Source organism: Streptomyces sp. NPDC025273 (genome assembly GCF_040638585.1).
GTDB lineage: Bacteria > Actinomycetota > Actinomycetes > Streptomycetales > Streptomycetaceae > Streptomyces > Streptomyces cinereorectus.
The window spans coordinates 219,349-277,019 of the sequence record NZ_JBEZYP010000007.1; the positions used below are offsets into that span (position 1 = coordinate 219,349).

The window sequence follows — 57,671 nt, forward strand, 5'->3', positions numbered from 1 at the left end:
CCGACCAGCCCGATGTTCCCCTCATCCGCCCCCAGACGGACATCGACCTCGTTGACCGTCTTGGCCTTGATCTCCTGCGGCTTCGCCAACGCCCCGGACTCGAGCCACTTCGGAGCAAGAGGATTGGTCGGACGCACATCGATGACCAGGTTCTTGTCCCGCGCCAGATCACGGAACCCCTTGAAGTTCTTCTCCGGAATCCCATACGTATGACGCGCCGTGTACGAATTGACCTCGGTCGTGTTCAGCGGGAGGGGCGTCTGCTGTTCCTCGTGGACGTCGGCCGCGGGCGCCGGGTCGTGCAGACGACGTGCCAACTCGGCTGTGTCCTCGGGACCGAGGCCCAGCGCGGACAGCGGCAGCGGCTCGCCCGACAGCGACCAGGCGACCCGCGCCGACTCCGTGTAGGAGAGCCCGCGCACATCCTCCTGCGAGATGAGCGTGGTGGGTGACAGCTCGGGCGGCGGCGGGGGCAGCAGCTCGTCGAGCGTGGTGTCCGGCCCTGCAACGGCCCGCAACGCGGCCGCCGCGCCCAGGAACGCGGTGTACTGCTCGGGTGTGGGGCCGGCGGACAGGCCGGTGGCGGGACCGGCCGCCGGGCCGCGGGGCGTGGCGCCGGTCACGGTGTGCCAGTCGGTGACCATCCGGCGCAGCAGGTCCGGGGTCATGCGGCCGTCGCCGTAGCGGGCCGCGCTGTCCGCGTCGCGCCAGCGCAGACCGTCCACGTAGGCGAGCCCTGCGAGCAACTCCCGGTTCTCCGACCGCTGTTCGGCGTCCGGGCCGAGAGCGTCACGCAGCGTACGGATCTGCTGGAGGGTGCGGGCGCGGGCGAACGCGTCAGCCGGGCCGGGGCCGGTGTGCAGACCGGCGTCCCGTGCCGCCCGGTCCAGGTCCCCGCCGCGGGGTTCCGGCGTGAACAGCCGCCACCGCCCCGGTCCGTCCGCGCCCTCGGCGAGCACGGGGCGGAGGTCGCCGTTCTGGTCGCGGGCCGTGCCGACGTCGGTGGTCGGCGCGTACACCGGCCGCCCGGTCCGGTTCGCCACGTGCTGCGCCACCGGCAGGCCCGCGATCTCCGGCTGCCGTCCGGTCTCGCAGGAGTACAGCACCAGCGGCCGGTCCTGATCGCCGTCCGTCGCCCATGCCTTGAGCACCTCACCGAGCTGCACACCGCTGACCTTCACGCTGGGCCGCGCCAAGTCGTCGGTGCCGAGCGTGACGGTACGGGGGGTGCCGTGTCCCACGAAGTAGTCGGCGCCCTGTTCGGTGCCCGCCCCGGGCAGCGGGGCCGATGGACCGGTGAACACGGTACGGCGGGTGGGCGGGGCCGCTTCGATCCCCGTGACGGAGTCCGTCCGCAGTCGCGGGGACGAGGCGGGGGACTCGGAGGGGGACGCAGGGGTGGTCACGGTGCGTACGCCGCGGAAGGTGTCCTGGCCGAGCAGCGCCCGGCGCCCCTTGTCGTGTGGCGTACCGTCCTCGGCCACGCTCTGCGAGATGGTCAGCGTCCGGACGGCACGGCCCGGTTGCGGCTGCTCCGTCGCGTCCGGTATCAGGCGCCGCACCTGGCTGAGGGGCACCGTGAGGCCGTCCAGGGTGACGACGGCCGGCTCGCTCGTGGGCCGCCGGGACCCGTTTCCGCCGCCGCTGACAGCACCGTCCACGGGGCGTACGACGATCCGGGCCGGTGGCGGGGGAAGTGCCACGGGCGGCGTCGCGGGGGAGCTTTCCGGCGTGGCCGGCGTGGGCGAGGGCGGGGTGGCTCCGTTCCCGGTGCCGGGCCCCGTGCCGGGCCCGGGGGCCTGACCGCCGGTCCCGTCGCTGCCTCGTTCGCCTTCGCCCGACTCCAGGTGCAGGTCGGTGGCCGTCTCGCTCCAGGGGCGCGACAGGGTGCCCAGCTCGGCCGGTGCGGTGGCGGCCGTGGGGTCCGGGGCGGTTCCGTCGCCGTGTACGGGGGCTGCCTTCTCCGGCACCGTCGGCGGGGGTGTGGCCGTGGAGGTGACGACCGGGGCGCTGTCGGTCGTCACGGTGCTCTGGGTGGCCGGGCGGGGCATCGGGCCGAGGGCATCGGCGAGCGGCAGCAGCACGTCCGCGCCGGGGAACGCGGTCTCCTCGGTTCCGTCGGCCGTCGTGCCGGTCAGCGTGCGGGCCTGGACCGGGGCGCCCGGCCCGTCGCGGGTCAGCTCCACCGCGGCGCGTACGGGACGTCCCGCGCCCTCCGGTGCGAGGGCCGGCCCGAGCACCACGGCCCGGTCGGTCCCGGCCCCGTCCAGCAACTCGGCCGCCTCCGGCGACCCCTCCCCCGGCGGCGGCACCTGCGACACCACGATCGTCAGCGGCGGTGCCTGGGTGGCCCCGGAGTTCCCGGGGCGAGTGGCGTCGGAGTGCACGTCTCCTGTGCCGCTGACCTCACGTGCGTCACCGGTGTCGGCGAACGAGCCGATGGTGCTCACCTTCGGCGGTGCGGTGGTGGTGTCGAGGTCCGGAGCCTTCGCCGTGTCGACGGCCGGACCGGCGGCGGCGTCGACAGCCGGTGCGGAGACGCTCTCCCCGGATTCCGGCGTGAGGTCGCTCCCGCGCGGGTCGACGGCCTCCGGTGCCGCGGTGGTCCGCGCGGAGTCGTCCGCCGCGGTCGGAGAGCCGTCCGCCAGGGGCGCGCCGTCCGAGGTGCGGGTGCCCTGGGGTGAGGTACCGGCGGGAGCCGTGGCGCCTCCGGCGGCGGGGACGCCACCCGGCCGCGCGCCACCGCCCGCGCCGGGTGTGGCGGAGGTCCCGGGCCCGCCGGTGGCGACGGGGGCGACGTTCCCCTGGCCCGGCACCGCAGCCGTACGGTCGTTCTGCTCGGCCGCTCCCTCCGGGGACCCTTGGAGGTCGCTCTCCCGGGATCCCTGGACGTCGCTCTCCGGAGAGTCCTGGATGTCGTTCTGCAAAGACCCCTGGACGTTGCTCCCCTGAGAGGTCACCGTCGAGTTCGCCGGTGCTTCCACGGCGAGGCTCCCCGGGGACACCGGCGCGGCCCCCTGCCCGTCGGCGGCGTCCTCCGACCGCGCGTCCGGCCCGTGGTCCACCAACGGGTCGGCGTCACCCTCAGCGGGGCGTGCGGCGGGGTCGCCCGTGGTCGTGACGGGGCTGTCGACGGACGTGCCCGAAGTGCCGGCCGTGGCCGGACCGTTCGCCGTGCCCGAAGTCCCCGCCGTGCCCGCGCCACTCGCCGTGCCCGAAGTCCCCGCCGTGCCCGCGCCACTCGCCGTGCCCGAAGTCCCCGCCGTGCCCGGGGTGGCGCCCACCGTGATCGGGGCGTCCACCGTGACCGGGGTACCGAAGCCGTCGAGGGCGCGGCGGACCTCGTCCGTGTCCACCTGTGCGGCAGGGCTGCCTCCGGTGGGCACCACCCGGACCTCGGGCAGCTGCGACAGGTTGCCGTGCAGACTGTCCCGGACACCGATCTCGGCGCTGCCGGGCGGCTGGGCGCCGCGCAGGGCGGCGAGGTCACGCAGCGCCTGCTCGCGGACCTCGGCCGGGCCCTGGTGGACCTGCTGCCACAGATCGTTCTCGACGGCGGTCACGGGCAGCGCGCCCGGGGAGTACGGCGTCGGGTTCTGGCCCGTGTACGGCGGCGGGTTCCCCGCGACGTGGGGCGAGGACGACGGGGTGCCGACGACGTCCCCCTGTCCGGTGGTCTGCGTGGTGACCGGCGGGAGCGAGGTGAGGGCGGGGCCGTCGCCGCCCGTGGTGTCCGTGCGCGAGGGACCGTCGGTGCGATCCGGGCCGTCGCCGGTACGCGAGGCACTGTCGGCGTCGCTGTGGCCGCCGGACACGGTGGGCGGCTGGTGGCGCAGCTTGTCGATGGCGTGACGCAGTTCGGCGGCGCTGTTCACGGCGGTGTCGCTGAGCGTGGCCTCGACCTGGCTGCTGATACCCGCGCCGACGAAGGTGGACCAGTTGGTGGACCAGTCGCCGTCGTAGGCGCCCTTGATCAGGATCTCCGCGAGCGCCTCGCCGGAGCCGGCGGCGAGGAAGTCGGCCGTCCCCTTGAGCCCGTAGTGCCCGGCCAGCGCACCGGGCCGGTCGGCGTTGTTGCGCAGGATCTGGCTGTTCCGCCACAGCTCGGTGTTGTTGCGGAAGGAGAGCGGGTTGTTCCTGAAGGTGACCGGCAGGTTGTTCGAGACGTTGGGCCCGTTCCCGTTCCCGTACGGGGTGGGGTCGGGGCGGTTGCCGAGGGGGCCGTCCCGGTCGGGGTTCGGGGTGGGGTTCGGCTTGGGGTTCGGGCCGTTGGTGAGGTCGAGGCTCGGATTGTTCTTCAGGTTGGGGTTGTTCTTGAAGTCGAGGTCCGGGGCGTTCTTGAGGAAGTTGTTGTCGAAGCTCCTGACGATGCTCCGCGCGAAGCTGTCGAAGACGCTGGTGAGGAAGCCCGCGGCAGCACCGAACGCGGCGGACTTGAGGACGTCGTTCCAGTCGATGCCGTCCGGGCGGCGGCCGTCCGGGGCGAAGTTCATCATCGCCAGCCGCACCGCGAAGGTGGTGAACGCCTCGGCGAACGCCTCGGTCAGCGAGGGCGCCAGGTGCAGCCGCTGGAGCAGGTGGCTGAGCGTGGTGAGGATGAAGAACCGGCTGCGCATCTTGGCCATCATGATCTGGCTGGCCGTGGCGCCACCGGTGAAGAAGGACATCGCGAGGTAGATGGCGATCTCGATGAGCAGCCGGATGATCTCCGCGATGACCTGCCACTTGGACTCCATGATGTCCATGGAGGTCTTGCGCCGGCCTTCGGCGATCTTGTCGAGTTGCTCGGCGAAGTCGCGCAGGTAGTTCTTGCCGCCGTCGTCGACGAGCATGCCCATCGCCCTGCCGTAGGACTTGGCGAGGTCGTCCGGCATGGATTCGCCGATGTCGTGGATCGACTTGTCGATCAGCGAGGACAGTCTGTCCAGTTTGCGCCCCAGGCCGGAGTAGGGCCGACGGCTCTCGTAGGCGAGGTCCTCGTCGGCGTCCATGAGCCTCTCCCCGGTGAGGATGAAGATCATCGCGTTGACCTCGGGCGATACCTGGATGCTCACCGGGGGCCGTCCAAAAGCCCGCGCGGGCAGGACGGAGCGGCCGCTCCCGGCGTGGTGCGGGAGCGGCCTGCGGCGCGGAGGTCAGCGGCGGCCATGCCCGCCCGGGCCGCTGTCGAGTCCGTCGGTGTTGATGCGGCTGGTTCCCTGCTCGACGTTCTCGATGTTGCGGTCGCGGGTGTCCTTCATCATCCGGACCTGGCTGACGGTGGCGTCGGTGATGCCCACCAGTGCGTCGCGGATGGACATCATGGTGTCTTTGGTGGTCTGGCGTTCCTTCTGCTCCTGCGGCTTGGCCTTCTCCGCGAACTCGCCCTGCGTTCCCGGCCACGTCACCGTGGGTGCCAGCTCGTCGAGGAACTCCTCGGTCATGCTCCTGGTCAGGGTGCCGATCTCCTCCAGCTGCTTCGCCAGGGCCTCGATGCGATGCGGGTCTACGTAGTACCGCTGTCCCATCGTCAGTCCTCCCCCTCGTCGCCGAGCGCGTCCCGCCAGGCGGGGGCGGCCTGGGTACCACGTGCCGTGTCCCCGTCGTCCTCGCGCAGCACCTCGGGGCCGAAGATGCGCTCCCAGTCCATCTCGAAGCCCTTCAGCTCCGGGACGTTGCTACTGGGTTCGGTGAAGGGTGCCAGCGCCTTCATCACATGCCGGTTCATCTTCAGGCGCGCCGCGCTCGCCGCCTCCAGGACGCTGGCGGCCAACTCCTGCGGGGACATGTCGCGGTACTTGTTCTCCAGGAAGTCGATCCCGGTCAGCTCACCCTGCGGGCCCGCCGTGGCACGCACCGCGCGGTCGGACGAGAGCGCCGCGAACGACGCCGCCCGCAGCTCACGCTCGGTGCGAGCGACCGCCTCCTGGGCCGCCTCGAGTTCGGCCATGGCCTTCTCCAGGCGCTTCTCCAGCGGTTCCGTCATGCTCGCTCCCTCCCCCTCAGTCGGTCATCGGGTACGTCCGGACGGGCGTACGTCCGATCGGTGCGTCCCGGTCCTGGCACCCGGTCCGTCCACTGCTCTGTTGATCTTGCCTGGTGAAGGCCCCGCCAGGGAAGCCGGGGCCGGGTCTGATTCGTCTCCGCCCGCCGGCGCGCACGGACCCGGACGGTGCTCACCGGCCGATGACGGCCGGAGTGCCGCCCTCCTCGGTGCCCCATACGTCCGCGTCCTCCTCCAGGTAGTCGGCGGAGGTGGTGGACCTGCGTCCCGGCTCCGTCTCCTCCTCCGGGGAATCGCCGCCGGTCGTCGTCACGCGGGAGGCCGGAGACAGGAAGGTGTCGCTGTCCTCCTGCCGGTTCCACGGGCTGCGCCGGCGCCGGTTGCGGCGCTCGCTCTCCTCCGCCGCGTCGACCAGGACGGCGCGCACCCGCTCGCCGTTGCCCTTCTCGGCGCCCCCGCCCATGCCGCCCATGCCCCCGCCCATCGGCATGCCGGGGCTGCCGGGCATGCCCGGGGTCCCGGGTGCGCCTCCGGCGGCGGCCGACGGGGTGCCCGCGCCGGCGGTGGCACTGTCGGAGAGAGGGGCGACCCCGGCCCCGCCGAGACCGTCCAGGGAGACGGAGCCCGCCCCCGGGAGGCCGCCGCCGGAGGCACCGCCGCTCACCTGGCCACCGCCGAGACCCAGCTCGGAGAACGGCACGTCCCGGCTGGTGGTGCCGCCGCCACCGTTCCCGTTGCCGCCGAGATCGTTGAGGCCGCCGATGTCGTTGAGACTGCCCAGACCGTCGAGTATGCCCGAACTGTCGAGGTCCACGGACGAATTGAGGTCCTTCAGGTCCACCGTTTCGGTCTTGCCCTGAGGGTCGGTGACCGTGGCGACACCGGTCTCCGGGTCGATGATCTGGGTGGTGCCGTCCGGGAAGGTGGTGTTCAGCAGACCGTTGTCCAGGAAGGTGGTGGAGCCGTCCGGGTTGGTCACCTTCGCCCCGTGGGTGAGGTCGGTGTTCACGGTGGAGCCGTCCGGGTCGGTGCTGGTGAACATCCCGCTGTCCGGGTCGAAGACGGCCTTGCTGCCATCGGCGAACATGGTGGCGAAGTCACCGTTCACGAGGCCCGTGTGCCCGCCGGTCGGGGTCTCCAGGCCGTTGATGGTGCCGAGACCGTCCGGGCCGTTCAGGTTGCCGAGGCTGCCGAGGTTCTCGGTCGTGGTCGTACCGTCCGGATCGGTGGTGACGGCCTGGCCGGTCGCCGGGTCCACGACCTGCGTGGTGCCGTCCGGGAAGGTGGTGGTCAGCTTTCCGTCGTCACCGAGCGAGGTGACCGAACCGTCCGGATTGGTCACCCGGATGCCGTCACCGAGGTCCTGCGTGGTGACACTGCCGTCCGGATGCGTCGTGGTCATCAGCCCGCTGTCCGGGTCGAAGGACGTCCTGCTGCCATCCGGGAACTCGGTGGTCAGGGCCCCGTCGTCGAGCTGGGTACTGCCCCCGGTCGGAGTCTCCAGGGAGCCGCCGGCGCCGCTGTTCAGGTCACCGAGATTGCCGAGGTCATCGACCGAGGTGGTGGGCAGGTCGGCGTTGATGCCGCCGAGATCGCCCAGGTCCCCGAGACCGTTCGGGCCGTTCAGGTTGCCGAGGCTGCCGAGGTTCTCGGTCGTGGTCGTACCGTCCGGATCGGTGGTGACGGCCTGGCCGGTCGCCGGGTCCACGACCTGCGTGGTGCCGTCCGGGAAGGTGGTGGTCAGCTTTCCGTCGTCACCGAGCGAGGTGACCGAACCGTCCGGATTGGTCACCCGGATGCCGTCACCGAGGTCCTGCGTGGTGACACTGCCGTCCGGATGCGTCGTGGTCATCAGCCCGCTGTCCGGGTCGAAGGACGTCCTGCTGCCATCCGGGAACTCGGTGGTCAGGGCCCCGTCGTCGAGCTGGGTACTGCCCCCGGTCGGAGTCTCCAGGGAGCCGCCGGCGCCGCTGTTCAGGTCACCGAGATTGCCGAGGTTCTGGGTGATCGCGTCGTTCGCCGCGTCGGTGGCGTTCTTCGTCCCGCCGAGGCCGTTGTTGAGGTTGCCGAGGCTGCCGAGGTTCTGGGCGACAGGGGGCACGACTGCCGTGGGCTGCTCGCCGTTGGGGCTGTTCACGCCTCCGAGGTTGCCGAGCTCCTCGGTGATCGTGTTGTTCAGGTCCTCGGCGCCGCCCTGGCTGTTGAGGTTGCCGAGGTCACCGATGCTCTCGGTGACCGGGATGTTCCGGTTCAGCAGCTCGTCGAGGTTCTGCTCGTTGACCGCGTCGGGGTCGTTGAGGCCGCCGAGACTCTCCTCCATGGCCTTCTGCTGCTCCTCGGCCTCCCGCTTGGCCTCTTCCTGCTCGCGCCGCTGTTCCTCGCGCAGCTCGTCCTGGTATTTCTTGTCCTCTTCGCGCTGCTGGTTCTGCTCGTTCCGCAGCTCGTCCTGGAGGCCCTTGGCCTCCTCCTGCTCGCGCCGCTGTTCCTCGCGCAGCTCGTCCTGGTACTTCTTGTCCTCTTCCCGCTGCCGCTCCTGCTCCGCGCGCAGCTCGTCCTGGTACTTCTTGTCCTCCTCGCGCTGCCGCTCCTGCTCCGCGCGCAGCTCGTCCTGGTACTTCTTGTTCTCCTCGTTCTGCCGCTTGATCTCCTCCTTCTCCTCCTCGAGCTTCTTCTCCTCGTACTCCTCCGAGGCCGTGCTGGTCGACTTCGGTTTGGGTACGTGGTCGGCGAAGTCCTCCCCCAGCTCCAGAAAGTGGTTGTTCAGGGCGGACTGCACCTGCGCTGCGGGCTTGCCCAGGTACTCCTCGACGCCCTGGGTCCAGATCTTGACCGCCTTGTCGCCGACCTTCGCCCAGTTCGCGCTGTCGGTGAGGTCCCCGTACTCCGGGTGCACCTGGGAGAAGCCGGCCTGTGGGCTGTGGCTGACGCTACTGGTGTAACGGCTGGTGTACGACTTGATGTCCGTCTTGGCGACGTTGTTCGCGTCCACCCACTGGGCGAGGTCGTCCAGCACGTAGCGCAGCACCTGGTGCGGGTCGTAGTACGAGGACTTGGCCCAGGTCAGCCACGCGTCGAGCAGCTTGTCGGCCGATTCCACCAGGTAGCCGCGGCCCAGCGACAGGGCACGCGAGTACACCGTCCCGCCGGTTCCCGCCGCGTTCCCGGTGCCGATCGTCGAGTCGAAGGTCTCGACGTAACTGTCGTAGTTCTCGCGGATCTTCTTCAGCAGGCTGCGGAAGACCTCCGCCGCCTCTCCCTTCCAGCTGGCGTCGTCCCGGCCGAACCGGTCCTCCCAGTCCTTCAGCACCACCGCGTGGTCCCTGAAGAACTTCGCCGCGTAGTCGAAGGACTGACCGGTGGTCGTGAAGGATTTCAGGTCCACCGCGTCAGCCGCGGGCACGCCCAGGTTACTGAACCGGGCGTCCTGGGTGCTGCCGCCCAGCAGCTCGAGGAGCGCCGCCCGCGGCCCGTTCATGTACCGGGCCAGCGGGATGGTGCTGAACTTGTCCTTGTGGTAGTCCGTGAACTCGTTGCCCTCACGGACCTGCGCATCGTGGACGTTGTCGGAGCCGGGACTCGCGAAGATGACCTCGTCCCCGACCTTCACGCGGCCCTCGAAGACGATCCGGGCCTGCATGATCGACCGCTTCTTGCCGCTGTCGAAGAACCAGATGTCGTAGTCCTCGCCCTTGTTCGTCAGGAAGCCGGAGTCCTTGACGAGCAGGCTGAGGCTGCGCTCCTTGATGCCCATCCGGAAGAGCTTGCCGCCGTGGTCGGACCGAAGGGTGTCGAAGACGGTGCTCCGGTCCGGCACCGGATAGCCGGTGATGTGGGTGACCAGAGTGGCCCAGGTATCGGTCGACGGGTCGCCGGCGTTGTCGAACTTGTCGAGGTTGGCGACGGAGTTGGGATCGTACCGATCGGCCACCGGGCGCCCTTTCTGGTCGGTTGTCGTCCGTGTCGGCACACGGCCTCGTCGTGCGGGTGTGCAGCCGGATGTCTTCTACGCGAGCGCGCCGGGCGGCCGAGGTACGGGCCGGCACGCGCGGCGCGGGATCAGGTGTCGCCTGTCTCCGGCGATCCGCTGGTGAGCGTATCGACCTCGCCGAAGGTCTGCAGCAGCGTCTGGGCGTCGATCGCGTTCAGGTTCTTGTCCTTGGTGTCGTTGGCGTCCTCGATGGTGTCGGTGAGCGCCTCCTTCAACTCCTTGAACAAGTCCATCTGGTCGCCCAGCAGCTTGTCGATCGCCTCGGCCGCGGTACGGACGCCCTCGATCAGCTTCGGCCCCGAGACCAGCGTCCCGGTGGCCATCTTGCCGATGCGCAGGAGCTGCTGCCCCTGTTCGAGGTTGTCCGGGGTGGTGTGCCCGTCGACGAGGTGACCGAGCGGCCGGATGTGGGTCCCGTCGCCGTCCTCACGGTGCTTCTTCGCGGCGGTGTACACCGGCTGCACCTCGTTGTCCCGGAAGCTCTCCATCTGCTTGAGGTCGAAATGCTTGACGTCGGCCTTCTCACCGGCCATGGGACGTCCTCCTGCCGTTCGGTACCGGACGGGATGCGGGCCGGCCGGACGAAGAGGAATCCGGCCGGCCCCAGGGGCCTGACGTCCGGATCATGCCGGGGCGGGCACGGGTGCCCCGGCGTGATCCGGACGGAAGACCTCAGCGAGCACGCACATTGCCCCAGTTGTCGGCGCTCCTGCGCTCGTCGCGTGAGTGGTTGTCGTGGATGCTCTGGACCAGCTCACCGCTGTCGCCGAGGAGCAGGGCCATGTTCTTGGTGGCCTGGTCCCACTCCGCCTGGACTCCGCGGTACATGGCCTGGTCGTCACCCTCCCAGGACATCACGAGCGGCTTCAGCTCGTCCTCCAGGTTGTTGAGGGTCGTGATGATCTGCTGGGTCTGACCCTTCAGCTCCTCAATCGCGTTCCGGACCGTGGAGTACTGCACATCGATGATGCCGTCGGCCATGACGTCTCCTCTCGGGGGGCCGGGCGTCGAGGCCCGGGAAGCTCACGGTGCCGGCCTGCCCGAAGGGGGCCGGGTGCCGCTGGGGGTGGGTCAGCGCAGCGCTTCGAAGACGCCCTGGCTGGTCTTGCTGTTGAGCACCTCGGTCAGGTCCTGGTTCTCCTTCGCCAGGCGGTCGGCCGAGGTCACGTTCTCCTGGAGCGCGTCGATCATCTTGCTGACCTGGACGACGACCTTCTGCGCCTCGGCGTTCCAGCTGCGGAAGAGCTTCAGCAGAGCCTGGCCCTCGTCACCGCCGACACCCGAACGCGCCGCGATCTCGGCCACGTTGTTCTGGATCTTCTCGACCGCGGTCCGGGCCGACTCCAGGGAGGAGACACCTCCCAAGCCCTTGGCATAGTCCGCTTTCCTGCCGGAACCGTCCGCCATGTCACGCTCCCTTCGTTCAGGCGAGTCTCCTCGCACCGTTGCCCGTTGAGGCTAAAGAGAATCCACCGTCCGGCGCAACGTATGCAGGGAAGATTTGAGCATAGGTCAGCTCGGCAGAATCCTTACATGGCAATGGAGTTGTCCAAAGGTTTCCGCGAAATGAACGCGGCCCGCGCGACCGGCCGACGGGGCAGCAGCAGAGGAGCGGCGGGGCGCCAACTCCCCGCCTCGCGACACGATGCGGTCGGGAAGCGGACAGGGCGAATAGCGGAAACGGTCACCGGGTGCGTCCGTTTCCGGCAAAGCGGGCACGTGGACAGTACTCCCCGGGTGCGGTCGCACGAAAAAGATTTGAGCTAATTCTGAGGTTTCTCGTCGCGCTCGATCCGCACGGAATCGGTACCCGGCAACGGGAGTTCGGCCAAAGGCCGGACCGCCCCTCCCCCTTTACTTTCTTCGACGCCGTATGGGGTGTTTGCCGGAATTCAGGAGGTGGAGGCGGCTGCGCCCTGCGTGCCTTCCGTGGCCGTCTCGGCCGCCTGGTCCTCCGCGCCCTTCCCCCCGCCCTGCTCCGCCCGCGCGTCGGCGCCGCACTGCGGAGCCGTGACCTTGGTCTCCGCCGCGCCGGAGGCGGCGGCCGGGTCCAGGTCGGCACCGGTCGGAAGGGCCGCGAGCAGCGGTGCGGGGACCGAGCTGATGTCTCCGTCCGCGTAGCCGAGCGCAGCCAGGGAGTCCTTGGCCGAAACGCGGTACTTCACGCCGTTCTCCGCTACCAGGTAGGTGGTCCCCGCGTGCGCGGCGCCGCTCGCGTGCAGGGCCCTCACCAGGGCTCCGCGCCCGGGCCGTACCACCGTGGCGTCCGTCCGGACACAGGCCGCCTTCAGCGGCTGAGCGGTTCCCTCCGACACCGCGACGGGGGCGAGCTCGGCCAGCGGGACCAGCACCGACTTGATCCGGGCGCCACCGTTGTCGCCGTCCACCTGCGCACAGAGCGCGCTGCCGCGCGGCACCGGCTGCGGGACCGGCGGCGTCTCCGGCAGGTCCGCGGACCCGGCGGTGCCCGAGTCCTTCGCCCTGTGCTCGCGCAGCGCGTCCGCCCCGACCGCGCGCACCTCGGGCGACTGCCCCTGGTAGGCGTCCTCCTGGGTGGCCGGGTCGCCCAGCACCAGTGCCGCGCCCAGCCGGGTCATCGGCACCAGGCCGTCCTCCCGCAGCAGGTGGTACGTACTGCCGCCGCCGGGCACGCTGACCTTGAACAGCTGGCCGATCCGGCTGGCTTCACCGCCGAGCACCGGGCCCTCCTCGCCGCGCCCCGGAACCGCGGGCGGTTTCAGGGCGGGGCCGGGGGCCAGGGCGTCGAGGAAGGCCGCCGAGACCTGCATGGGCTGCTCGGAGCCGTACCCGAGAGCGTTACGGGCGTCGGCGGCGCGGTCCAGCGCCAGCCTGCTGCCCCGCCACACCAGGTACTCGGTGCGGTCGGGGCCGCGCACGAGCACCCCGCGGTCAGCGCCGACGCCGCGGGAGTCCAGGGGTGATCCGGCGACCACGGTGGTGGCCCCCGGCTTCTCCACCCCGGCGCCCGTCACCGCACCGGAGGTGCTGGGCACCGCCCCGTCCGGCCCGGTGACACACATGTGCCAGGCGCCTTTGTCGAGCTGACCGGGTGCCGGCAGGGCGTCCGGTGCGCCGGGGATGCCGGCCGGGGACCCCACGGGGACGTCCCGCAGCGAGGCGGTGGCCACGTCCACGGTCGCCAGGTCCGAACCCCCGATCAGCCGCGCCGAGGCGTAGTTGCGTACCGGGTGCAGTACGCCGTCGGTACCGGTCCACAGATACCGGGCACCGGTGTCGCGATTGACCACCAGATGCCTCGCGTCACGCCAGGCGTCGTTGCCGCCCGGCCTCAGCAACCCGTACACGGTGGCACCCGCGCCGATCAGGACGGTCACCAGTACGCCGAAGACCACGCCCCGGGTGGTGCGTCCCAGCGGGCTCTCCGGAGCGTCCGGGTCGGCCGTCAGCAGGCCCGAGCTGAGCCTGCCCATCATGAATCCGTGGGCCTGTACCTGGTCGCGCTTGGACTGCACAGCCTCTCCTCAACTCGTTCTCCATGTAGCGGCGTTCGGCTGCGCTCAGCCGAACAGGCCGCGCAGCCAGCCGAAGAGGCCGGCCACCCACAGGCTGAGCGGCAGCAGCGCGACGGCGAGGCCGGTGTGCGCCAGCTCCGCCGCACGGCCCCAGTACGGCAGCACCCGGCGGCCGGGCACCGTCCAGGACGCGGTCACCAGTCCGGCCGCCGCGGCGAGCAGTACCCCGAAGACCACGACGCGACCGTCCGCGTCACTGTCCACCGCCCAGGCCCGGGCCATCAGCAGCAGCCCCCAGATCCCGGGCAGCGCCAGGGTCAGCCGCTGTCCGATGTGCACCAGGCCGCGGCAGTGCAGGAGCAGCAGGAGGCTCAGCGAGAGCCCGGTCAGCACCTCGGGCAGGTCGGGGTTCTCGGCGAGGACCACCAGGGCGGCCGCAGCGATGGTGCCGGTGGCGGCGAAGAGCGCGGTGACCCAGCGTCCGGCCAGTTCGGTACGTTCGGCGACCTCGTCGCCCGCGTAGGGGTCGATGCCCTCCTGGAGCTGGCCGGCGGTCGACGGCAGCGCCGGCATCCGCATCCCGGCCAGTTTGAAGGCGAAGGGTGCCACCGCCCCGGCGGCGAGCGTGACCACCGTGGCCACCAGCGCCACGGCGGCGGGCACGCCCAGGCCCGTGTACCCCATCAGGGCCCCGGCTATCGCGGTGGCCACCGAGACCATCGCGGTGGCCAGCAGGGCCGGGGCGCCGACCGCGGTGGCGGCGAGCGCGAGGACGGCGCCGCCCGCGCCCGCGGCGCCCGCCGCCAGGAGCCGGGCGCCCGCGACCTGTTCCGCGTCGGGGCCGGCCAGGTCGCCGCCGGGCAGCACCCAGCCGACCAGCGCCAGGCAGGGTGCGACCAGCAGGCCGAGCGCGGTCGCGGAGACGCGGTCGCCGACAGCGCGGCTGGCGGAGCCCGCGCCGGCGAGCATGAGCAGCCCGACGAGGGCCGCACAGGCCGCCCGGGAGGCGCCCGAGCCGGTCGTCACCCCCGGCCGGAACACCAACAGGAGGGCGACCGCCACGGTCGCCACCGCGGTGCCCACCAGCAGACCGCGGGCCGCCCCGGCGTGCCAGGTGTGCAGCCGTCGGCCCACGGTCTCGGCTATCCCGTCCACCAGGTCGTCCAGGCGTGCCTCGGGCAGCGCCTCGGTGTGCGGGCGCAGGTAGAGCACGGCGCCGTCGGCCAGGCCGGCGCGGGCCAGGGTGGTCTCCTCGTCGAGCGGGGCGTCGCCCAGGCGCTGCAGTACCCAGCCCGCGTGGTCGAGTCCGGCCTCCTCGGCCTCCTCGCCGACGTAACGCAGCAGTGTGGGCAGCAGATCGGCGACCGGCACGTCGGCGGGCACCGCCAGATCGATGCTGACGCTCGGTGCACGTACGGTCAGGCGGCACGATTCGGCCACCGCGCTGTCGGTCATCAGCTGAACTCTCGTCTTCCGGAAGGCTTTGACAGGAGGACTTCCCCCGCGAGAGGGGATGTGCGAACAGTACGGAAGGTCCGTCCGACCGCGAACCGGGGGGCCGGGCACGGAATGTGCGTCCGCGGGCCGGCGACGACCACTCCCGCGTGGACAGGTCGCGTTCCGTGAATGCACACTACTGCCTACGACCACCGGGTCGTGCTGCGGACCGGACTCCATTTATCCGGTATGTGGTTGGCCATCACGGAAGTTGACCGCCCCCCGCCATCCGCTCGAGACATTCATCCGGCGTTCACCGTGTGTCACGCGGGACCCGGAGAATCAGCGCGGTGCGGCCTTTTCCACCACCGGGTGCGCCGGAATTTCGGTGCGGGCCGGAAAGTCAGTGAACCGGAGGTTCTGTTCCCTTGAGTGTCGTGCTGTTTCGCCGCCCGGCCCGCAGGCGCGGGCCGGAGATGCCCGAAGGGCAATTGACCCTCCAGGAGCCGCCGGTCCTCGCCGAGACGGTGCCCGACACCTCGGCGATCTGGACCTATCTGCCGATGGCGCTGATGTCGGTGTCGATGATGCTGATGTTCCTGCGTCCCGGCGGAGGGAACGGCGTCTTCATGTATCTGGCGATGGGCGTCATGGCCCTCTCCGCCGGTGCCATGCTGCTCGGTCAGCTGATGCGCCGCTCCAGCGAGCGCAAGCAGCGCCTGAAGGGCGAACGCCGCGACTATCTGCGCTACCTGGCGCAGATCCGCAAGCGGGTCCGCACCACCATCGCGGAACAGCAGCGGGCGCTCGCCTGGCGCCACCCGGAGCCCGCGTCGCTCCGCTCGCTGGCCCGCACCTCACGGCTGTGGGAACGCCGCCCTGCCGACGAGGACTTCGGCGAGGTCCGGCTCGCGGTCGGCGAGCAGCAGCTCGCCCTGACCCTGAACCCGGTCTCCACCCGTCCGGTGGAGGACCTCGAACCCCTCTGCGCGCATGCCCTGCGCCGCTTCGTCCGCGCCTACTCCACCATCCCCGGACAGCCCCTCGGCCTCTACCTGCGTTCCTCGGCCCGGATCCTGCTGCGCCCCGAGGACACACCGGACCCCGCCGAGCCGGGCACCTCGCCGTCGGGGGAGGACGGCGAGGGCCGGGGTGAGGGCCCCGGCACCGAAGCGGTACGCGCCCTGGTGCGCGCCGTGCTCGGGCAGCTCGCGGTGTTCCACGCGCCCGAGGAGCTGTGGATCGCTCTCTGCGTCAGCGACGAGCGGCGGCCCGACTGGGAATGGGTCAAGTGGCTCCCGCACACGCTGGACCCGTTCGAGGAGGACGGCGCCGGCCAGGCGCGCCGGATCACCGCCGACCTCACCGAGCTCGACGACCTGCTCGGCGTGGAGTTCGCCGAGCGCCCCGGCTTCGACCCGGAGGCCCGTCCCGGCCGCGACGAGCCCTACACGATCGTCGTCCTGGACGGCGTCACCGTCCCCGAGGGCCACCGCTGGGAGGGACACGGCTACCGCAACGCCCTGGCTCTCGACATATCCGGGGCGCTGCGCTGGCGCCCCGGCCGCAACACTCTGCGGCTGACCGTCGGCCCCGACCAGGTGAGCCTGGTGCGCACCGACCGCAGCCGCAAGGAGCGCTCCGTGCCGCTCGGCCTGCCCGACCGGCTCGGCCTCCTCGGCGCGGAGTCACTGGCCCGGCTGCTCACCCCCCGCCGGATGAGCCTGGCCACCGACATCGCACAGCCGATGGACACCGACGTCGAGCTGACCACGCTGCTCGGCATCCCCGACCTGCACCGGCACGACCCGCACACCCTCTTCAACCGGCACACCGGCTCCACCCGGCTGCGGGTACCGATCGCGGTCGGCGTCGACGGCCGGCCGGTGGATCTCGACATCAAGGAGTCCGCACAGGGCGGGATGGGCCCGCACGGCATGCTCATCGGTGCCACCGGCTCCGGCAAGAGCGAGCTCCTGCGCACCCTCGTCCTCGGCCTCGCCCTGACCAACTCCTCCGAGACGCTCAACTTCATCCTGGTCGACTTCAAGGGCGGCGCCACCTTCCTCGGCCTGGAGGAACTCCCGCACACCTCGGCCGTCATCACCAACCTCGCCGACGAAGTCGCCCTGGTCGAGCGTATGCAGGACGCCCTGCACGGTGAACTCATCCGCCGGCAGGAGCTGCTGCGCTCCGCCGGCAACTACACCTCCGCCCTGGAGTACGAGCGTGCCCGCGCCGGGGGAACGGACCTCACCCCGCTGCCCAGCCTGTTCGTGGTGGTCGACGAGTTCAGCGAGCTGCTGTCCGCGCACCGGGAGTTCATGGACCTGTTCGTGATGATCGGCCGCCTCGGCCGTTCCCTCGGGGTGCATCTGCTGCTCGCCTCGCAGCGCCTGGACGAGGGCCGTATGCACCAGCTCGAGAGCCACCTGTCGTACCGCATCGGCCTGCGTACCTTCTCCGCCATGGAGAGCCGCGGCGTGCTCGGTGTTCCGGACGCCTACGAGCTGCCGGCCCAGCCCGGCAGCGGCTATCTGAAGTCCGGTGTGGAGGCCCTGACCCGGTTCCGCGCCGCCTACTCCTCCGGCACGTACCGGCGCCGCACCGGCGCGGTGGTCCAGGCCCGGGTGGCCAGCCAGGTGGTGCCGTGGACCAGCACGTGGGTGGTGCCGCGCACCCTGGACCCCGCCACCGAGCCGGAGCCGGAGACGGAGGAGGCGGGCGACGAGGAGGCCCTGCTCGACGTGGCCCTCGACCGGCTGCGCGGCTCCGGCCCCGCCGCCCACCAGGTGTGGCTGCCGCCGCTGGACGAACCCTCTCCGCTGGACGTCCTGCTGCCCGGCATCGCTCCCGATCCGGAGCGCGGCCTGACCGCCGCCGGCTGGTCCGGCACCGGCAGGCTCCGGGTCCCGGTCGGCCTCGTGGACAAGCCCTTCGAGCAGCGCCGCGACCCGCTGGTCGTGGACCTCTCGGGGGCCGGCGGCCACATCGCCGTCGCGGGCGGTTCGCAGAGCGGCAAGTCCACGCTCGCCCGCACGCTGATCGCCGCCCTCGCCCTCACGCACACCCCGGCCGAGATCCAGTTCTACTGCCTCGACTTCGGCGGCGGCGGCCTCTCGCAGCTCGCCGCCCTACCGCACGTCGGCGGCGTCGCGGCGCGGCTCAACCCGGAGCGGGTGCACCGGGCCGTCGCCGAGGTGATGACGCTGCTCGCCCGCCGCGAGCAGTTCTTCGTGGACCACACCCTGGACTCCATGCAGTCCTACCGCCGCCGCCGGGCCGCCGGGGAGTTCCCCGACGAGCCGTTCGGTGACGTGTTCATGGTGGTCGACGGCTGGTCCACGGTCCGTCAGGACTACGACGACCTGATCCCGAAGTTCAACGAACTCGCCGCCCGCGGACTCAACTACGGCATCCACCTGATCATCACCACCACCCGCTGGGTGGAGCTGTCCGCCCAGGTCCGTGACCAGGCCGCCACCCGCCTCGAACTGCGGATGGGTGACCCCATGGACTCCGAGATCGACACCCGCAAGGCCCGTTCCGTGCCGCGCAGCGGGGGCCGCGGCATCACCGCCGACAGCAAGATGCACTTCCTGGCGGGCCTGCCCCGTCTCGACGGCAGCGGCTCCCTCGACGACCTGGGCGAGGGCGTCGCCCACCTGGTCGCCGAGATCGCCCGGCACTGGTCCGGCGCGGCCGCACCGCAGGTCCGGATGCTGCCGCACCGGCTCCCGCTCGCCGATCTCCCCGCGCCCGAGTCCACCGAGGGAGGCGGCATGCGGCTCGCGCTCGGCATCGACCAGGACGCCCTGGAACCGGTCTGGCACGACTTCAGCCGTACTCCGCACCTGATCGTGGTCGGCGACACCGAGAGCGGCAAGACCAACCTGCTGCGCCGGATGGCCAGGGGCATCACCGACCGCTACACCCCGGAGGAGGCGAAGATCATCGCGGTGGACTACCGCCGCACTCTGGTGGACGCCGTCCCCGAGGAGTACCGCATCGGGCACGTGATCTCCCTGGACAACCTCAAGGAGACCATCGAGGGCGCGGCCCGCGCGATGAAGGCCCGCGTCCCCGGCGCGGACATCGCCCCCGCCCGTATGCGCCGGTGCGACTGGTGGACCGGACCGCGTCTGTTCATCCTGGTCGACGACTACGACATGGTCTCCGGCAACTCCTTCCAGAGCCCGTTCGAACCACTCTTCGAGAATCTGACCCTCGGCTTCGAGATGGGGCTGCACGTGGTCGTCGCCCGCAGCGCCATGGGCGCCGGCCGCGGTCTCAGCGACGGGCTCATCCGCCGGCTCGACGAGGCCAACAACCCCGCCGTCCTGCTGTCCTGCCCGCCCACCGAAGGCCGTCTCTTCGGCGACGCGAAACCCCTCAACCTCCCCCCGGGCCGGGCCCTTCACATCGCCCGCCGCCGGCCGCGACTGATGCAGACGGCGCTGGTGGAGGAGAGCCAGGGCCGGCAGGACTGAGAGAACGCGAGAACGACACCCTCCTGAGGAACGCTCAGGAGGGTGTCGTCGTCATCACGTCAGCTCATTCGGTCGCTGCTCCGGCCGCTCCCGCCGGACGCCACCCCCGGGCGCGGGCCCGGGTGAGGGCGAAACCGGCCCAGAGGACGGCGAGGACGCCGGCGGAGCCGAACAGGACGAAGAGGGTGGCCCTGCCGGTGGCCCGGTCGGCGGCGGCGGTGTCGCGGACGGTCACGGGATCAGCGGCGCGCTCCGCGCCGGCGGCCGGGGCGGGGTCTCCGAGGACCGTGGTGACGGCGGCGTAGGCGTCCAGCTGGGGGATGTCGGCGGGGTAGGCGGTGGCGGTCAGACGGCGGATGACCTCGTCGGGCGTCTCGTCGGGGTGGGCGGCGCGGACGGCCGCGGCGGCACCCGCGGCGTAGGCGGTGGCCACCGGGACGCCGCCGCCGAGGTAGTGGCCCTCGCCGCGCGGGCCGCCGGAGACGACTCCGGCGCCCGGGGCGGCGAGGTCGATGCCGCCGGTGGGCAGGGAGCCGTCCGGGCGGGCGCCGCCGGGAAGCATGTCGGCGACCGAGAGGACGCCGGATTCACCGGCCGGCCAGTAGGTGCGGGACGGGATCTCGTCCCTGTCGCCCCGGGCCGGCGGGTCCGGGGTGGCCGCGGCGACCACCACCGCGCCCGTGCGGCGGGCCTCTGCGACCGCGCCGCTCAGCGCCGGGTCCTGGCGTGGCAGGGCCACCGCGACCGCGATCACTGCGGCCCGGGCCTCGGTCGCCGCACGCAGCGCCTCCACGACGAGGGCGGAGCTCGGCTGCCCGCGCCGGTCGGTGCCGCGCAGGGCCAGGATCTTCGCGCCCGGGGCGACCCCGGCGAGACGGGGACTGTCCCCTCCGGTCCCGGCGATCAGCCCGGCCAGGAACGTACCGTGCCCGACGCAGTCGTCTCCGGCCGTACCCGGAGCGGTGACCCGGCCACGGAGGCCGGCCGCGTCGGGATCGACACCGGTGCCGATCAGCGCGACGGTCACGCCCGCCCCGGTGCTGTGCTGGTGCAGCCGGTCCAGGTCGAGGCGCTGACGCGACCAGTCCTGCTTCTTCGCCTTCTCGCGGGAGGCGGGGGTACAGGCCACCTCGTCGGCCTCGGGGTCGAGGGCGGAGGGCATGCCGGGCAGCTCCTGGCCCTTCTTCCCGTCGGCCGCGGGGATGCGCGAGGGGGGCGCCGCCTGTGCCGGCACGGCCGTGGGCAGCAGCAGTGCGGCAGCGAGGCCGGCACCGGACAGCAGGCGGGCGGCCCCGCGGGCGGGAGGCCTCATCGGGGTGCCACCTTCGGTGCGGCGGCCGTGACATCGGCGGGGAGGAGGACGCGCAGGTCGTCCAGGGTGGGCGCGGCCACCGAGCTGAGCCGTCCCGCTTGGCGGGTGACCATCGATTCGACCACCTGACGGGCCAGCCTGGCGTTGCCGAAGGAGCGGTCCCGGGGCAGCGCGTCGAAGTACTCCTTGAGCAGCGGGCCGGTGCCGGGTCCGCACTCGTAGCCCATGTTCGCGGCCTGGGTGCGCACGATGGTGACCAGTTCCTCCGAGGAGTAGTCGGCGAAGGCGATCCGTCGCGGGAAGCGTGAGGAGAGGCCCGGGTTGGAGGCGAGGAAGCGCTCCATCTCGTCGGTGTAGCCGGCGACGATGACGACCACCTCGTCGCGATGGTCCTCCATCAGCTTCAGCAGGGTGTCCACCGCCTCCTGGCCGAAGTCGGCGCCACCGCCGCGCGGGGTGAGGGTGTACGCCTCGTCGATGAACAGCACGCCGCCGCGGGCTCGCTCGAAGACCTCGCGGGTCAGCTGTGCGGTGTGGCCGATATAGCGGCCGACCAGGTCGGCGCGGGCCGCCTCGACCAGCTGGCCCCGGTCGAGGACGCCCAGCTGGGTCAGGACCTCCCCGTAGAGGCGGGCGACGGTGGTCTTGCCGGTACCGGGCGGGCCCGTGAAGACCAGATGGTTGCTGAGCGAGGGGACCGGCAGCCCGGCAGCGGCACGGTGCCGGGCCGTGGTGATGAGGTTGACCAGATCCGCGACTTCGCGCTTCACCTCGGACAGACCGATCATGTCGCCGAGGCGGGTCAGCGGGTCGTCGTCCGGCCCGGCGGGACCGGCGGCGGTGGCGGCCGCGGTGGCGGATACGTCCTCGGGCAGCAGCAGGCGCAGATCGCGCTCACCGACCTGCGCCTGCTCGGAGAGCCGGACCGCCTGTCTGTCCACCATCTCCTCGAACACCCCGCGCGCGGCACGGCCGTTACCGAAGCCGGCGTCCCGCGGCATGGCCTCGAAGTGCGCGGCCAGAGCCGCCGCGGTGCCCTCGCCCAGCTCGTACTGGTGCTGGGCGCACATGCTCTCCATGATCGCGACCAGGTCGGGCACCGAGTAGTTCTCGAACTCGACGGTCCGCGAGAAGCGGGAGGCCAGGCCCGGGTTGGAGCCGAGGAAGGAGTCCATCTCGCGTGAGTAACCGGCCGCGACCACCACCACGTCGTCGCGGTGGTCCTCCATCAGTTTCAGCAGCGTGTCCACCGACTCCCGGCCGAAGTCGGCACCGCCGTTGCCGCTGTCGGAGGTGAGCGTGTACGCCTCGTCGATGAACAGGACGCCGCCGAGCGCCCGCTGGAAGGTCTCGGTGGTCTTGATGGCGGTGCCACCGACGATCTGCGCGACCAGGTCGGCGCGTGAGACCTCGACCAGGTGCCCGCTGCGCAGCGAGCCCAGTTCGGCCAGGATCGCGCCGTAGAGGCGGGCGACCGTGGTCTTGCCGGTGCCGGGCGGGCCGGCGAAGACGAGGTGTCTGCTCATCGGCGGGGCGGACATGCCGAGTTGCTCGCGGCGCTGGGCGAGCTGGGTCAGGTTGACCAGGGTGCGCACCTGCTGCTTGACGTTCTCCAGACCGATCAGCGCGTTGAGGGCGCCGAGCGGTCCGTCCGCGCGGTCCGGCGAAGGCCCGTCCGCGGCGCCGGACCCGGCCGGGTCGGTGTTCTCGGCGCTGCCCGTGCCCCAGGCGTCCCGCTTGCCGTTGCCTGTGCTGTTCAGGCCCTCCACGGCGAGCCGTTCGCCGGGCGCGGTCTGCACCAGGCCACCACCCTCGTTCTCCCGGGCGAGGCAGTTGACGAGCGAGACCGGCGCGGTGGACTCCACCCGGAAGCCGTCCTGGGTGCCGCCGGTGGCCTCGCAGCCGCTGAGCGAGGCGAGCGCGCCTTCCTGGAGCAGGTAGCCGTGGCCCTTGGCGGCGTGCACCGTGGTGCGGTTGGCGGTCAGCTCACCGCCCGCGGCGACCACCACGCCCTCCTCGCCGGAGATCTCGACGCGGAAGTCGCGGACGGTGACGTTGCCGCCGTCCTCCACGACCAGGCCGCTGGTGACGGTGTCGGAGACCCCTCCGCCGGCCAGGTAGAGGGTGCTGCCGGAGGCCACGCGTACACCCGCGCCCTTCGGCCGGACGATCTCGCAGTCCTCGACGCGGCCCCGGGCGTCCCTGGTGACCGCGATGCCGTCGCCGGAGGGCTCCACCAGCCGGGCCCGGCGCAGCAGCGGGTTGGCCCCGCCCAGCACCGCGATCGCGGGCGAGCCGCCGATCACCTCCAGGCGGTCCAGTTCCGGCGCCGAGTCCTCCTCCAGGAGCAGCCCGGCCCCGTCGCAGTCGCGGACCGTGAGGCCGGTCAGCGCCGGGGAGGCGGCCCCGGCGACCCGCAGCGCCGCGCCCTGCGCGCCGTCCACCCAGCAGTCCTCGAAGGTGCCGCGCGACCGGTCGGTGACCAGTACGCCGTTGCCGCGGGCGCGCGAGACGCGGCAGCGGCGCAGCACCGGGTCGGTGCCCCCGGCCAGCGCGATCCCGTTCCCGGACGCGCCGGTGACACGGACGTCCTCCAGCGTCGTGCGGCCCGTGCTGCTCAGGTGCACGCCGGTGCTGGTGTCGTGCACCACGGTGCGGGTCACCGAGACGGCGCAGTTCTGTTCCAGGGCGATGGAGGGCTTGTCGGTGGAGGAGATGTCGCAGTCCTCGACACTGCCGCGGCTCTCGCCGTTGGCGAGCAGACCGTTGCCGCGGGCATCGCGCACCGTGCAGTCACGGATGCGTGCCTCGCCCTGCTCGGCGAGGACCAGACCGCTGGTGCCCAGGTGTTCGAGCGTGCAGGACTCCACGGTGGTGGGTGTGGTGGAGGTCACCACGATGCCGGCGCCCTGCGGGTTGCTCACCCTGCAGTTCCGCAGCGCGAGGGAGCCCGTCCCTCCGGCCAGCATCGCGGTCCAGGCCGCGCCGACGATCTCGCAGCCGTCGAACGCGGCCTGCCCGCGCCGCACGTCCACGGCCGGCAGCTCGGCGTCGCCGCCGCGCAGGGTCAGTTCGGAGAGCATCACGGCGTCGGCGCGCAGCGCGACCACGCTGCCCGACCGCGGCCGGATCTCCACCGTGCCCCGCCCCTCGGCGGCGGTGAGGGTGACCCTGGTGTGGATCACCAGGTTCTCGGCGTAGGTCCCGGGCCGGACGCTGATGAGCGCCCCCGTACGGGCTGCGGCGAGTGCCTCACCGATCGTCGAGAAGCGGTCAGCGGGGCCGACCGACAGTACCTGGCGCGACACGCACCAACCTCCTTGCTACGGCGGCGTCTTCTGCGGACTCCCCCAATCGCCGGGGGCGCGTGTCGGCGAGCCGACGATGCCATCATGCCTCGTCCCCGGTGCGTGCGGGATCCGGGAGCGGTGTTCCCTGCGTCGAGGCGCTGCGGTCAGGTGCTCCACTTCTGGGCGGCGTTGCCCGAACAGTGCAACAGCTGCAGCTGTGCCCCGCTGTTCCGGTTGGCGCCCGCGATGTCGACGCACATGCCGACGACGGTGTTGACCAGATCGTGGGCGCCGTTCAGGGCGAACTTCTGGGCGGCGTTGCCGTTGCACCAGGCGATCTGGATGGGGGTGCCGTCGCTGAAGTTCGCGTTCGCCACGTCCAGGCACTTGCCCTGGATGCGGATGGTGCCGTCGGAGGCGAACTGCCACTTCTGCGCGGGGGCGTTGTTGCAGTCCCACACGTGCAGCGCCTTGCCGTCGCTGAAATCGTGGTTGGGTACGTCGATGCAGCGGCCCGAGAGATGACTGCGGAAGGAGACGGGGGAACTGAGGGTGACGCCAGGAGCGGCCTTCACGGCCTGCCTCTCCGGGCTGCCGGCCGCCTCCTCCTTCTTCTCCTCACTCTGCTGCTTCGGCCGGGCCTCCGGACCGGCGGCCGCCTTCTTCGGCTCGTCCTTGGCCGTGTCGGGCGCCGGGACCTTCTGCACCGGCTTCTCGGGCGCCGGCTGGACGGTGGCCTTCTTCTTGCCGTCGGCCGGGGAACCGGACTCGGGCGCGGTCACCGCGAAGTCGCCCGGCGCCTCCTGCCCGCTCCCGTCGAGCACGGTCCCCGCCGCCGCCACCGACGGCTGCTCGGGGCCCTTGTCGTCGTTCCCGGCGAGTACCAGGAACGGCACCGACACGAGGAGAGCCCCCGCGACCGCCGCCCCGGCCAGTACCGCCTTGCCCGGCCTGCCCACCGGCCCGTCCTGCTGCTGCGGCCGGCCGATCGCGGTCGCGGTCATGGTCCGCACGAGCGCGGGCAGCCGGCTCTGCGCGGCGGCTGCGGCACCGGGGTCGGCCTCGGACCGGGCGCCGGAATCGGGCTCGGTGGTCCGGCCCTCTACGGGTTCGCCCCCGTCCTCTCCGGGCTTCTTCTCGGCCGTTCCGGATTCCTTCTCGGCCTCCGGGGCCTGCGTGCCGGCCGTTGCCGCCGCTGCCCCGCCCTTCGCCTCTGCGGGCTCGGCAGCGGCGGCGGGCGCGGCGGCGGTGCCGGTCACGGCGCTCGCGGCCGCCTCCTCGCCCCCGGAAGAGGACTCCGCGCGAGCCTCCGGGGAGGCGGGGGATTGCTGGGACGAACGCGTCATGGGGTCCTCCCTGTGGTGTGGGGCCGGGGTTCAGATGTGCTGTCGGTCCGGTCCGAAGGGGCCGCTGCCGCGGTGCCCGTACGGACCGGCGTGGCGGCTGGGGCGGCGGAACCGTCCTGCCCCGCGGTGCGTACCGGGCCGGGAAGGCTGTCCGCCGGGACGAGCAGCGGAGCCGCGGCCCCGGCGTTGACCATCAGCATGGTGCCGGGACCTCTCAGTGAGTGGGCCAGTTCCCGTACCGACAACGTGTCATGGTGAAGTGCCGCGGACATGAACTCATGGGTGGGCGAGGTGAACAGCAGGACCACCGGCGCCCCGTCCCGCCCGGCGGCCGTGAGCGGCCCGCCGTCCGGCCCGCGCACCACGGTGACGTCCGCCTCCGCGAGCGCCGCGAGCGCCTCCTCCACCGAGCCGTATCCGGTGGCGGCACGCTGCGCCGCGGCGTCCACCGGGTCGGTGGGCTCCGGCCAGCCGAGCACGCGCGCCGAGGGCCGGTACACCGGATTGGCCCGGTACTCCCCCACGCTCCCGCTCTCGTCCGACTGCCACTCCCCCAGCACCGCCCACTCGGGCGGCGTACGCTCCTCGGTCCACTCCGGGTCCACCACTCCGACCCAGTGCCCCGGCGCCCTGCGGGCAGCGGCCTTCACGGCCTCCGGTACGCCGGGGTCGGGTGACCCGGGGCCGGCGGTGTCAGGGATGGCGAACGGGACTTCGTTCAAGCCCTCTTGCCGTTCTCCGGGCCGCATCTCCACCTGAACTCTTGGGTCTGTAAGCACTCTCAGGTGCCGAACGGCGTGCGCTCGCACGCCGATGCCGATCAGATCGGGGAGCCAACAGGATGTCATACGACTGCTGTCCGTGGGACTTCGCGGAAGAGCCGTTTCGGGCGCCCGCGCGCCCGTTTCGCTGCCCGAACCGAGGACTTTCCGGGAGCAGTGAGGCGTGGGAGGACAAAGCGACGGAGGCGTTCGGGACGCGGGAACGGCCGTCGTCCGCACGACGGGCTACGTTGGGTACGCCATCGGCCCCTTCGACGTGCGGCGCCTTCGGTCCGGGCGAGGCCGTCGGAAGACGCCTCGCAGCTCGGAAGGCGTCGGATCGGCCACAGGCCGCCACCGTGCCGGGTCACGCGGGGAGTTCGACGGCGAGGACCGGGCCGGGCCGGCCCACCCCCGACGCGGTACGCGCCGGCACCCGCAGCTTCACAGGCTTTCATCCGGCCAGGCCTCTGCCCATCGACAGCTCCGCCACGAAGGAGTAACCGACATGTCCCCCCAGCACCCCAGCCCCGGCGCGAACGCGGCGGCTGCCGCAGCCCCCGGCGCGCAGGAGACCGGGTCTCCGGCCCCGGCCTCCGCGCCGGCCGAGGAGACGCCGAGCCAGGCCGCCGCTTCGGCCCCCGCTCCCGAGGCGGAGTCCGTCACCGCCCCGGCCGGGGAGACCGCCGCCGCGCCCGCGGCCGCAGCCAGGACCTCCGAGGCGACCGAGGAGGGCGCAGGCGTGGCGACGGCCGCCGGGACGGCGCCGAGCACCAGGACCACCACCGGCGTCGACGGCGGACGCCCCCGCACGCCCGTCCTGGCGGGGGCCGCTTTCGTCGGCGCCGCCCTGGTCGCCATACCCCTGCTGCTGGTCGGCAGCGCCAACGACAAGGGGCAGGACAGCACTCCCATGCGACCTGTGGCGGGGGGTGCCGACACCGTCCTCAACCCGAACTCCGCCCCCGCGGCCCTCGAGGACTACGTGGCCGGGAAGCCCAGCCCCTCCCCGAGCACGAAGAAGCCGAAAGCGGTCGGCATACCGAAGGCCACGGTCCCCGAGCCCGCCGCACCCGCGCCGGAGCCCAGGACGAGCAGCCCGGCCGAGAAGAAGCCCACAGCCACGTCCAAGCCGAAGCCCAAGGCGGCCCCGAAGCCGGTCTGGAGCACGGTGACCGTCTCCGCGCCCAGCGTCCTGGAGGTCAACCAGGCCTGGACCACGAACCGCATCCGTATGGTCATGCAGGCCGACGGCAACCTGGTCGTGCTCAACGAGCTGGGCAAGCCCATCTGGGCGGCCATGACCTTCGGCGCCAACCACCGGGCGATCTTCCAGCCCGACGGCAACCTCGTCATCCACAACGGCGACGACCGCCCGATCTGGGCTTCCCGGACCCACGACTACGGCGGCGCCCAGCTGGTCTTCCGGGCCGACGCCAAGGTGGTCATCGTGCACAATGGCAGGGTTGTCTGGTCGACCTGACGCAGGGATGCGCGGTCCGTCACGGGCGACAGCACGGGACCACGCGGATGCGCACCGTCACGACCTCGACAGGTCGTCGGAGATCTCGATGCGCGGCCGCCACGAACCGCGCCCGCCCGGCTTCCAGCCTGCCCGCGGTCTTCGAGCCGCTCGACGGCCCTTCTCTCATCGCCTCAGCGTTCGAGTCGATTACCTCGCCGTCACACACATAAAAATCTGTGGTGGCGGGAGTAGACATCGAGCGGTGGCGTGGCTATGGTTTCTCTCGTAGCCGAGATCGACGGGGCCTGGCAGAGACGTACTGTCGGCCAGCAGTACCCGTAGGTGTAGTTCGCAGGGCGGTTCGGTGGTGGAGTTCCGAAGCCAGGGTTGTTGTGGGACGGCGACGGGGCTGGCGACCGGACCGGGTGGCCCGCGGTGATCAGGGGCCGCCGTGAGCAGTACCGCAGTTCGGAATGTGCAGTTCGCGGTACCCAGCAGTGGAGTCAGTGAGCAGCACCTCGGTGAAGGCGTCGGCTGCGGGCGCGCGCACCGGGAGGTTCGGCAGTGGGGTTCCAAGCCGGAGCAGATGCAGGACGGGCGACGGGGCTGACTGCCGAAGAGTGGCGCTGTGACAGGCCACGAGCAGTACAGGGTGAGAGCAAGAGATTGATCCAGAGGAAAGAACGGAGGAGCGAGGCGCCATCAGGATCGCCCGGGCGGAAGTCGTGAGCCCGGGTACCGCAGAACATCGACAGTGAGGTGGTCTCCGGTCAAGCAACCGCGATCCCCGCATGCCCCCTCCTCTCCCGGGTGGGCCTGCGGAACGAGTAGTCCGGCGCAGTATCAGGGCCGGCGGATGGTGTAGCAGTTCCTTCGGGGCCCTGGTGCCATTGGCACCAGGGCCCCTCCACGCGTGCAATGAGAGAGGTTCAATGACAGCAGACGACTCGTTCGGCCGTCTCGACGACGACGACTACCCCGCCTACACCATGGGCCGGGCCGCCGAGATGCTCGGCACCACCCAAGGCTTCCTCCGTGCCATCGGGGAGGCCCGCCTCATCACCCCGCTCCGCTCCGCGGGCGGCCACCGCCGCTACTCCCGCTACCAGCTGCGCATCGCCGCGCGCGCCCGCGAACTCGTCGACCAGGGCACCCCCATCGAGGCCGCCTGCCGCATCGTCATCCTCGAGGACCAGCTCGAAGAAGCCCAGCGCATCAACGCCGAGTACCGCCGCACCGCCGAATCGGCAAACCCCACGACCGCGGCCGGAGACGGCTGAGACGCGCGACTCCCCAGGAGCTTGCGGCTGCCGCCCACGCAGGCTGCCCGGGACGCGAAGCGTTCCGGGCAACTACGTCTCCCACGGTCCAGGGGGCCGGGAGTGCCCACGCACGGAAGGTCACTCCCGGCGCGAGTCCGCAGACATGCGGGTGCTGTCCGTGGGGCTTCAGATCCCTGCCGCCACCGGGGCCGCATCCCGACGACTTCCGCTGTCAGCGCTTCCTGTCGGGCCTCGTCTCGAGGGCGGCCACCGGCGGATCCCGCCGGTCCTCGACAGCCGGCCGGGCGAAACGGGTCATCTGCGCGAGATCACCCCGGGAGCAGGTCAGGACGTCCTCGACCACATCCTCGCCCGGCGTGACGTCGCCGTAGCAGTCGTGCCATGCGTACTCGACCAGCTCCAGCAGGTCGAGTGCCGCAGCAGCCGCGTCCTTCCCGAACTCCGCCTCGACCCTCGCCGTGCGTTCCGCCCACAAGCCGCTCTTCCCACTGCCACAAGCCCTCCAGCTGAGGCAGACGTGTCATCGACAGGACACGGGCTCGCACTCGCAGCGGAACGCCGTCCTGCCGAGAAGCGGGCGCGGAACGCGTGGAGGGGCCCTGGTGCCATTGGCACCAGGGCCCCGAAGGAACTGCTACACCATCCGCCGGCCCTGATACTGCGCCGGCCTACGTGTTCCGCATGCCCCGGCCGTGAAGCTGTCGGGGTGCGGGGATCGCGGTTGCTCGACCGGAGACCACCTCACTATCGATGTCCTGCGGTACCCGGGCTCACCACTCCCGCCCGGGCGATCCTGATGGCGCCTCGCTCCTCCGTTCTTCCCTCGGGGAACACTCACTCATCTCACGCGGTACCGCGAACTGCACATTCCGAACTGCGGTACTGCTCACGGCGGCCCCTGATCACCGCGGGCCACCCGGTCCGGTCGCCAGCCCCGTCGCCGTCCCACAACAACCCTGGCTTCGGAACTCCACCACCGAACCGCCCTGCGAACTACACCTGCACATACTGCTCGCGGCCTGTCACAGCGCCACTCTTCGGCGGCCAGCCCCGTCGCCCGTCCTGCATCTGCTCCGGCTTGGAACCCCACTGCCGAACCTCCCGGTGCGCGCGCCCGCAGCCGACGCCTTCACCGAGGTGCTGCTCACTGACTCCACTGCTGGGTACCGCGAACTGCACATTCCGAACTGCGGTACTGCTCACGGCGGCCCCTGATCACCGCGGGCCACCCGGTCCGGTCGCCAGCCCCGTCGCCGTCCCACAACAACCCTGGCTTCGGAACTCCACCACCGAACCGCCCTGCGAACTGCACCTGCGCGTACTGCTCCCGGCAGTTCAACTCTCTGCCGAGCCCTGCTGTCTCTCTGGGCTACGAGAGAAACCATAACCACACCACAAGCCAATGTCTACTCCGTCCGACATAGATTTTCACTCGCTCCGTGGTGAGGTAATCGCCCTCGGGCAACGACGCGGGCAGGGTTCGGGCCGACCGTCGCCGGGTTGACGGTCCGCAGGCCGGGGCACAAGCACTGGGCAGACACGGCCGAGTACCGACGAGAGAGACCAGGGGGACCTGATGATCACCATGAGCGTCGGCGTCGCGACCGCTCGCTCCGCGACGTCCGTCGCCGGTGCGCGCGAGAGGGCCAGAGAATTCCTCGGGGGTCTCGTACCGGCGATCGCGACCGAGGCTGCCGACACTGTGGTCCTCGTCGTCTCGGAGCTCGTCACCAACGCCCTGCGCCACGGCCTCGGCGCGTGCACCCTGGACCTGACCGCGCGCCCGGACAGCATCGAGGTGGCCGTGCACGACCGCAGCGCGCAGGCTCCCCGGATGCGCACCCCCGACCTGAACGGTGGCACCGGAGGCTTCGGGTGGCCCATGGTCAACCACCTCGCCCACGCGACCTCCGTCACCCACCACGCGACCGGCGGCAAGGCCGTACGCGCGCTGTTCCTCCGTTAGCACCCGAGCGCCGGGGCCACCGGCGGCCTTCGCCGACTCGACCCGCGGCGGGGGCGGCCGGGGGGCGGGCCACGGCTCAGTCCTGGAGCCGGTGCCCAGGAGTGGCACCCGTTCGTGACGGTGCGGAGGCGTCGGCGAGGTCGGCGCCGGTGTCGGCGTCCCGCCGGGAGCGGCCGGTGCCGTGCCAGTCCAGGCACATGACGGTCGCGTCGTCCTGCAGATGGCCGTCGCTGGCGTCGACGATCGCCGCGACGAGGCTGCGGGCGGCCTCGCGCGGATGCAGTGCACGGGTGCGCACGATCAGGTCGGACAGATCGAGGCTGGTGGCATTGCGTTCCAGCATGCCGTCGGTCAGCATCACCAGCCGGTCGCCCGGCCGCAGGTCCAGCGACTGGACCCGGTAGGTGTGAGGGGCATGGACGCCGAACGGCAGATCGACCTCCGGAGTCACCTCCCGCACCTGTCCGTGCCGCATCCGCAGCGGCCAGGGGTGTCCGGCGTTGATGAACTCGGTCGTGCCGTCGATCAGGCTGATGCGCAGGAGCTGGCCGGTGACGTACCCCTGGCGGCCGTGGTCGCGCATGGCCTGATCGGCCTGGCGGGCCTGTTCGGCGAGGTCGGAACCGGCCCGCCGTGCCCGGCGCAGGGCGCCCACCAGGAGGGTGGCCAGCAGCGCGGCGCCGACGTCATGCCCCATGGCATCGGTGACGGAGAGCTGGACCGTGTCCCGGTCGATCACGTAGTCGAAGGTGTCACCCCCGACGTGGTCGGCCGGCTCCAGCGCCCCGGCGACCGAGAACTGCGCCGCTTCGCACGCCAGTGAAGCCGGGAGCAACCGGTGCTGGATCTCCGCGGCCAGGCTCAGCGGGATGGTCCGGCGGCCCCACTGGTACACGTCGGTGAAGGACCGGTTGGCGATGACGATGTACGCCAGCGCGTGCGCGGTCTCGCCGATCTCCCGCATCACCTCCGCGTCCGGTGCCGCCGGCAGGAACAGTTCGAGGAGCCCGATGGCGTCCCCGCGGTTGGTCACCGGGGCGATGATCCGCACCAGCGCGCCCTCACCGTTGTCCTCCACGCTCGGCCGCTGGGTGCGGATCACATCGTCGTACAGGGTGCCCGGCAACGTGATGCGCCGGGCGGGTTCATCGGTGTCGACGCTGCCCGCCGCCCCCAGCCGGACGACCGAGCCGCCGGTGAAGTCGGTGATCAGGAACGACACCGACGCCGCCCCGAGGTGCTCCTTGAGCATGCGAGCCACCACGTCGAGCGACTCCACGGGCGCCGCGGTCTCCGCCGCCGCGAGCGTCTTCGCCAAGGTCATCGCCCTGCCCCGGCCATCCTCGTCCTCGGGAGTGCGAGTGGTCGGCTCACCCTCCCCGTCAGGCCCGCATACGGTCACGGTGACTCCTCACTCCTCGGTGGTGCACGGGCTCCGTCCCGGGTACGCGAGAGGCCGGGGCCGAGCCCTTCGCCGGGCAGACGTCATTGCACCACAGAGCCCCTGGACGGATGCGCAGTCGGCCGGACGCGCGTCGAACGGACCGGTGCGTGCGGGCGCGCGGACCCGCGGGGAGCAGGGGTGGCGCAGCCTTCCGGACCGGCTGCGCGTGGGGCGCCCGTCAGACCTTCGTACGTTCGGTGATCCAGCGGCCGGCGAGGAGTCCGGAGGCGGCTGTGAGGATCGCTGCGGCGATGACGGTGGCGTCGAGGCCGAGCGTGTCGGCGAGGACGCCGGCGACCAGGGCTCCCGCGGCGTAGCCGATGTCGCGCCAGAAGCGGTACGTGCCCAGGGCGTTGGCGCGCCAGGCGGGGTGGGCGTGGTCGGAGACCGAGGCGATGAGGGCGGGGTAGACCATCGCGGTGCCCAGGCCGAGGAAGACCGCGGAGAGGACGCCCGCGAGCAGCGGACGGTCCAGGAGTGCGAGGGCGAGGACGAAGCCTGCGGCTTGGACGAGCATCCCGGTGACGATGAGGGGTTTGCGGCCGACGCGGTCGGCGAGGTGTCCGGTGGGAATCTGGCCGATGCCCCAGAGGATGGGGTACAGGCCCTTGATGAGGCCGACGGCGGCCAGGCCCAGGCCGTGGTCGGTGAAGAGCAGAGGGAACACGCCCCAGGTCAGGCCGTCGTTGAGGTTGTTGACCAGGCCGGCCTGGCTGGCGCCGCGCAGGGAGCGGTCGTGCCAGGAGGTGCGCGCGAAGGTGGCTTTCAGGCCGGTGTCCTCACCGGTGGGCAGCGGCCGCGCGTGGTGGGCGAGTTCGAGGGCGACGTGGGCGGCGGTGTCGCGTACGGCCAGGGCCAGGGCGAGGCCGGCGACGACGAAGACGATGCCGATGAGTTCGGGGACGGGGCGCAGTCCGTAGCTGGTGGCGAGGTAGCCGGTCAGGAGGGCGGTGACGCCGACAGCGGTGTATCCGGCGGCTTCGTTCAGGCCGGTGGCCAGGCCACGCCGGGAGGGGCCGACGAGGTCGATCTTCATGTTCACCGTCATCGACCAGGTCAGGCCCTGGTTGAGTCCGAGCAGCACGTTGGCGGCGACGATCCAGCCCCAGGACGGTGCCCAGGCCAGGGCGAAGGGTACGGGGACGCCGATCAGCCAGCCCGCGATGAGGAGGTGCCTGCGCCGGAACCTGGCTGTCAGGGCGCCGGCGGCCAGGTTCGTCATCGCCTTGGCGAGGCCGAAGGCGATGATGAAGGAGAAGACGGCCAGGTCGCTGGTCAGGCCGAAGACGTCGGTGCCGATGAGCGGCACGGTGGTCCGTTCCAGACCCACCAGGCCGCCCACGGCGATGTTGACGACGACGAGCAGGGAGAACTGGGGCCAGTTCTCCCGCAGGCCGAGTCTGACCGGGCGCCCCGTGCCGTCGGTCGGCCCGATGGCCGCAGGTGTGGCGTTCACGAGGCGATGTCCTCCTTGCCTTGGCGGGGTGGCAGGGACGTGGGCTCCGGGCGGAGGACCTGATCACGCCGATCGGCGTGCGCGGGGGACCTGCTGCCCACCTTGTCCGGCAGGCCGCTCGCGGCCCACGGCGTCCCAGACGGTGCTGACCTTCCGAAGCTGTGCGTACCTGCAGTTCAGAATACCCCCGAGGGTATCTTTCGATGAGTGATGCGCAGGTGCATGACCTTGTGATCCTGGATACCCCCCAGGGTATTTGACATCCTCGGGAGGGTCGTCCTACTGTCGAGAGTGTAAATACCCAGGGGGGTATCGAGAGAAGGGATGCCTCGATGCGTGAAACAGCTCTGGACGCCTTCGCGGCCGAACTGGCCCACGGTGCGTTCGTCCTCGACGTCCGGGAGTCCGACGAGTACGCGGCGGGCCACGTCCCGGGGGCGCTCAGCACTCCGCTCTCCGCGCTCGGTGCCGTCATCGGTGATCTGCCCGGCGACCGGCCGGTGTACGTGATCTGCGCCGGCGGCAACCGGAGCGCCCGGGCCGCCGGACAGCTCGCGGTCCTCGGGGTGGACGCCGTCTCCGTCGCGGGCGGCACGGCGGGCTGGGCCCGTACCGGTCGTCCACTCGTGCGCGGTACGGACGCGCACTCCGCCTGAACACCCGCCCAGGACCTCGACCTGGTGGGCCCGTCACGCCGGGCGTGCACCGGCCCGCGACCCCACACCCTCGCACCCGCCTCGGGTGCGCGTTCCTCATGAAGGGATTGCCGTGTTCTTCACCCAGTACTACCTCGACTGCCTCTCCCAGGCGTCGTACATGATCGCCGACGAGCGCACGGGCCAGGCGGTCGTCGTCGACCCGCGCAGGGACATCTCCGAGTACCTGGCCGACGCCGCCGCGCACGGCTTCTCGGTGGTCGGCGTGATCAATACGCACTTCCACGCGGACTTCGTCGCCGGCCACCTGGAGATGGCGGACGAGACCGGAGCCTGGATCGCCTACGGCCGGCGCGCCGAGACCGAGTACCTGATCCGCAAGCTCGCCGAGGGGGAGCGTGTGTCCCTCGGTGACGTCACCCTGGAGATCATGGAGACGCCGGGGCACACCCCCGAGTCCATCAGCGTCGTCGTGTACGAACACGCCGACGACTCCGTCCCGTACGGCGTCCTCACCGGCGACGCGCTGTTCATCGGCGACGTCGGACGCCCCGACCTGCTCGCCTCGTTCGGCGTCACCGCCGAGGAGCTCGGCGCGATGCTCCACGACAGCGTCCAGAACAAGCTCATGGGCCTCGCCGACGAGGTGCGGGTCTTCCCCGCGCACGGTGCCGGCTCCGCCTGCGGCAAGAACCTCTCGACGGAGAAGCAGTCGACCATCGGTGAGCAGCGCGCCACCAACTACGCGTGCGCGCCGATGGGGCGCGAGGAGTTCGTCGCCCTCGTCACCGCCGGTCAGTCCGCGGCACCCGGCTACTTCGCCTACGACGCCGAGCTCAACCGCAAGGACCGCGTCCGGTACGACACCTCGGCGGCCCCCCGGCCGCTGTCGCTCGCCGAGTTCACCGGGATGCGGGCCGCCGACGCGATCGTGGTCGACGCACGCGATCCGCAGGAGTTCGCAGCCGGACACCTGCGCGGCGCGGTGAACGTGCCCGCGGACGGGCGGTTCGCCGAACAGGCGGGCACCGTTCTGCGCCCGGCCGACGAGCTGCTCGTGATAGCGCCGCAGAACCGGGAGGAGGAAGTCGTCACCCGCCTCGCCCGGATCGGTTTCGACCGCGTCGTGGGCTACCTGCGCAACCCCGAGGACGCGCTGGAGGCGCTGGCCGACGAGGTCACCCCCGCCAGCCGCCTGACCGCCGCGCACCTGCGCGCCGCCCTCGCCGGTGACAACCCTCCCCTCGTCGTGGACGTCCGCACCTGCGGCGAACGCGAGGCGAACGGCTTCCTCGACGAGGCCCTCCACATTCCGCTCAGCGAACTCCCCCGGCGTGCGGACGAGCTGCCCGCCGACCGGCCCCTGGTCCTGCACTGCGCCGGTGGCCACCGCTCCTCGATCGCGGCAAGCCTGCTGCGCCACCGCGGCTTCCAGGACGTCTCCGACATCCTCGGCGGATACGCGGCCTGGGCCCTGTCGATGGAGTCGGCCCAAGCCGCCGAGCCCGTCGGCGCCTGACCGTCCCGGCCCCACCCCGCTCGCTCCCGGGGCCCTGACGGCCGTCGGGGCCCCCACACCCCGCATGTATACCCCTAGGGGTATATATGCAGATTCGAATGGAACCTCATGAGCGCCACCCCCGCACCCCCCTCATCCCTCACCCCCGCCGTGCTGCACCGGCTCGTCCAGGAGGGACGGGCGCCGCGTCTGCTCGACGTGCGCACCCCCGGCGAGTTCCGGACGGCACACATCCCCGGCTCGTACAACGTGCCCCTGGACACCCTGCGTGAACACCGGGCCGAGCTCCTGGCCCACCTCGACGAGGACGTCGTGCTCGTCTGCCGCTCCGGGGCCCGCGCCACCCAGGCCGAGAAGGCCCTGGCCGAGGCCGGCCTGCCGAACCTCCGAGTCCTGGAGGGCGGCATCGTCGCCTGGGAAACGGTCGGCGCGCCCGTCAACCGGGGCCCCGAGCGGTGGGACATGGAGCGTCAGGTCCGGCTGGTGGCCGGCTCGATCGTCCTGGCCACGGGCCTGGTGGGGGTGTTCGTGCCCGGCGCGCACCTGATCGGCACCGCGATCGGCGCCGGCCTGACCTACGCGGCCCTCAGCAACTCCTGCACCATGGGCGTCCTGCTGTCCAAGCTGCCGTACAACCGCGGGCCGCGCCCCGACGTCCGCGCGGTGATCGCGGGGCTGCGGAGCACGTCGTGACCGCCCTGATCGTCGCGGCGTCGCTGCTCATCGGCGTCAGCCTGGGTGTACTCGGTGGCGGCGGCTCGATCCTGACGGTGCCGATCCTGGTCTACCTCGCCGGGCAGGACACCAAGGAAGCCATCGCCACCTCACTGTTCGTGGTCGGTGTCACCAGTCTGGCCGCGCTGGTCCCGCACGCGCGGGCCCGGCGGATCCGCTGGCGGACCGGGCTGCTCTTCGGCGCGTTCAGCATGGTCGGCGCGTACGGCGGCGGACGGCTCGCCGAGTACATCCCTGGCACGGCCCTGCTCGTCGCCTTCGCCCTGATGATGCTGGCCACCGCGGTCGCGATGCTCCGCAAGCCCCGGCGTGGCCGGGAGAAGGTGCGGCCCGCCCACGGCGATCTCCCCGTGAAGCACATCGCGGCAGAGGGTCTCGTCGTCGGCGCCGTGACGGGCCTGGTCGGCTCCGGTGGAGGCTTCCTTGTCGTCCCGGCCCTCGCCCTGCTCGGCGGCCTGCCGATGGGCGTCGCGGTCGGCACCTCGCTCCTCGTCATCGCGATGAAGTCCTTCGCCGGACTCGCCGGGCACCTCTCGGGCGTCGAGATCGACTGGCGCCTCGCCCTGATCGTGACGGCCGCCGCGGTGATCGGCAGCCTCGTGGGCGGCCGCCTCGCGGGCCGCATCCCTCAGGACGCGCTGCGCAAGGCGTTCGGATGGTTCGTCGTCACCATGGGCGTCTTCGTCCTCGCGCAGCAGCTCGACACCGCTGTCTGGACCCACCCGGCCACATGGGCGGTGCTCGGGGCCGTTCTGGCCACCGCGGTCGCCGTCCGGCTACGGAGGGCGGGGCGGCCCCGCTCCCCGCTGCCGCCGCAGGGGCCTTCCGTGCCGCCGGAGCAACACGAGCGGCACACCGTAAAGTCCTGATATATACCCCCTGAGGTATTCTTGTCAGGGGGTACAAGGAGGACATCGTGCACGTGGACGAAGAATCGGTACGGCCAGTCCTGAACCGTCTGCGACGGGCTCAGGGCCAGTTGGCCGCCGTGATCGCGATGGTCGAGTCGGGCCGCGACTGCGAGGACGTGGTCACCCAGCTCGCCGCCGTCTCCCGGGCTCTTGACCGGGCCGGATTCAAGATCGTGGCAAGCGGGATGCGCCAGTGCCTCAGCGACGAATCCGGCACCCCGCCCATGACACAGGAGCAGTTGGAGAAACTGTTCCTCGCCCTGGCCTGACCGCTCGCTCCTCCGTCCGGCCGGCGCACCCCCGTCCCGGCCGGGCGGACCGCCCCCTCACTCCGCCCGGACGGGGAGTGTGAGGCGGAAGACGGTGCGTCCGGGCCTGCTGGTGACGGTGGCCGTCCCGCCGTAGGCGGTGATGACGGCGTGGACGATGGCCAGGCCGAGTCCGGTGCTGCCGGTGCTGCGCGAGCGGGCGTGGTCGGCCCGGACGAAGCGGACGAAGACCTCGGGTTGCAGTGCTTCGGGAATGCCCGGCCCGTTGTCACTCACGTCCACGCGGACGTCGGTCCGACCGGTGGTGAGGCTGACGGTCACGTCGGTGCCGGGCGGGGTGTGGGTCCGGGCGTTGGCGAGGAGGTTGCCGATGGCCTGCTGGAGGCGGTGGGCGTCTCCGACCACGGTGACGGGTTCTTCGGGGAGGTCGAGGAACCAGTGGTGTCCGGGGCCGGCGGCCCGTGCGTCGTCAGTCGCGTTCAGGATGAGCAGGGTCAGGTCGACCGGCTGGTGTTCGAGCGGGCGTCCGGCGTCCAGCCGGGCGAGGAGGAGCAGGTCGTCGACGAGCCGGGTCATACGCTGCGACTCGACGCCGATGCGTTCCAGCGCGTGGCGGACCCCGGCGGGGACGGGGCCGTGGTGGCGCAGGGCGAGTTCCGCGTGACCTCGGATGTTGGCTACGGGAGTGCGGAGTTCGTGGCTGGCGTCGGCGGCGAAGTGCCGCAGGCGTTCCTCGCTGGCCTGGCGGCGCACGAGGGCGTCTTCGACGTGACCGAGCATGTGGTTGAGGGCGTTGCCGACCTGGCCCACCTCCGTGCGCGGGTCGGTGTCGGGAAGCGGCCCGGGCATGGCGACCTCGCCGCTGGCGAGCGGCAGGCCGGCCACCTCCGCCGCCCGGGCGGTGACTCTCCGGAGCGGGCGCAGGGAGATCCGTACCCACATGGCCCCGGCGATGCCGGTGGCCACGAGCGCGGCGCCGAACAGCACCGCTTCCACGGCTTCGATGCGGTGCACGGTCTCTTCCACCGGGTGAAGGGGCATGCCGGTGATCAGGATGTCCTGGTCGTCGCCCGGGACGGCCATGACGCGGTACCTGCCCTTGGAAGCGGAAAGGCGGATGCTGTGCCCGTTTCCGTCCACGGGGATTCCCGCCAGGGTGCGGCGATCTCCGGGGGTGAGCTGGAGGGGCCGGTCGGTGGCGTCGTCGACGACGGCGGCCTGGGTGACGACGTTGTTCAGCAGACGGGCGCCGATGGTGGATTCCGCCTGCCCGCGGGTGTCAGGACGGTTGTCTGCGTCGGGCTCGGCTTCGTGTTCCAGGCTGGCGGCGAACCTGCCGCCGGACGCGGTCAGCTGTTCGTCCAGGCGCCCGATGAGGAAATCGCGCAGAGCGAGGGCCGTGGTGATCCCGACGGCGAAGCAGGCGAGGGCGAGCAGGATCACGAGTCCGGCGGTGAGCTGGCCGCGCAGAGTGCGCGGCGGCAGGCGCCTCACGGGGATTCCGGCTTCAGGACGTAGCCGACGCCGCGCACGGTGTGGATCATCGGGGTGCGTCCGGCGTCGATCTTCTTGCGCAGGTAGCTGATGTAGAGCTCGACGACGTGGGCGCGGCCGCCGAAGTCGTAGGCCCAGACCCGGTCGAGAATCAGGTCCTTGGACAGCACCCGGCGCGGATTGCGCATCAGGAACCGCAGAAGCTCGAATTCGGTCCGGGACAGATCGATCGTGACCCCGCCCCGCCTGACCTCCCTGGCCTCCTCGTCCATGGCGAGGTCCCCGACGGTGAGCCAGTCCGTGCCCGGCCCCGCGGTGATCCCGGCCCGCCGGAGCAGCCCGCGCAGCCGGGCCAGAACCTCCTCCAGGCTGTAGGGCTTGGTGACGTAGTCGTCACCGCCCGCGGTGATGCCGGCGACGCGGTCCTCGACGGCATCGCGGGCGGTCAGGAACAGCACGCACACGCGAGGCGCCTCACGCCGCAGGGCGCGCAGCACCTGCAGGCCGTCCAGGTCGGGCAGCATCCAGTCCAGGACCACCGCGTCGGGCCGGAAATCCCGGGCCGTCGCGAGTCCGGTCGCACCGTCGGCAGCAGTGCGGACCTGCCAGCCCTCACCGGTCATCACCCCGGCCAGGACGTCGGTGACATCGGGCTCGTCATCGACGACGAGGATCCGTACGGGTTCTCCGTCCGGGCGGTGCAGAAGCGGTGTCGTACGTGGCTCGTTCATGGTTCCCCCAGCATCCTCCGCCGCCGGCCACGGCAGCGGGAGCGGTGTCTCTGAGTTTCCTCTGAATCGGCGCCGAGGGCGGCCGGCCGGAGCGGTTTCAGAAGGTACTCAGAGGTCCGGCTGTGAGGCTGGCCGCCCGTCACCGGAAGCGAGCCCCGTCCGGAGGAGCCCCATGACCACGTCCACCACCGCCACGTATGCGAGCCGCACGCGCCACCGGCGCCCGCGCCGCGACATCGTGCCCTACCTGGCGCCGCCGGTGATCTGGGCAGGCGCCGCCGGGGTGCTGGCCCTGTGGTGGAGCGGCACGACCGCGGTGGTCGGCCCGGCAGGCTGGCTCACCGGGGCGGGACGCATCACCGGTCTCCTGGCCGGGTACGCCTGCGCCGTCCTGCTGGCGCTGATGGCCCGCATGCCGCTCCTGGACCACACCATCGGCACCGACCGGCTCGCCCGCTGGCACGCCTGGGGCGGACGCTGCACCGTCTCCCTGGCGTTCGCCCACACCCTGCTGATCATCTGGGGATACTCGCTGACCTCGCACACGAACGTGGCGAGCCAGACCTCCACGCTCGTGCTGCACTACCCCGACCTCCTCAAGGGCACAGCCGGCCTCCTGCTGTTCCTGGCCACCGGAGCCCTCTCCGCCCGCGCTGCCCGCCGCCGGATGAGCTACGAGACCTGGCACTGTCTGCACTTCGCCACCTACCTGGCGGTCTTCCTCGGATTCGGCCACCAGCTGTCCAACGGAGCCGACTTCGTCGGCAACCGCCCTGCCCAGATCGCTTGGTACACGCTGTACGTCGGCGTAGCGGCATCGGTGGCCTGGTACCGGTTCGCCGTCCCCGTCCGGCGCGGACTGCGCCATCGCATGCGCGTCACCGCGGTCCACCCCGAAGCACCGGGCGTCGTCTCCGTCCATCTCACAGGCGACCACCTGGACGAGCTGGGCGGCGAGCCGGGGCAGTTCCTGCGCTGGCGCTTCATGGTCCGCGGCCTGTGGTGGACCGCCAGCCCCTACTCCCTCTCCGCGCCCGCACACCCACACCACCTGCGCATCACGGTGAAGGCCGCCGGTGGCCACAGTGGCGCACTGGCCCGCCTGAGCCCCGGCACCCGGGTGTGGGCCGAGGGCCCCTACGGCGCTTTCACCGCGAGCCGCCGCACCGCCCCCAAGGTCCTGCTCCTGGCCGGTGGCGTCGGCATCACCCCCCTGCGCACACTCTTCGAGACGCTGCCGGGCCAGGTGACCCTCGTCTACCGCGCACGCCGCGCCGCCGACCTCGCCCTGCGCGGTGAACTCGACGCGATCGCCGCCCGCCGAGGGGCCACCGTGCACTACGTCGTCGACGAAGCGGCCGGGTACTCCTCACCCCTCACCGCCCCGGGCCTGAGCGCTCTGGTGCCGGAACTGGCCGCGCACGAGGTCTACCTCTGCGGTCCGCCCGGCATGGCACGGGCCGCGATCCAGGCTCTGCGCGATGCCGGTGTCCCGGCACGGCGCATCCACCACGAGTCGTTCGCGTTCTGAGGAGATCCGCCATGCGCCGAGCCGTCCTTGCCACCACCGGGATCAGTGCCCTCGTCGTCGCCCTGCTCGCTCTCAAACCCCACCAGCTCCCCGCCCTCGCCGGGGTGACTCCCCGTTCCCCCGCGACCTCGCACACTCCCGCGGGCACGTCCACCGGGACGGGGACCTTCACCGGGGACCCCATCGACACCCGGTACGGGACCGTGCAGGTTGCCGTCACCCTCACCGGAGGAAGGATCACATCGATCAAGGTTCTCCAGGCCCCGGACCGGAACGGCCGCGACCAGCAGATCACCTCCTACGCCCTGCCCCGCCTCACCCAGGAGGCGATCGGCGCGCAGAGCGCACACATCGACGCCGTCTCCGGCGCCAGTTACACCAGCCAGGGCTACACCCAGTCCCTGCAGAGCGCCCTGGACCAGGCCCATGCCTGACACCGGACCAGGACTGCGTCACGTCGAACACGTCATGGGCACCGTCTTCTCCTTCGACATCCGCGACGAGCCCACCACCGCCGTCCGACGCGCCCTCGCCGATGCCGTGCGTCACCTCCACCGGGTCGATGCCGTGTTCTCCACCTACCGGCCCGACAGCCACATCAGCCGCCTCGGCCGGGGCGAGGTCCGCCTCGAGGACTGCCCACCCGAAGTCCACGAGGTACTGTCCCTGTGCGCGCGGGCCACCCGTGTCAGCGACGGCTGGTTCAGCATCGTCCCCGCGGGAACCCTCGACCCCTCAGGGCTCGTCAAGGGCTGGGCCACCGAAGCCGCGTCCCAACTCCTCCACGAAGCCGGCGCGCGCCACACCTGCGTCAACGGCGGCGGCGACATCCAGCTCCGCGGCCGGGCGGGCTCCGGCACCCCGTGGCGCATCGGCATCGCCCACCCGCTGCGCCCCGGCAGACCGGCCGCCGTCATCACCGCCCGCGAGGACCTGGCCGTCGCCACCTCGGGCACCGCCGAACGCGGCGCCCACATCCTCGACCCGTATCGAGGTACACCCGCCTCCGCGTTCGCCTCCCTCACCCTCGTCGGACCCCGCCTGACGCTCACCGACACCTACGCCACCGCCGCGTTCGCCCGAGGCGACGGCGCACGGGAGTGGGTGGAGGAACTGGAGGGGTACGAAGCCCTCGCGGTCCTGCCCGACGGCAGCGAATGGCGCACGGCAGGATTCGGTCGATATGAGGCATGAGGTGCGGCAGGGGGCGTGTTGCCACCTCCCGACCCGCTGTTCTCCGCCCGGCGTGACCATCGCCGCGGACCCGGGCCCTGGGGCGGTCGGCGGGCCGTGTACGTCTCGGCAGCCCTGGTTGCGGCCGGCCGCTCTTCCTGAAAGGTTGCATTCCGAGTGAATCAATATCTGTGTCCGTGAAGTGAGAGTTTGCCGGGCGATGCGGAGAGGGTTTTTGCCCCGCGGGGCGAAGTGGAATTATTCGGCGCACCCAGGCCCTTCCGGCGTGCTACTGTCGATCTCAGTTGCAGTTGTGGTTCCCAAAACTTCAAGTGCCCCCACCCGGCTCCTGCCGGTGGGAGCACTTTTGTATTTCCGGTCATTTCCGGGCGGGGCAATCATCGCGGCGACACGGCATCCGCACAGTGCGGACGCCGATGTACTGCCCCAAAGGAGATATGACATGGCTGCTGGTACCGTGAAGTGGTTCAACGCGGAAAAGGGATTCGGCTTCATCGAGCAGGACGGTGGCGGCGCCGACGTGTTCGCCCACTACTCGAACATCGCCGCCCAGGGCTTCCGCGAGCTGCTCGAAGGCCAGAAGGTGACCTTCGACATCGCGCAGGGCCAGAAGGGCCCGACGGCCGAGAACATCGTTCCGGCCTGACGCCGGCGCACATTCTGTAGCTGGGGCCCGCATCCTTCGGGGTGCGGGCCCCAGCTGCATGCGTTTCCCGTAGCGGTTTCACCGGCGGGACGACGCGGAGAAATCCGCAGTCGGGCCGCTGCCGGTTCTCGGGGATGCAGGCGCATCCTGAAGGGCCACACCGCAGTCGACGTACGGATTTCATCCCCAACGCGTCACCCATTTCAGCACCTGTGCCCACGTGAATTTCCGTCGGCCAGACGTGCTTCTTTTTTTCATCGGTCCATACTTGTAATTCTCGATGCCGATCCTCGCTGCGGGAATTCCTTGACATGCACCGCATCGAGGAAGGTTCCGCATGAACCGCACACGCACGAACGACCGCTCCGCCCACACCCGCAGCGGCACTGCCGACACCGGAAGGGGCGGCGGCCGCCTCGGCTCGCAGGCACCGCGCCGTTCCGGCGGGTCGGTGCGCTCCGGTGGTTACGGCCGCCGGCCCGCACCGGTACAGGGTGAGTTCGCGCTCCCCGAGACGATCACCCCCGCGCTGCCGGCCGTCGCGGGCTTCGCCGCACTCGACATGCCCGAGCAGCTGCTGGCCGAACTCGGCAGGCAGGGCATGGCCGTGCCGTTCCCGATCCAGGGCGCGACGCTGCCGAACTCCCTGGCAGGCCGTGACGTCCTGGGCCGCGGGCGCACCGGTTCCGGCAAGACCCTCGCCTTCGGCCTCGCTCTCCTCGCCCGCACCGCCGGACAGCGTGCCGAGCCCCGCCAGCCGCTGGGGCTGATCCTCGTACCGACGCGCGAGCTGGCGCAGCAGGTCACGGATGCGCTCACTCCGTATGCTCGCTCGGTCAAGCTGAGGCTGGCCACGGTCGTGGGCGGGATGTCGATCGGCAAGCAGGCCGGCGCGCTGCGCGGTGGGGTCGAGGTCGTCGTCGCGACCCCTGGCCGGCTGAAGGACCTGATCGACCGGGGCGACTGCCGGCTGGACCAGGTGGGCATCACGGTCCTGGACGAGGCCGACCAGATGGCGGACATGGGCTTCATGCCGCAGGTCACCGCGCTGCTCGACCAGGTGCGTCCGGAAGGGCAGCGGATGCTGTTCTCCGCCACCCTGGACCGTAATGTCGACCTGCTGGTGCGCCGTTACCTGACCGACCCCGTCGTGCACTCGGTCGACCCGTCGGCCGGTGCGGTCGTGACGATGGAGCATCACGTCCTGCACGTCCACGGCGCCGACAAGCACGCCGCCACGACCGAGATCGCCGCCCGCGACGGCCGCGTGATCATGTTCCTGGACACCAAGCACGCCGTGGACCGGCTCACCCAGGACCTGCTCAACAGCGGTGTCCGGGCCGCCGCGCTGCACGGCGGCAAGTCGCAGCCGCAGCGCACCCGTACGTTGGCGCAGTTCAAGACGGGGCACGTCAGCGTGCTGGTGGCGACCAACGTCGCCGCGCGCGGCATCCACGTCGACAACCTCGACCTGGTCGTCAACGTCGACCCGCCGACCGACCACAAGGACTACCTCCACCGTGGAGGCCGCACCGCCCGCGCAGGCGAGTCCGGCAGCGTCGTCACCCTCGTCACTCCGAACCAGCGCCGCGGCATGGTCCGCCTCATGGCGGACGCCGGGATCCGGCCGCAGACCACCCAGATCCACTCGGGCGACGAGGCCCTGAGCCGGATCACCGGCGCACAGACCCCTTCCGGTATCCCGGTCGTCATCACCGCGCCGGTGGTCGAACGCCCCAGGCGCAGCGCCTCCTCCCGAGGCCGACGCCGCCCCGCTTCGGCAACCCGGCGTACGCCGGTACGCGAGCCCCGCCTCGACGCGGCAGCCTAGAACGTCCGTGATCCGGAACCCCACCCACTTCCGCAGGAGGCACCTTTTGACGCTGGTTCAGATGCAGCCCCGCCCGGCGGGCCCCGACCCCCTGCACCTGCCGGTCTCCGAGGTCATGGACGCGGCCGGGCCGCAGGTCTGTGACGACATGAGTGTCGAGGTGGCGCTGGCGGTCATGGCCGCCGCCCGCACGGACCGCCTGGTCGTCTGCGACCAGGACGGCCGGTGCACCGGCCTGGTCACCCGGACCGGACTCGCCGCGGTCAGGGACAGCTCCGCCTACACGGACCGTGTCCGCCTGCGTGACGTTCTCGGTGACCACGGACCGTTCACCTCACCCGTGACCGGTGCGGCCGCCGCCGAGCACGCCATGCGCCACCTCAGGCCCGGTGCTCTGCCGATGGCCGACGAGCAGGGCAGCGCCCTGGGTCTTCTCGCCCTCTCCGGCTGACCCGCCTCACCCCTGGTCGGACCGTCTCCCCTTCTCCTTGTGAGGCCACATGCGTTGCGTCATCGCCCGCTTCCCGTTCGATCTCACCAAGAGCGGTGTGCTCGAATCGATGAAGGGCGTCAAGCCCGAACGGGGCACCGATGAAACGGTGACCATCGGCCGCCGCCGCTATCCCGTCAAGCAGGTCGGCCAGGTCATCACCCGTCAGGACCCACGTGACTTCAGCGCCGCCGAGGTCTTCCGGGCCATGACGAAGCTCGGCTTCACCTGCCGCACGCTCCCCGAGGCCGCACCCACACGCTCCCTCAGCCCGCTCCAGCAAGCGTCCGCGATGCTCGGCACCCCCGCATCCGCCTGAGCGACCGGAAGGGTGCGAGCCGACACGTGTGGGCCCGACCGGCATGCCGGTCGGGCCCACACCGCGTGCGACGGGTTCCCGCCGCGGTGGCTGCTCAGTGGTCGGAATAGCTGAAGTCGCCCACGGTCCAGGCGCTCACGTCCTCGATCGCCACCCGGTACATCCCGCCCGTCTCCGGGATCCCCACCGTGCCCTGCAGGATCCGGGCGACATGGAAGTGCAGATGCGTGGGCGCGCCGTCCTTCTTCGCGGGGGCCTTGAAGACGGCGGAGAACTCGCCCAGGCGGTCCGAGTCCGTCAGCACATCCGACACCCTCAGCCTCCACACGGCTTCGGGGGCCAGGCGACCGGTGATGACAGCACCACCGGTGACCACGGTCAGGGACATCTGGTTGCTCTGCCCGGATTCCACCAGGGTGGCGACGTCAACGAGCAGCTCGTCAGGCTTCGACATGAGGCAGATTATATTCGCCGGCCGTCCCACCGCTGCAGCGGTGGCGCTACGGACGGGGCGGCCGCTCACGGAATGGCCGCCGAAGACGGTGCGGACGGCCGTGGTGGCACGGGGCGGGCGGTGGTGCCGGGCCGGCGGAATCCCCGGCCGGCCGGCAGGCACGCACGACGTCCCGGGGCATCAGGAAGGTGCGCACCCCGCGTGGCCGGGGCGCATTACCTCTACCTCGTGCGTCGTGAAATCTGTTGTGACGGCGGTAGACATTGGCTTGTGGTGTGGTTATGGTTTCTCTCGTAGCCCAGAGAGACAGCAGGGCTCGGCAGAGAGTTGAACTGCCGGGAGCAGTACGCGCAGGTGTAGTTCGCAGGGCGGTTCGGTGGTGGAGTTCCGAAGCCAGGGTTGTTGTGGGACGGCGACGGGGCTGGCGACCGGACCGGGTGGCCCGCGGTGATCAGGGGCCGCCGTGAGCAGTACCGCAGTTCGGAATGTGCAGTTCGCGGTATCGCGTGAGATGAGTGAGTGTTCCCCGAGGGAAGAACGGAGGAGCGAGGCGCCATCAGGATCGCCCGGGCGGAAGTGGTGAGCCCGGGTACCGCAGGACATCGATAGTGAGGTGGTCTCCGGTCGAGCAACCGCGATCCCCGCACCCCGACAGCTTCACGGCCGGGGCATGCGGAACACGTAGGCCGGCGCAGTATCAGGGCCGGCGGATGGTGTAGCAGTTCCTTCGGGGCCCTGGTGCCAATGGCACCAGGGCCCCTCCACGCGTTCCGCGGAGCGTGAACGGCCCCCTGGCATTCCGCGTCGGCTCGGCGGCGTCCGTTCACCATCGGGCCTCATGCCGACGGACGGCACACTGCGTGGGCACCGCTACGCCGGGGAGGGACGCGGCGAGTGCGGCGTTCGTACGACGGCCCGCCCAGGCCGACCACCTCAGCGTGCCCCGGGTGCACCCGCTTCCGGTACGCCCCCGCGGGCCCCACACAGGGTGAATCCGAATCCGTACACCCATTCAGTGTTCTCGATGGTCGGCCGCAATGGCGAGATCTCCTCCGTTGGAGACCGGACCCCGGCGGCCCCGCGGCGGAAGGCTCTTCGATGGACGATCGCATCGCACACGTGACGATCCACCCTGCCATTGGTGTCGCCCGCGTCGGCACTGCCTCCACGCGGACCCCGCCGGCAGGTCGAGGGAGGGACGAGCCGCCTGAGAAGAGAGCACGATGAGCGGGAGCAGCTTCGAGGCCTTCTGCAGAGCGCAGTCCGCACTGCTGCCGCCTTCGCTGTCCCGGTATTTCCGGAAAGGCCGCCTGGCAGAGACGGACCGGGATCACCGAACTCCGTTCCCTCTGGGAGGAGATGGGGCGGCGCGCACAGAGCGACTCGCGCCGGTGAGGTGTCTTCGGAACCATCCCAGCAGTCCGGGAGACAGCCTCCAGGGCGAGAGCCCGGCCATTTCAGACCGTCGACGGTGACACAACAGCTTCATTCTTCATACGGCCCGCCACCCACTTCCGCATGTTCGAGTCGCCCGGCGCCTACGACGACCCGAGAAGGCGATTCAGAGGTGCCACGACGAGACGGAGCACGGAGTCAGTGACCTCCCTCACGAGACGCGGGCGCTTCAGCGCCCGAGAGCTCGGTGGTGCAGGTGCTGCGCCCGAAGGCGCCTGAGGCGGTGGAGCGTTGGACGTGCTTGCCGCGGACGGCGAGTGTGCAGCTGGCCTCCCCGCCCTTCTCACCGAGGGTGACGTTGACGACGGGGGCCGTGCCGAGCGGCACGTTCACCGTCTTCTTCCACGGCAGTTCGGCGTTCTTCACGACATCGGCGCGGTCACCCTCGCCGTCTCCGCGGTAGGTGATGTCCGCGGCGCCCTCACCGAGCACTTCGTACGTCACGGCGGCGGTGGGCACCGCGGACTCCTTGTCGGCCCGCTCGGTGCCGGTGTCGAGAATTCCGTAGGTGATGAGTGCGCCGCACGCGAGCAGCAGCGCCGCGGCGACCGCGATACCGCGGGGGTCCGGGATCCGGGACACCTTTCCGATGACTTCCGGCGATCCGGACGGTTCCAGCTGTTCCGGCTGTTCCGGTTCGATTCGTTCCTGTGTGGTGGGCATGGCCGCGCTTTCGGTCGAGGCGAGTTCGCCTGGGTTATACACCATCGGAATCCGCCTGTGCCAGGGCGGGGAGGAAGCGGGTGATTCGGGGCACCCCATACGCCCAGGGGGAACCGGATGCCCGAATTATGAATTCCCTTGACCGTGGTTCGGGCCATCGGTTACACAGTCTCCGACCTTATTCGATACGTGACCGGCGAGGCCGCCTTTTCCCATGCGATGGGGGGTGGTGCGGTAGTCATGCCCGGAATCGGGCCGGTCGGGTCGGCATTCAGCGCGACCGGGAGGGGGCCCTCGCCGGCGTGCCGATGAAGGGAATGGCGTTGAAAATGAGATTCGGGCGGGCTGTGGCCTGCCTCGTGGTTTCGGCGGTCGCTTCCACTTTCATACCGCAGGTTGCTTATGCGGCCGAGGTTGAAGGTATCGACAATTCCTTTGCCGTCATCATCCGAAAGTGACCAGATCGCCTCGGTGCGCAACTCGGACGGCTCCTCGCCGCAGGACTACGCCTACGACGACAACGGCAACATCACGTCGCAGAACGTGGGCGGCTTCGGCCGTGTCGGCCGGCTCCACCCTGGCCGGCGGCCTGGGCGGCGCCTGGGCGGGTGCCAAGATCGGCGCAGTGGCCGGCGCGGCCATCGGATCCGTCATCCCCGGCGCCGGAACAGCCGTCGGTGGAGTCGTCGGAGGCGTGGTCGGCGGTATCGCCGGGAGCTATGCCAGCAGCAAGGCGGGTGATTTCTTCAACAGTCTCTGGTGACTCACCCCCGAGTCTCCGGAAACTCACCCCCGATAACCTGGCCCCCGCGGTGCACTGTGACCGCCGGGGCCAGGCCCTTTGTCCGGGCACGACGATTCGGGCCCTTTCCCGGGCCCTGCGAGGCAGAAAAGCGTGATGAGCGAGTACGACACGTCCGGCGGCTGGTTCGACGCCGATCCGGAGCTGGAGCCCACCGAGGAAGGCCTGCGGTTTCTCGCCGCGCTGCGGGAGCGGGCGGAGTCCGGCGGCTGGGGCTGCGAGTCCGACGACACCTATGCGACGTTCGCGGTCTTCGAGAACCGTACGGAACTTCTGGTCACCCTGGGTCTGTCCGATCCCACCACCGAGCCCGAGCAGCACGTGCTGACCGTGGGCGCGTTCTTCACCGGTTCGCGTCTCGTCGGCGGGGAATTCCACGATCAGCTGTACACCCTTGAGCGGACCTTGGAAACGCTGATCGAGGCGGACGGGGCGCCGGAATTCCTCGCCGAGCGGGCGGCGGAGTGGTTCGCGCGGATGACCGAACTGCCCGTCCTGAGGAACGAGTTCGCCGTCGACGGCCGGGTGGTGAACCGGCAGTGGGTGCTGGCCGGCTCCGGCCGGGAGCTGGCGGCGCAGTTCCGGGTGGAGCCCGGGGACCCGCTCGCGCGCACGGTCCAGGTGCGGGGAAATTCGGATCCCGAGGATGACTGAGAACGCTACTTCAAGGGCTACGAGAAGCAGTACGAAGGTAGCGATGAAGCAGAAGTTCCGATCCACCGCGATGTTCGGCCGGCTGGACCCGTACGAGAGGTCTTGGCACACGTGACAGGTGACGAATGGGATGCCGCCAAGCGGAAATTCCCCTACGGGTCCACGGTCACCGGCACCGTCCGAGAGGTCGCGCCCTTCGGAGTCTTCATTTCGGTGGAGGGTGTGCAGCTGGGTGAGGCCTTCGCGGATGTGGCGGGAATGCATCACGGCGCCGACGGATATACGGTGATCTGGCCCGAGGTGGGTGATGCGGTCACCGGCGTCGTGGTCGAACACACGGAACGCAACCATCAGCTCAAGCTTCACCTGAGGTAATCGAGCCGAAGGTCGCTGTTCATCGAACAGCACACCGAAGAGGGGCCGTCTCCCGGATTCCGGGAGGCGGCCCTTCGCGATTCCGGCAGCGCCATGCGATTCCCGCTGGTCAGCAGTCGATCCCGGTGTGCGGTGGGCCGGTGTGCATCGCGCGGATCGAGCCGGACGCCCCGCCGTCCCTCACCACTCCGGCGGCCCACCGCTCCGCCGCCGGCCCGCGTCTCATCGCCGACCACGGTTCGCCCGTGACGATCGCCACATCCCGAAATATACCCCCTGGGGTAAGAGTGTTAGAGTGGATGTCATACCCCGGGGGGTAATTTTCGAAGGGAGTACGCCTGTGTTCTTCGTTGACACCATCGAGCTGGAGGGTCTGGGCAACCGCAGCTACCTCGCCGGCGGCGAACGTGCGGCGGTGGCGGTGGATCCACCCCGTGACGTCGACCAGGTGCTCGCCGCTGCCGCCCGGCGGGGGGTGCGCATCTCCCATGTGGTCGAGACGCACATCCACAACGACTACGTCACCGGTGGCCTCGAACTGGCGCGGATCACCGGTGCGGCCTACCTGGTCCCGGCCGGTGCGCGCGTCTCGTTCGCCCGGACCGCAGTGGCTGACGGCGACACCGTCGACATCGACACGGAGCTGACCCTGGCGGCCGTGGCGACGCCCGGCCACACACCGCACCACACCTCGTACGTACTGAGCGAGGCCGCCCGGCCCGTCGCGGCGTTCACCGGTGGCTCCCTGCTCATCGGCACGGTCGGCCGCCCGGATCTCGTCGAGCCGCGTCTGACCGAGCGGCTGGCACGCGCCCAGCACGCCTCCGCCCATCGCCTGGCGGACGCCCTGCCCGACGAGACGGCGGTGCTGCCCACGCACGGATTCGGCAGTTTCTGCTCCTCCGCGCAGGCCGACGGCGACTCCACCACGATCGGCAAGGAGAAGGCCGCCAACACGGCCCTCACCGTGGACGTGGACACCTTCGTCGCCGATCTCCTCGCGGGGCTGGAGGACGTGCCCGCCTACTACGCGCACATGGGCCCCGCCAACGCCGACGGACCCGCGCCCGTCGACCTGACCCCACCGGCCGTCGCCGATCCGGACGAGATCGCCGCGCGGCTCGCGGCGGGAGAGTGGGTCGTGGACCTGCGCAGCCGCATCGCGTTCGCCGAAGGGCACGTGACGGGTTCGTTCAACTTCGAGGCGGACGGCAAGCTCGCCACGTACCTGGCCTGGATGATTCCGTGGGGCAAGCCGGTCACCCTGCTCGCCGAGTCGGCGGAGCAACTGGCCGTCGCCCAGCGGGAACTGGTCCGGGTCGGCATCGACCGCCCGGCCGCCGCGGCGACCGGCGGGCCCACCGACTGGCTCCGCGCCAACGAGAGCGCCGCGTCGTTCCCCCGCTCCACGTTCGCGGAACTCGCGCAGCAGGACGAGGACCGGATCGTCGTGCTGGACGTCCGCCGTGACTCCGAGCGCGCCGACGGCTGGATCGAGGGCTCGGTCCACATCCCTGTCCACCAGATGCACCGCCGCATCGACGAGGTGCCCGACGGCACGGTCTGGGTGCACTGCGCCGGCGGCATGCGCGCCGGGATCGCCGCCTCACTGCTGGACGCGGCGGGGCGGGACGTGGTCGCCGTGGACGACGGCTTCGACGCCGCCACCGAGGCCGGACTGGCCATCGCCACCGGCTGAGCCCAGGAATTGCCCGGCCGGACCGGGCTTGTCGCACCCGAACGAGAAAGGTGACGTAGACGATGTTCCTCTTCCGCACGAGCGAACAGCGCCTGTCCATCGACCAGGCGCACACCCGCACCAGCGGCGACCGGCCCGAAGCCGTCCTGCTGGACGTCCGGGAAGCGCCCGAATGGAAAGCGGGCCATGCCCCCGGAGCGGTGCACGCACCGCTGACGGCGCTGGTCGCGGGCGCCGCGCTTCCCGCAGCGGCGCAGGGCCGTCCACTGGTGGTGATCTGCCGCAGCGGGCAGCGCTCGCAGCGGGCGGCGAAGCTCCTGGCCGAGCGGGGAGCGGACGCGAGGGACGTCAAGGGCGGCATGAACGCGTGGGCAGCTGCCGGACACCCGATCGTCGACGAGCGCGGGAACAGCGGCTCGATAGCGTGAGCGTCCTCGTTCTCGCCCTCGTCGCCGGTGCCGTCATCGGCCTCGCCCTCGGCGCCCTGGGCGGGGGTGGCAGTGTCCTGGCGGTTCCGGTGCTGATCTACCTGCTCGGCTTCTCACCGGCATCAGCCACCACCGCCAGCCTGATCATCGTCACCGCGACCTCGGCCACCGCGCTCTACGCCCACGCGAGAGACGGCAACGTGGCCTGGAAGACGGGCACGCTCTTCGCCGCGGCCGGCGTCGTTCCGGCGTTCCTCGTGGGAGCCGCCGCAGGCGGCCTCCCCGAAGTGGCCCTCACCACGGCTTTCGCGGTCATCGCCGCGCTGGCGGCGCTGCAGATGCTCCGCCCCTCCGGTGCCGTGGCGCCCGACCGGATCCGGCCCCTCAAGGCGGCCGGAGCGGGCGCCGGCCTCGGGGCCGTGACCGGCCTCCTGGGCGTGGGCGGCGGCTTCCTCGCCGTCCCCGCCCTGGTCAGCGTCCTCGGCCTGCGCATGAAGCAGGCCGTGGGCACCAGCCTCCTGGTCATCACCGTCAACTCCCTGGCCGCGCTCACCGCACGCACCGGGACCGGCGGTGACCTGCGATGGGAGGTGATCGCTCCGTTCATCGGAGCCGCGATCCTCGGTGCCTGGGACGGGAAGCGCCTGGCGGCCAGGATCACCGGCCAGGCCCTGCAGAGAATCTTCGCGTTCGTTCTGCTGGCGGTGGCGGCCCTCATGCTCGTCGACGTGATCGTCTGATCATGCGGGCCGCCGGGACGTCAGGCCAGGGAGAGGAACAGTTTCTCCAGGCGGGCGCGCATCGCGTCGCGGTCCTCGCCCGAGCGGCTGCCGTCCTCCGTGTCGATGAGGCACTGCTGGAGCCCGGTCGCGATGATCGCGAACCCGGCCCGGTCCAGCGCACGTGACGCGGCCGCCAGCTGCGTCACGACCTCCTCGCAGTCCCGGCCTTCCTCGATCATCCGGATCACCCCGGATATCTGCCCCTGCGCCCGGCGCAGCCGGTTGAGGACCGCCTTCAGCTCGGCTCCCGCCAGATCAAGCTCCATCATCACTCCTCATACATACCCCCAGGGGTAAGATAGACCCCTTGATGGGGGCACACCGTCGAATGAAAAGGATGACACCCGCCATGACCACACCCGCCGCCCTCAACACCGACGAGGCCCGCAGCCGCCTGCACGAGCTGACCGTCATCGACGTCCGCACGCCGGGCGAATACGCGGGCGGCCACCTGCCCGGCGCCCTCAACATCCCCCTCGACCACATCCAGCGGGCCCTGCCCGACATCCGCCACGCCGCGGACCGCGGTGACATCCTGGTCGTCTGCGCCTCCGGCGCCCGCTCCGAGAACGCCTGCCGCATCCTCGCCGAGAACAACATCACCACCGCCACCCTCTCCGGCGGCACCGGCGCCTGGGCGGCCGGAGGCCACGATCTGCACCGCCCCCAGGGAACCACCCGAGCCACCTGGGGCATGGAGCGGCAGGTCCGCCTCACCGCGGGCACCGTCGTCCTGCTCGGCCTCCTCCTGGCCCTCCTCGTCCACCCCGCCTTCCAGATCCTCTCCGCGGGCATCGCCGCCGGACTGGTCTTCTCCGCCCTCACCAACACCTGCGGCATGGCCGCGATGCTCGCCAGACTCCCCCACAACCGCCCCCGCGCGGCCGACCTCGACAACACCCTCGCAACCCTGCGCAACCGCTGATACCCGTACGCGCACGGGGCGATCTCACCCGCGGTGACGCCGAGGGCTCGCCCCGTCGCTCCCTGTCCAGGTCGTCCGCGCCGTCGTTGACGATGCCGATGATCCCCACCTGGACCAAGCTGTGCCGTGACACCGGCTCCGCGGGCCCTGCCTTCCACTCCTTCAGGGAGCCGTGTGGTAGTAGCGCGTGCAGGCGCGCACCATCGCGTCGTCGGCGATGCTGAAGAAGTCGACGAAGCGCAGACACCTCGGCTCGGCCCCGGGGACGACACGGCGGCCGACGGCGACGACACTGTGGTCGTGGGCGACGATGCGGTCGATCTCCAGGCGGGTGGCGGGCGAAGCGTCCACCCGTTGGGCATCGAGGACCGCCGTGCGGCCCCGGGCGGGAGGCAGACCGGGAAGTTCGAACTCGACGTCGTCATGCAGCAGTGAGGCGCAGGCATCGAAATCACCGGCGTTGAGGTAGTCGTAGACGAGACGGACATGGTCGACCCCCGCGGCGGTGACCAGATCGGCCGGGAACCCCTGTGGTGCGGCACACGCGTGGTAGTTGCTATTCATCCCTGTCCCTTTCGCATCCACGCCCCATCCTGCGAACCGTCTGCAACTTCCGCTTATCGCCCGGCTATCCCCCACGGGAGCACCACATGCCGTAGACAGGAACCACATGAATGTGGAGACTGTCCGAAAGTTGACCCGCTAGCGTCAACTCACGCCGGTGGTGGGGGATTGGGTGACTGACGGTATGAGGGAGAAGATCCTGGATCTCCCGGACGTGTCCTGCCCGCCCTTCCGGGTCCTGGGGCCGTTACAGGTGCGTGGCACCAAGGGACCGCTGAGAGTCCCGCCCGGCCGCCAGGAGCTGATCCTCGCCGCGCTGCTCCTGGAGACCAATCGCGTGGTCAGCACCAACTATCTGGTCGACCTCATCTGGCGTGACGACCCGCCGGAGACCGCGCGCACCCAGGTCCAGATCTGCGTGTCGCGGTTGCGGAAACTCCTGGCCGACGCGGACGGTGAGGTCTCGATCACCACCCGGCCGCCGGGGTACGTGCTGCACACCGACGCCGCCAACGTGGACTCCGCGCTCTTCACCGACCTGGTCACGCGCGCTCGTCGGCTGAAGGAACAGGGCACCCCGGAGCAGGCCGTGGAGCGGCTGAAGTCCGCGATGGCGCTCTGGCAGGGAGACTGCCTCTCCGGCATGGACAGCGGCCCGCTGGGTAACCGGGCCCGTCAGCTCAACGAGGAGCGGCTCGGCGCCCTCGAACTGCGGATGCGGATGGAGCTGGAACTAGGGCGGCACGAACGGCTGGTCGGCGAGCTGCAGATGCTCACCCACGAGAACCCCCTGCGGGAGAGGCTGCGCGGTCAGCTCATGCAGGCCCTGTACTGGTCGGGGCGGCAGGCGGAGGCGCTGGACGTCTTCCAGGTCGGACGGGTGCTGCTCGACGAGGAACTCGGGCTGGAGCCCGGCCGGGAGCTGAAGGACCTGCAGTCGGCGATCCTCGCGGGCGAACTGCCCCCGCCCGCCGGGCCCGAGCCGGTCCGTGCGCCACCGGAGCCGGAGAGCTCCGGGGAGAGCACAGCCACGGCCGCGCCGACGCCCGAGCGGCAGGACGAGGTCCCGCACCAGATGCCCGCCACGACCGCGGACTTCGTCGCCGACGCGGGCCAGCTCGCCGAGCTGGAGCAGGCCCTGACCGGGGGACCCGGCCGGCACATGGTCGGTCTCGCCGCGATCACAGGCAGACCCGGCACCGGAAAGTCAACCCTCGCTGTCCATATGGCTCACATGCTGGCCGAAACCGGTTTCCCGGACGGCCAGCTCTACTGTGACCTGCGAGGGACCACAGCGGCCCCGGCGACCTCCTCGGAGGTCCTGGGCCGGTTCCTGCGGGCACTCGGCATCCCCGGCCAGCTCATCCCGGAGTCGCTGGACGAGCGCGCGGAGATGTACCGGACGCGACTCGACTCCCGCAGGGTCCTCGTCGTTCTGGACGACGCGGTCAACGAGGGTCAGGTGCGGCCCCTCCTGCCCGGCAGCCGTGACTGCGCCGTCCTCGTCACCAGCCGGGCGCGCCTGACCGCCCTGCCCGGGGCGCACCGCGTCGAACTGGACGTGCTGGACGAGGACCGGGCGCTGGAGCTGCTGTCCCGGATCATCGGGGAGGGACGCGTGCGCGACGAGGCCGTGGCGGCCCAGGCGCTCGTCCGCACGGTGGGGCGGCTGCCGCTGGCCCTGCGCATCGTGGCCGCCCGCCTCGCCGCGCGTCCGCACTGGACGCTCGCCTCGATGGTGCACAGGCTCGCCAACGAACGTCACAGGCTCGATGAGTTGACACACGGTGAGATGACCATGCGGGCCAGCCTCTCCCTGACGTACGACGGTCTGGCCGCCGCGGACGCCCGGCTGCTGCGGCTGCTGAGCATGGCCCAGGCACCGACCCTGCCCAGCTGGCTGGCCGGATCGCTGCTCGACGACGACCGCCCCTTCCCGTCGGACCTGATGGAACCCCTGGTCGACGTACAGATGCTGGACGTGGTCGGGGTGGAGAGCACCGGCGGCTACCGCTATCGCTTCCACGAGATCATCCGTGTCTACGCGCGTGAACAACTGGCCGCACAGGAGACGCCGGAGGACCGTGGGGCAGCGCTCGCCCGGATGGCGGGCGGCTGGATGTACCTGGCCGAGGAGGCTCACCGCAAGGTGTACGGCGGCGACTACACCGTCCTGCACGGGAGCGCTCTCCGCTGGGAGCCGCCCGTCCTCGGCACCGACCAGCTGCCGGCCGACCCGATGGCCTGGCTCGACGCCGAACAGGCCTCCCTGTGCGCGATGGTGGAGCACACCGCGGACGAGGGGCTGCACGAGGTCAGCTGGGATCTCGCGACGACCCTGGTCACCCTCTTCGAAGTGCGAGGGCTCTACGACCTGTGGGAGCAGACCCATCTGAAGGCGCTCGACGCCGTCCGCAGGGCGGGCAACCTGCGGGGCACGGCAGCTGTACGGGCCTCGCTCGGCTCGCTGTACATGAGCCGTAACCAGTTCGAGCGGGCGCGGCGGGCGCTCAGCTCTGCGCTGGACGCCTTCGAGGCACTCGACGAACCTGAGGGCAGGGCGCTGTGCCGGCGTGACCTGGCCCTCATCGCGAGGACGAACGGCGACGACGCCGGGGCACTGGAGCTGTACGGGCGGTCCCTCGCCGACTTCGACCGGGCCGACGACGTGGTGGGACGCGCGAGTGTCTTGACGCAGAGCGCCCATATCAGGATGCGCCAGGGTGACAAGGATGTCGCGCAGACGCAGCTGGACGAGGCGCTGGCCATCTACGAGGAGGCGGGTTACGCAGGGGGCCGGGCGAGAACCCTGCGCCGCGTCGGTCAGCT

Annotated in this window: 46 protein-coding genes and 1 pseudogene (1 of these 47 running past the window's edge); 24 read left to right on the top strand and 23 right to left on the bottom strand. The window is 71.2% G+C overall.

Going from position 1 to position 57,671, the window contains the following annotated elements; translation table 11 throughout:
- The 9 genes and pseudogenes from AB0F38_RS14795 to eccD form a co-directional block, all read right to left on the bottom strand.
- A pseudogene (locus tag AB0F38_RS14795) lies at positions 1 to 5,054 on the bottom strand (hypothetical protein); the annotation flags it as partial.
- A gap of 81 nt (positions 5,055 to 5,135) precedes the next feature.
- Complete coding sequence (locus tag AB0F38_RS14800) at positions 5,136 to 5,507, bottom strand: hypothetical protein (RefSeq protein ID WP_361891985.1); 372 nt, start codon at positions 5,505 to 5,507, stop codon at positions 5,136 to 5,138.
- 2 nt (positions 5,508 to 5,509) lie between these two features.
- The gene (locus AB0F38_RS14805; protein WP_361891988.1) at positions 5,510 to 5,965 is read right to left on the bottom strand and encodes a YbaB/EbfC family nucleoid-associated protein; all 456 of its coding nucleotides are present in this window, start codon (positions 5,963 to 5,965) and stop codon (positions 5,510 to 5,512) included.
- A gap of 190 nt (positions 5,966 to 6,155) precedes the next feature.
- A complete protein-coding gene (locus tag AB0F38_RS14810; protein ID WP_361891991.1) occupies positions 6,156 to 9,911 on the bottom strand; it encodes an AAWKG family protein in 3,756 nt (1,251 codons plus the stop codon).
- A gap of 128 nt (positions 9,912 to 10,039) precedes the next feature.
- Complete coding sequence (locus AB0F38_RS14815) at positions 10,040 to 10,504, bottom strand: type VII secretion system-associated protein (RefSeq protein WP_361891994.1); 465 nt, start codon at positions 10,502 to 10,504, stop codon at positions 10,040 to 10,042.
- Positions 10,505 to 10,643: 139 nt separating this feature from the next.
- Positions 10,644 to 10,952 carry a WXG100 family type VII secretion target gene (locus AB0F38_RS14820; protein ID WP_361891997.1) on the bottom strand — a complete coding sequence of 103 codons (309 nt, stop codon included), beginning with the start codon at positions 10,950 to 10,952 and terminating at the stop codon, positions 10,644 to 10,646.
- A 90-nt stretch (positions 10,953 to 11,042) separates the two neighbouring features.
- The gene (locus AB0F38_RS14825; RefSeq protein WP_361892000.1) at positions 11,043 to 11,378 is read right to left on the bottom strand and encodes a hypothetical protein; all 336 of its coding nucleotides are present in this window, start codon (positions 11,376 to 11,378) and stop codon (positions 11,043 to 11,045) included.
- A 485-nt stretch (positions 11,379 to 11,863) separates the two neighbouring features.
- Entirely contained in the window at positions 11,864 to 13,465 is a 1,602-nt protein-coding gene (gene eccB, locus AB0F38_RS14830; protein WP_361892003.1) for a type VII secretion protein EccB, read from the bottom strand.
- Between the two features lie 45 nt (positions 13,466 to 13,510).
- Positions 13,511 to 14,920, bottom strand: coding sequence for a type VII secretion integral membrane protein EccD (eccD, locus tag AB0F38_RS14835; RefSeq protein ID WP_361892006.1), 1,410 nt, complete (start codon positions 14,918 to 14,920; stop codon positions 13,511 to 13,513).
- Between the two features lie 410 nt (positions 14,921 to 15,330).
- Between eccD and eccCa the strand changes: the two genes are divergently transcribed.
- Positions 15,331 to 19,392, top strand: a complete 4,062-nt coding sequence (gene eccCa, locus AB0F38_RS14840; protein ID WP_361892009.1) for a type VII secretion protein EccCa — start codon at positions 15,331 to 15,333, stop codon at positions 19,390 to 19,392.
- A 64-nt stretch (positions 19,393 to 19,456) separates the two neighbouring features.
- Here the strand turns inward: eccCa and AB0F38_RS14845 are convergent, their stop codons facing one another.
- The 4 genes from AB0F38_RS14845 to AB0F38_RS14860 form a co-directional block, all read right to left on the bottom strand.
- Positions 19,457 to 20,704 (bottom strand): S8 family serine peptidase, encoded by a 1,248-nt coding sequence (locus tag AB0F38_RS14845; protein ID WP_361892012.1) that lies wholly within the window; start codon positions 20,702 to 20,704, stop codon positions 19,457 to 19,459.
- Entirely contained in the window at positions 20,701 to 24,012 is a 3,312-nt protein-coding gene (locus AB0F38_RS14850) for a right-handed parallel beta-helix repeat-containing protein (protein WP_361892015.1), read from the bottom strand. The genes AB0F38_RS14845 and AB0F38_RS14850 overlap by 4 nt, the downstream gene beginning before the upstream one ends.
- 146 nt (positions 24,013 to 24,158) lie before the next feature.
- Complete coding sequence (locus AB0F38_RS14855) at positions 24,159 to 25,340, bottom strand: ricin-type beta-trefoil lectin domain protein (protein WP_361892018.1); 1,182 nt, start codon at positions 25,338 to 25,340, stop codon at positions 24,159 to 24,161.
- Positions 25,337 to 26,089 (bottom strand): type VII secretion system-associated protein, encoded by a 753-nt coding sequence (locus tag AB0F38_RS14860; RefSeq protein WP_361892021.1) that lies wholly within the window; start codon positions 26,087 to 26,089, stop codon positions 25,337 to 25,339. Before AB0F38_RS14860 ends, AB0F38_RS14855 begins: the two co-directional genes overlap by 4 nt.
- 520 nt (positions 26,090 to 26,609) lie before the next feature.
- Between AB0F38_RS14860 and AB0F38_RS14865 the strand changes: the two genes are divergently transcribed.
- A complete protein-coding gene (locus AB0F38_RS14865) occupies positions 26,610 to 27,584 on the top strand; it encodes a mannose-binding protein (protein ID WP_361892023.1) in 975 nt (324 codons plus the stop codon).
- 914 nt (positions 27,585 to 28,498) lie between these two features.
- Positions 28,499 to 28,846, top strand: coding sequence for a MerR family transcriptional regulator (locus AB0F38_RS14870; protein WP_361892026.1), 348 nt, complete (start codon positions 28,499 to 28,501; stop codon positions 28,844 to 28,846).
- Positions 28,847 to 29,060: 214 nt separating this feature from the next.
- Here the strand turns inward: AB0F38_RS14870 and AB0F38_RS14875 are convergent, their stop codons facing one another.
- Positions 29,061 to 29,324 carry a hypothetical protein gene (locus AB0F38_RS14875; protein ID WP_361892029.1) on the bottom strand — a complete coding sequence of 88 codons (264 nt, stop codon included), beginning with the start codon at positions 29,322 to 29,324 and terminating at the stop codon, positions 29,061 to 29,063.
- A gap of 1,101 nt (positions 29,325 to 30,425) precedes the next feature.
- On the opposite strand from AB0F38_RS14875, the gene AB0F38_RS14880 reads away from it, so the two are divergent.
- Positions 30,426 to 30,815: an ATP-binding protein gene (locus AB0F38_RS14880; protein WP_361892032.1), complete on the top strand. Its 390-nt coding sequence runs from the start codon at positions 30,426 to 30,428 to the stop codon at positions 30,813 to 30,815.
- 76 nt (positions 30,816 to 30,891) lie between these two features.
- On the opposite strand, the gene AB0F38_RS14885 is transcribed toward AB0F38_RS14880, so the two are convergent.
- Positions 30,892 to 32,139, bottom strand: coding sequence for a PP2C family protein-serine/threonine phosphatase (locus tag AB0F38_RS14885; protein ID WP_361892194.1), 1,248 nt, complete (start codon positions 32,137 to 32,139; stop codon positions 30,892 to 30,894).
- A 298-nt stretch (positions 32,140 to 32,437) separates the two neighbouring features.
- Entirely contained in the window at positions 32,438 to 33,715 is a 1,278-nt protein-coding gene (locus tag AB0F38_RS14890) for an MFS transporter (RefSeq protein ID WP_361892034.1), read from the bottom strand.
- A 332-nt stretch (positions 33,716 to 34,047) separates the two neighbouring features.
- Here AB0F38_RS14890 and AB0F38_RS14895 point away from each other — a divergent pair, with 332 nt between their 5' ends.
- The 5 genes from AB0F38_RS14895 (at position 34,048) to AB0F38_RS14915 (ending at position 37,805) form a co-directional block, all read left to right on the top strand.
- Positions 34,048 to 34,371: a rhodanese-like domain-containing protein gene (locus tag AB0F38_RS14895; RefSeq protein ID WP_361892037.1), complete on the top strand. Its 324-nt coding sequence runs from the start codon at positions 34,048 to 34,050 to the stop codon at positions 34,369 to 34,371.
- Between the two features lie 112 nt (positions 34,372 to 34,483).
- A complete protein-coding gene (locus AB0F38_RS14900) occupies positions 34,484 to 35,890 on the top strand; it encodes an MBL fold metallo-hydrolase (protein WP_361892039.1) in 1,407 nt (468 codons plus the stop codon).
- Between the two features lie 108 nt (positions 35,891 to 35,998).
- On the top strand, positions 35,999 to 36,583 hold the full coding sequence (locus AB0F38_RS14905; RefSeq protein ID WP_361892041.1) for a rhodanese-like domain-containing protein: 585 nt from the start codon (positions 35,999 to 36,001) through the stop codon (positions 36,581 to 36,583).
- Positions 36,580 to 37,494, top strand: coding sequence for a sulfite exporter TauE/SafE family protein (locus AB0F38_RS14910; RefSeq protein WP_361892044.1), 915 nt, complete (start codon positions 36,580 to 36,582; stop codon positions 37,492 to 37,494). Before AB0F38_RS14905 ends, AB0F38_RS14910 begins: the two co-directional genes overlap by 4 nt.
- Positions 37,495 to 37,541: 47 nt before the next feature.
- The gene (locus AB0F38_RS14915) at positions 37,542 to 37,805 is read left to right on the top strand and encodes a metal-sensitive transcriptional regulator (RefSeq protein WP_361892047.1); all 264 of its coding nucleotides are present in this window, start codon (positions 37,542 to 37,544) and stop codon (positions 37,803 to 37,805) included.
- A gap of 57 nt (positions 37,806 to 37,862) precedes the next feature.
- On the opposite strand, the gene AB0F38_RS14920 is transcribed toward AB0F38_RS14915, so the two are convergent.
- Both AB0F38_RS14920 and AB0F38_RS14925 read right to left on the bottom strand, forming a co-directional pair.
- Positions 37,863 to 39,299, bottom strand: a complete 1,437-nt coding sequence (locus tag AB0F38_RS14920; protein WP_361892050.1) for an ATP-binding protein — start codon at positions 39,297 to 39,299, stop codon at positions 37,863 to 37,865.
- Entirely contained in the window at positions 39,296 to 40,030 is a 735-nt protein-coding gene (locus AB0F38_RS14925) for a response regulator transcription factor (protein WP_361892053.1), read from the bottom strand. Before AB0F38_RS14925 ends, AB0F38_RS14920 begins: the two co-directional genes overlap by 4 nt.
- A 172-nt stretch (positions 40,031 to 40,202) precedes the next feature.
- Here AB0F38_RS14925 and AB0F38_RS14930 point away from each other — a divergent pair, with 172 nt between their 5' ends.
- The 7 genes from AB0F38_RS14930 (at position 40,203) to AB0F38_RS14960 (ending at position 46,041) form a co-directional block, all read left to right on the top strand.
- Positions 40,203 to 41,561 carry a ferredoxin reductase family protein gene (locus AB0F38_RS14930; RefSeq protein ID WP_361892056.1) on the top strand — a complete coding sequence of 453 codons (1,359 nt, stop codon included), beginning with the start codon at positions 40,203 to 40,205 and terminating at the stop codon, positions 41,559 to 41,561.
- 11 nt (positions 41,562 to 41,572) lie between these two features.
- On the top strand, positions 41,573 to 41,995 hold the full coding sequence (locus AB0F38_RS14935; protein WP_361892059.1) for an FMN-binding protein: 423 nt from the start codon (positions 41,573 to 41,575) through the stop codon (positions 41,993 to 41,995).
- Positions 41,988 to 42,755 (top strand): FAD:protein FMN transferase, encoded by a 768-nt coding sequence (locus tag AB0F38_RS14940; protein ID WP_361892062.1) that lies wholly within the window; start codon positions 41,988 to 41,990, stop codon positions 42,753 to 42,755. The genes AB0F38_RS14935 and AB0F38_RS14940 overlap by 8 nt, the downstream gene beginning before the upstream one ends.
- 442 nt (positions 42,756 to 43,197) lie before the next feature.
- Positions 43,198 to 43,401 (top strand): cold-shock protein, encoded by a 204-nt coding sequence (locus AB0F38_RS14945; protein WP_023586116.1) that lies wholly within the window; start codon positions 43,198 to 43,200, stop codon positions 43,399 to 43,401.
- 337 nt (positions 43,402 to 43,738) lie between these two features.
- A complete protein-coding gene (locus tag AB0F38_RS14950; protein ID WP_361892066.1) occupies positions 43,739 to 45,232 on the top strand; it encodes a DEAD/DEAH box helicase in 1,494 nt (497 codons plus the stop codon).
- A 61-nt stretch (positions 45,233 to 45,293) separates the two neighbouring features.
- Positions 45,294 to 45,683 carry a CBS domain-containing protein gene (locus AB0F38_RS14955; RefSeq protein WP_361892069.1) on the top strand — a complete coding sequence of 130 codons (390 nt, stop codon included), beginning with the start codon at positions 45,294 to 45,296 and terminating at the stop codon, positions 45,681 to 45,683.
- A gap of 49 nt (positions 45,684 to 45,732) precedes the next feature.
- Positions 45,733 to 46,041 (top strand): SCO5918 family protein, encoded by a 309-nt coding sequence (locus AB0F38_RS14960; protein WP_361892072.1) that lies wholly within the window; start codon positions 45,733 to 45,735, stop codon positions 46,039 to 46,041.
- Positions 46,042 to 46,135: 94 nt separating this feature from the next.
- Here AB0F38_RS14960 and AB0F38_RS14965 read toward each other — a convergent pair whose 3' ends face one another.
- Both AB0F38_RS14965 and AB0F38_RS14970 read right to left on the bottom strand, forming a co-directional pair.
- Entirely contained in the window at positions 46,136 to 46,495 is a 360-nt protein-coding gene (locus tag AB0F38_RS14965; RefSeq protein WP_361892075.1) for a hypothetical protein, read from the bottom strand.
- A gap of 1,593 nt (positions 46,496 to 48,088) precedes the next feature.
- Positions 48,089 to 48,613, bottom strand: a complete 525-nt coding sequence (locus AB0F38_RS14970) for an MmpS family transport accessory protein (protein ID WP_361892078.1) — start codon at positions 48,611 to 48,613, stop codon at positions 48,089 to 48,091.
- A 559-nt stretch (positions 48,614 to 49,172) separates the two neighbouring features.
- Here AB0F38_RS14970 and AB0F38_RS14975 point away from each other — a divergent pair.
- From AB0F38_RS14975 to AB0F38_RS14985, 3 genes are all read left to right on the top strand, one after another.
- On the top strand, positions 49,173 to 49,376 hold the full coding sequence (locus AB0F38_RS14975) for a hypothetical protein (protein ID WP_361892081.1): 204 nt from the start codon (positions 49,173 to 49,175) through the stop codon (positions 49,374 to 49,376).
- Positions 49,377 to 49,511: 135 nt separating this feature from the next.
- Positions 49,512 to 50,069 (top strand): hypothetical protein, encoded by a 558-nt coding sequence (locus AB0F38_RS14980; protein WP_361892084.1) that lies wholly within the window; start codon positions 49,512 to 49,514, stop codon positions 50,067 to 50,069.
- Between the two features lie 111 nt (positions 50,070 to 50,180).
- Positions 50,181 to 50,444 (top strand): hypothetical protein, encoded by a 264-nt coding sequence (locus tag AB0F38_RS14985; protein WP_361892087.1) that lies wholly within the window; start codon positions 50,181 to 50,183, stop codon positions 50,442 to 50,444.
- 109 nt (positions 50,445 to 50,553) lie between these two features.
- On the opposite strand, the gene AB0F38_RS14990 is transcribed toward AB0F38_RS14985, so the two are convergent.
- On the bottom strand, positions 50,554 to 50,703 hold the full coding sequence (locus tag AB0F38_RS14990; RefSeq protein WP_361892090.1) for a hypothetical protein: 150 nt from the start codon (positions 50,701 to 50,703) through the stop codon (positions 50,554 to 50,556).
- Positions 50,704 to 50,784: 81 nt separating this feature from the next.
- On the opposite strand from AB0F38_RS14990, the gene AB0F38_RS14995 reads away from it, so the two are divergent.
- The 3 genes from AB0F38_RS14995 (at position 50,785) to AB0F38_RS15005 (ending at position 53,311) form a co-directional block, all read left to right on the top strand.
- The gene (locus tag AB0F38_RS14995; protein WP_361892093.1) at positions 50,785 to 52,143 is read left to right on the top strand and encodes an MBL fold metallo-hydrolase; all 1,359 of its coding nucleotides are present in this window, start codon (positions 50,785 to 50,787) and stop codon (positions 52,141 to 52,143) included.
- Positions 52,144 to 52,205: 62 nt separating this feature from the next.
- Positions 52,206 to 52,571, top strand: a complete 366-nt coding sequence (locus AB0F38_RS15000; RefSeq protein ID WP_361892096.1) for a rhodanese-like domain-containing protein — start codon at positions 52,206 to 52,208, stop codon at positions 52,569 to 52,571.
- Positions 52,568 to 53,311: a sulfite exporter TauE/SafE family protein gene (locus AB0F38_RS15005; RefSeq protein ID WP_361892099.1), complete on the top strand. Its 744-nt coding sequence runs from the start codon at positions 52,568 to 52,570 to the stop codon at positions 53,309 to 53,311. The genes AB0F38_RS15000 and AB0F38_RS15005 overlap by 4 nt, the downstream gene beginning before the upstream one ends.
- A gap of 20 nt (positions 53,312 to 53,331) precedes the next feature.
- Here AB0F38_RS15005 and AB0F38_RS15010 read toward each other — a convergent pair whose 3' ends face one another.
- The gene (locus AB0F38_RS15010; protein WP_361892197.1) at positions 53,332 to 53,619 is read right to left on the bottom strand and encodes a metal-sensitive transcriptional regulator; all 288 of its coding nucleotides are present in this window, start codon (positions 53,617 to 53,619) and stop codon (positions 53,332 to 53,334) included.
- An 83-nt stretch (positions 53,620 to 53,702) separates the two neighbouring features.
- Between AB0F38_RS15010 and AB0F38_RS15015 the strand changes: the two genes are divergently transcribed.
- Positions 53,703 to 54,278, top strand: coding sequence for a rhodanese-like domain-containing protein (locus tag AB0F38_RS15015; protein WP_361892101.1), 576 nt, complete (start codon positions 53,703 to 53,705; stop codon positions 54,276 to 54,278).
- Between the two features lie 162 nt (positions 54,279 to 54,440).
- Here AB0F38_RS15015 and AB0F38_RS15020 read toward each other — a convergent pair whose 3' ends face one another.
- A complete protein-coding gene (locus tag AB0F38_RS15020; RefSeq protein ID WP_361892104.1) occupies positions 54,441 to 54,842 on the bottom strand; it encodes a nuclear transport factor 2 family protein in 402 nt (133 codons plus the stop codon).
- Positions 54,843 to 55,026: 184 nt separating this feature from the next.
- On the opposite strand from AB0F38_RS15020, the gene AB0F38_RS15025 reads away from it, so the two are divergent.
- On the top strand, positions 55,027 to 57,671 hold the 5' portion of the coding sequence (locus AB0F38_RS15025) for a BTAD domain-containing putative transcriptional regulator (protein WP_361892200.1). It continues 358 nt past the right edge of the window; only the first 2,645 of its 3,003 coding nucleotides appear in the window; it begins with the start codon at positions 55,027 to 55,029; its stop codon lies beyond the right edge, outside the window.

What these genes read in the sequence shown, in the direction of transcription:
- AB0F38_RS14925 (WP_361892053.1), bottom strand. Translation starts at nt 40,030, where the DNA reads ATGAACGAGCCACGTACGACACCGCTTCTGCACCGCCCGGACGGAGAA.
- AB0F38_RS14905 (WP_361892041.1), top strand. Translation starts at nt 35,999, where the DNA reads ATGAGCGCCACCCCCGCACCCCCCTCATCCCTCACCCCCGCCGTGCTG.
- AB0F38_RS14815 (WP_361891994.1), bottom strand. Translation starts at nt 10,504, where the DNA reads ATGGCCGGTGAGAAGGCCGACGTCAAGCATTTCGACCTCAAGCAGATG.
- AB0F38_RS14970 (WP_361892078.1), bottom strand. Translation starts at nt 48,613, where the DNA reads ATGCCCACCACACAGGAACGAATCGAACCGGAACAGCCGGAACAGCTG.
- AB0F38_RS14855 (WP_361892018.1), bottom strand. Translation starts at nt 25,340, where the DNA reads ATGACGCGTTCGTCCCAGCAATCCCCCGCCTCCCCGGAGGCTCGCGCG.
- AB0F38_RS15010 (WP_361892197.1), bottom strand. Translation starts at nt 53,619, where the DNA reads ATGGAGCTTGATCTGGCGGGAGCCGAGCTGAAGGCGGTCCTCAACCGG.
- AB0F38_RS14825 (WP_361892000.1), bottom strand. Translation starts at nt 11,378, where the DNA reads ATGGCGGACGGTTCCGGCAGGAAAGCGGACTATGCCAAGGGCTTGGGA.
- AB0F38_RS14960 (WP_361892072.1), top strand. Translation starts at nt 45,733, where the DNA reads ATGCGTTGCGTCATCGCCCGCTTCCCGTTCGATCTCACCAAGAGCGGT.
- AB0F38_RS15000 (WP_361892096.1), top strand. Translation starts at nt 52,206, where the DNA reads ATGTTCCTCTTCCGCACGAGCGAACAGCGCCTGTCCATCGACCAGGCG.
- AB0F38_RS15020 (WP_361892104.1), bottom strand. Translation starts at nt 54,842, where the DNA reads ATGAATAGCAACTACCACGCGTGTGCCGCACCACAGGGGTTCCCGGCC.
- AB0F38_RS14965 (WP_361892075.1), bottom strand. Translation starts at nt 46,495, where the DNA reads ATGTCGAAGCCTGACGAGCTGCTCGTTGACGTCGCCACCCTGGTGGAA.
- AB0F38_RS14940 (WP_361892062.1), top strand. Translation starts at nt 41,988, where the DNA reads ATGCCTGACACCGGACCAGGACTGCGTCACGTCGAACACGTCATGGGC.
- AB0F38_RS14950 (WP_361892066.1), top strand. Translation starts at nt 43,739, where the DNA reads ATGAACCGCACACGCACGAACGACCGCTCCGCCCACACCCGCAGCGGC.
- AB0F38_RS14845 (WP_361892012.1), bottom strand. Translation starts at nt 20,704, where the DNA reads ATGAGGCCTCCCGCCCGCGGGGCCGCCCGCCTGCTGTCCGGTGCCGGC.
- AB0F38_RS14870 (WP_361892026.1), top strand. Translation starts at nt 28,499, where the DNA reads ATGACAGCAGACGACTCGTTCGGCCGTCTCGACGACGACGACTACCCC.
- AB0F38_RS14945 (WP_023586116.1), top strand. Translation starts at nt 43,198, where the DNA reads ATGGCTGCTGGTACCGTGAAGTGGTTCAACGCGGAAAAGGGATTCGGC.
- AB0F38_RS14865 (WP_361892023.1), top strand. Translation starts at nt 26,610, where the DNA reads ATGTCCCCCCAGCACCCCAGCCCCGGCGCGAACGCGGCGGCTGCCGCA.
- AB0F38_RS14885 (WP_361892194.1), bottom strand. Translation starts at nt 32,139, where the DNA reads ATGACCTTGGCGAAGACGCTCGCGGCGGCGGAGACCGCGGCGCCCGTG.
- AB0F38_RS14820 (WP_361891997.1), bottom strand. Translation starts at nt 10,952, where the DNA reads ATGGCCGACGGCATCATCGATGTGCAGTACTCCACGGTCCGGAACGCG.
- AB0F38_RS14860 (WP_361892021.1), bottom strand. Translation starts at nt 26,089, where the DNA reads ATGCGGCCCGGAGAACGGCAAGAGGGCTTGAACGAAGTCCCGTTCGCC.
- AB0F38_RS14805 (WP_361891988.1), bottom strand. Translation starts at nt 5,965, where the DNA reads ATGACGGAACCGCTGGAGAAGCGCCTGGAGAAGGCCATGGCCGAACTC.
- AB0F38_RS14980 (WP_361892084.1), top strand. Translation starts at nt 49,512, where the DNA reads ATGAGCGAGTACGACACGTCCGGCGGCTGGTTCGACGCCGATCCGGAG.
- AB0F38_RS15015 (WP_361892101.1), top strand. Translation starts at nt 53,703, where the DNA reads ATGACCACACCCGCCGCCCTCAACACCGACGAGGCCCGCAGCCGCCTG.
- eccD (WP_361892006.1), bottom strand. Translation starts at nt 14,920, where the DNA reads ATGACCGACAGCGCGGTGGCCGAATCGTGCCGCCTGACCGTACGTGCA.
- AB0F38_RS14935 (WP_361892059.1), top strand. Translation starts at nt 41,573, where the DNA reads ATGCGCCGAGCCGTCCTTGCCACCACCGGGATCAGTGCCCTCGTCGTC.
- AB0F38_RS14895 (WP_361892037.1), top strand. Translation starts at nt 34,048, where the DNA reads ATGCGTGAAACAGCTCTGGACGCCTTCGCGGCCGAACTGGCCCACGGT.
- AB0F38_RS14800 (WP_361891985.1), bottom strand. Translation starts at nt 5,507, where the DNA reads ATGGGACAGCGGTACTACGTAGACCCGCATCGCATCGAGGCCCTGGCG.
- AB0F38_RS14880 (WP_361892032.1), top strand. Translation starts at nt 30,426, where the DNA reads ATGATCACCATGAGCGTCGGCGTCGCGACCGCTCGCTCCGCGACGTCC.
- AB0F38_RS14955 (WP_361892069.1), top strand. Translation starts at nt 45,294, where the DNA reads ATGCAGCCCCGCCCGGCGGGCCCCGACCCCCTGCACCTGCCGGTCTCC.
- AB0F38_RS14930 (WP_361892056.1), top strand. Translation starts at nt 40,203, where the DNA reads ATGACCACGTCCACCACCGCCACGTATGCGAGCCGCACGCGCCACCGG.